Consider the following 45,157-nt stretch of genomic DNA (forward strand, 5'->3'; position numbering starts at 1 on the left):
GCGCCTTGAAGCCCGCGTCGTGGTTCCTGCGTCTCGACATGTTCTGATCTCATCGTCGTTGAAGACCAGCAGACGTCAGATCGTAGCTTCCGTCACTGTCCGGTTTTCGGGGAGTAGCTCAATCTTCGGATGGACGTGGCCACGTCAGCCGACCTCGTGCGGAGCGAGTACATGATCCGGCTTGCATTCTAGTAGTGGGTCAGGTCGCTCGGGACCCGACGCGAGAAGTAGAAGACCCCCCGTTTCACAAATGTGCACGGGGCAGATTTGGTCTCCGGCATGGTCTACGCGTCCAGCTCTCAGCAGTTAAGCTGAAGAGAAACAAGAGGTTGCCTGCGAGACTGGTGCCGCTGAAGGGACTCGAACCCCCGACCCCATCATTACGAATGACGTGCTCTACCAGCTGAGCTACAGCGGCACCGTGGCGCGGCTCTTAGCAGGGGTCCAGGGCCGGGGCCAGCCCCGAATCGACGCGATTTCAGAACAGCAGGAAATCCTCCGCGACGATCTTTCCGCCCCCCTCGATCACGAGGATCAGCGCCGCGTCAGCCGGGCCGCCGCGCCCGTCGATATCGACCCGCAGTTCCCCGGTGGCCCCGTTATAGGCAGCGAGGCCGTCCCGCAGCGCCCCGTCGATCTGCCTGCGCGTGACCTCGCGGACGTCCTGACCGGCGTCGCCCAGCCCGAAGAAGCGGTCGTCCAGCGCGATCCGGTCCCCGGTCTCGAAATCGGTGATCCGCCCGCCGCCCGCCGCATCCGTCACGCGGAAGGCGAAGACGTCCGCCCCGTCACCGCCCTCCAGCAGGTCGCCGCCGCCCCCGCCCGCGAGGATGTTGACCCGCGCGTTCCCGATCAGCGTGTTGGCCGCGGAATTGCCGAACAGGTTGGCCGGTGCCTCGCCCGTCAGCGTCGCGTCCTCCAGCCCGGGGGCAAGCCGCAGCGAGACCGTGCTCAGCGCATGGTCGCGGCCGCCCTCCGCCGCCTCGACGATCACGTCGCCGCGGCTGTCGACGCGGTAGAGGTCGTCGCCCGCACCGCCGATCATCCTGTCCGCGCCGGTCCCGCCGTCCAGCAGGTCGGGCCCGCGGTGGCCGCGCAGCACGTCGTTCCCCCCCTGCCCCAGCAGGCTGGCCGCCGCGGTGCCCCCCAGCACGGTCAGCTCGTCCGCGCCCGCGCCGCCGAACAGTTCGGCCCCGTCCCCGCCGGTCAGGGTGTCGTCGCCCGTGCCGCCGAAGAGGAAATCGCCCGCGCCCCCCGTGATCCCGTCGTCACCGCCGAAGCCGAAGATCGCATCGATGCGGTCCTCGACGACGCTGATCGCCTCGGACGTCCCGTCGCCCAGCGTGGTGTGGTCGAAGAAGCTGGCCGCGTCGCTCTGGCCTTCGAGGGCCTGCATCGCGTCCTCCCAGCCGGAGGTCACGGCCGAGATCGCGGCGTCGAGCGCCCCGAGGATCGCGTCGAACACCCCGTCCAGCGCGTCGATGGCGGCGAAGGCGGGCTGCAACGGCTCCAGCAGGGTGTCCTCCAGCGCGTCGATGGCGCCGAAGAGGTCGATGCCCAGCGACGCGAGCGCGTCGAGCACGAGGTTCTCGACGAAGTCCTGCACGATGCCGATGGCGTCGCCGATCGTCGCGATGATCTCGCCCGGGTTGACGACGACCGCCGGGCTGTAGGTCGCGGGGATGAAGACCGCGGGAATGATCGTGACGCCCGCGACGACGACGGCCGGGGTATTGACCTCCGGCGTCAGCTGCACCCGGGGAACGACGGTGTAGTCGCGGTTCAGCACCCCGTCGAGCGTGTAGAACGCGTCGGAGATCGGTCCGATCGCGTCGTCGATGATCCGCTCCGCCTCCTGCAGCCCCGAAATGTCGGGCAGGCCGCCCTCCAGCCGCTCGACGGCACCCGCCAGCGCCGCGGCCTGCATTTCCAGCGCGGCGGCGAGATCCGGGTCCCAGTCGACCAGCGCGTCGTAGCGCGCCTCGATCAGCGCGCCGAGCCGGGTTCCGCTCAGGTCGGTCTCGGCGAGTTCCGTAAACAGACGCTCCGCCTCGCTTGCCTGCTGCTCGACGATGGTGTCCAGCCCGCCGACCTCCAGCACGCCGTTGAGGACGGTATTGGCCCGGCCGATGATCGTGTCCGCGGGTTCGAGCAGCCGGTTGACCGGCTGCAGCCGCTCGTCCCAGTCCCAGGCGCGGTCCGCCTGCGCCCGGATCTGGTCGATGGTCCGGCCCGCGATCATGTCGAATTTCCTGACCGCCGCCCCGACGCCGTAGGGCACCAGCTTCAGCGGATCGAGGATCGTGGCCGGAATCGTCAGCGGATCGGCGATCCCGTCCAGCGTCCCGGCGACGATCCGCGGGGTGGTGCTCACCTGCTTGAAGACGTTCACGGCGGTAGAGGTGCCGAGGACGATATCCGCCATTTCGTCGACATCCGCCGCGAAGGGCAAGGTCACGTCCCGAAGGTCCGAGGCCGTTCTGGTCATTGCAATATCCTCCTGCTGAAATCGGAGGATCGGAACGCCGGACCCCCGGCCAGCGTAGCACGCCGGGGCCGGAGGGTCCAATTTCTTGACCTAGGGGAAAGCAGTCAGTTGCGCGAGGCGGCGCTCGGCGGCCGGTCCGGGACGGTGCCCTCGCCCGGGGCCTCGCCCACGGGCACGACGACCGGCTCCGAGAGGTCGCGCGTGGTGCCGACCACGTCGGGATTGACCGTGGTGCGCGGCGGCTCGGGCGCGGGCGGCGGCGGCGTCTCGGGCAGGACGACCGGCAACTCCTCTCCGGGGGCGGCCCCGCCGACGAGCAGCGGCACCATCTCCGAGGGCAGCGCGTTGGTCGCGGCCTGGGCGGTGGGCGGCTCGGTCCAGGACAGGCTGTCGAAGGCCTCGCAATGGGTGCAGACGGGCACCCAGATGGCGTGCACCGTGCCGCAGTTCTGGCAGACCCATTGCGGCCCGCGCGAGGCGCCCAGCGCCTTGGCCAGCCAGGCCCGCACCACCGTGTCCGACGCGCCCTCGCCGCGCTCGATCGCCGCCATCAGCGACAGCGAGCGCGCGGTCGGATGCGTCTCGTAGGTCTTGCCCAGCGCGCGTCGGGCCGAGGGGAAGTCCTCGGCGGCGAGATGCAGCTCGGTTTCTAGCAGCTTCGCCTCGGGCGCGTTCGGCACCACGTCGAGCAGCTGGCGGAAGCGGCGGATGCGCGCGTCCGGCGTCTCCCCGGGCTCGATATCGGCGAAGGCGGCGGCGAGGTCGGGATGCTGGGTCTTCTGCCAGGCGGCCTTGATGACGCGCGCGGCGCGGCGCTTGTCGCCGGTCTCGATATGCATCCGCGCGGCCAAGACGGCGGCGGGGACCAGCTCCGGCGCCAGCCGGTTGGCCTCGATCGCCTCGGCGCGGGCGCGGTCGGTCTTGCCCTGGCCCAGCTGCGCCCGGGCCTCGGCCAGCGACAGCACCGCCTCGCGGCGCTTGTAGACGTCCTTCGGCAGCACGCCGGCCTTCAGCTTGGCCGACAACACCTTGCGCGCGCCGTCCCAGTTCTCGTCGCGGGCCTGCAGGCGCAGAAGGGTGTCCTGCACCTCGACATGGCGCGGCTTTAGGGCGAAGGCCTTCTCGGCCAGCTTCATGGCGGTGTCGGTATCGCCCTCCTCCAGCCGCTGGCGCATCAGCCCGCGAATGCCGACGAAGCGCGTCCGGTCGTGGCGGACCAGCGTCTTGTAGGCCTCCTCGGCGCGGGCATGGTCGCCCGCCGCCTCGGCCGCCTGGGCCACGACCAGCGTCGTGACCTCGGGGCGGTTGAGGTACTTCTCGGCCTTCTGCGCCTTGACCGAGGCCTCGCGCGATTCGCCCGCGGCCAGCGCGACCAGGCTCTCGGCCAGCGCGTCATAGCCGCGCTTCTCCCTGTTGCGGGCGAAATAGGTGCCGATGGCCGTGTCGTCGCCGTTGATGAACTTCAGCACCGCGACGAGGAAGCCCAGCAGCTTGAACACGACATAGAGCGCGACGACCGCCACCAGCAGGCCCAGCAGGACAAGCAGCGGCGTCAGCACGTATTCCTGCCCGGCGAAGCGGACGATGACCTCGCCCGACAGCGACAGCAGCCATTGCACGCCGAAGGCGAGGGCCAGGATCAGGGCGATGAACAGGAGGATCTTGAAGAGCGACCAGAGCATTGGGGATCCTCACTCGGTTCCGAGATAGTCAGGAAGGGCGTCGCGCGCGGCGGCGCGGGTGCGGGCGGCGTCGATCCATCCGGCCATGGCGGCCTGCGCCTCGGGCGGCAGCGCCTCCAGCTCAGCCAGGGCGGCGTCGATATCGCCCGCGCGAACGGCGGCCTCCGCGCGGCTCAGGACGGCGTCCGCGTCATCGCCCTCGCGCGGCTCCAGCGAGCGGGCGCCGGTCTGCCGCCGGATGAAGGCGCCGAGCCCCCCGCCTTCGGGTTCGACCAGGCGTGCCTCGGCCAGCGCGTCGCGCGCGGCGTCGGGGAAGGCGGCGGTCAGCTCCGCGACGGTCGGCAGCCCGGTCTCGGCATTGTTGTAGAGCACCAGCGGCACCTCGCCCCCGATCACCGAGAGCGGCTCGGCATAGGGCACACCCGAATCGACCGCGATGCGGATCTGGTTGGCCGCGGCCTCGCGGGCCAGCTCCTCGGCCGAGGCCTCGACGGCCTCCGTCTCCTCGTTCAGCGCGGCCAGCTCCGATTCCAGCGCCGCGACGCGGTCGGTCAGATCCGGCGCGGGTGGAGGCAGGTCCTCGACGGTCGCGGCCAGTTCGTCCACACGGTCCGACAAAGCGCCCAGATCGCCTTGCAGGCCGGACAGGGCATCGACCTGACCAGACAGGGCGTCCAGATCGCCCTGCAGGCCGGAGAGGGAATCAATCCGTCCCGACAGTGCGTCCAGGTCACCCTGCAGGCTGGAAAGAGGCTCGACCTGGCCCGACAGCGCGTCGACATCGGCGCGCAGCGCGGCCAGCGCCTCGCCATTGCCAGAAGGCGCCGTGCCCTCCGACGGGGCGACGGCGGCAGGCGCGGCCTCCAGTGCGCCGACTTGAGACGCGAGCGCGTCCAGCCGCTCGGACATCTCGGCCTGCGCGGCCTCGATGGCCGAAAGGTCCGTCGCCTCGCCCACGGGCAGCGCATCGATCCGCGCCTCCAGTGCGGCCAGCGCGGCGGGATCGACCGTCTCGGCCGGCGGCACGAGATAGGTCGGGATCGCATAGCCGATCGCCCCGGCGAGCAACCCGCCAAGAAGCAGCGGCACGAAGCCCGGCCCGCGCTTCTCGATCACCTGCGGCTGTGCGGCGGCGGCGGGCGGCGGCGCCGGACGCTCTTCCGGCGGGGCCGGGTGACGGGTCTCCCCGGCGCGCCTCTCGTCCTGCGAGGCCTCCGTCTTCATCTCCTCGGGGTCGGCCCCGTCCAGCCGCGCCAGATCGGCCACGTCCTCCTCGGTCGCGGGCGGGACGGTGTCGTCGCCCAGCGGCCGGGCATTGACCGGCGGCACCTCGGTCGGGGCGAGGCCGTCGGACGCGCCCCCGGACTCGGCGGTCATGTCCTCGGGCTCGGGCGCGTCGGCGGGGTCCACCTGCTCGGCGGTGACCTCCCGGTCCATCGCCTCCTCGACCAGCGGCGCGTCCTCCGGAGCGGCGGGCGGGGTCTCGTCCGCCGTCTCGCGGGGGGCGGGCGCCTCGCCGGCGGGATCGGCCAGGATGGCGTCCTCGGGCGGGGGGCTGCCCGGAATCGTGTCGTCGGACTCGGCGACGATCTCGGCCTCCTCGATCCGGTCTTCGCGCGCGGCGTCGGCGTCGGCGATGTCCTGAGGGCCCGTTTCCGATGCGTCGGACGGTGTCGTGGGTCTCGGTTTCCTGGTCTTTCGCGCCAACGCGGTCCCTCCGATGAGCAGGGTCCGGGACGCGGAACCCGGACATGGCACGCTTTACCTAGTCCGAACCGTCCTGCCCCTCAACCGCCGATAAGTCGAGCACCCGAAGCAGCAACGCCCACATCGCCGCCCCATCGGGCGCCTCGGCGATTTCGGAGGCGACGGGCAAAGCCGCCGCCACCGCCGGGCTGAGCGACAGCAGCCGCAGCCGCTCCCAGGCGGCGTCGGGGCAGGCCTGCGCCAGCAGCGCGGCGCTGCGCGGGGAATAGAGCGGGACGACCGCCCCCCGCTCCAGCACGGCGCGGGCGGCAGGGCCGAGCGGCAGGGCCTCCTGCGCGTAGACGACCGCGTCCCGCGCCGCGAGCCCCCGCGCCCGCAGCGCCGCGGCAAGGTCCCCGCGCTGCGCTGCGCCGCGCAGATGCAGCAGCGGCGGCGCCCCCTCCGGGACCGCCCAAGCCAGCGCCTCCGCGTCCGGCGCGACGCCGCGCAGGTCGAGCCCGGCCGCCTCGGCCGCCTCGCCCGTCCGCGGCCCGACGCACCAGACCGGGCGCCCGCCGGGCCCGCCCAGCGCGCGATAGGCCGCGACCCCGTTCCGGGAGGTGAAGATCAGCCCCGGCGCCAGGTCCGGCAGGGCCTCGGCGAAGGTGATCCGCATCAGCGGCGCCTCGACGACACTCGCGCCCAACGCCCTGAGCCGCGTGGCCATCGGCGCGGAGGCCTCGGCAGGCCGGGTCAGAAGCACGGGCAAGACGGGCGCCACGATTGTCCCCCTCCCGCGCGCGGCCTAGATGGGACCGGACGATGGACGCAGGAGCCGCATGGCACAAGACCTCACGATCCTCGGGCTCGAAAGCTCCTGCGACGACACGGCTGCGGCGGTGCTGCGCGGGCGCGCGATCCTGTCGAACGTCGTGCTGCGGCAGGACGACCTGCACGCCCAGTTCGGCGGCGTCGTCCCCGAGATCGCCGCCCGCGCCCATGCCGAGAAGATCGACCTTGCGGTGGAGCGGGCGCTGGCCGAGGCCGGGATCGCCTTGCGCGACTGCGACGCCATCGCCGTGACCGCCGGGCCGGGCCTGATCGGCGGGGTGCTCGCCGCGGTGATGTGCGCCAAGGGCCTCTCGGCCGCCACCGGCCTGCCGCTGATCGGCGTGAACCACCTTGCGGGCCACGCCCTGACGCCGCGCCTGACCGACGGGGTCGCCTATCCCTACCTGATGCTGCTGGTGTCCGGCGGGCACTGCCAGTTCCTGCGCGTCGACGGCCCGGACGCCTTCGCGCGGCTCGGCGGCACGATCGACGACGCGCCGGGCGAGGCCTTCGACAAGGTCGCCCGCCTGCTCGGCCTGCCCCAGCCCGGCGGCCCCTCGGTCGAGGCCGAGGCCGCAAGCGCCACCGGCACGATCCGCCTGCCCCGCCCGCTGCTCGACCGGCCCGGCTGCGACCTCTCCTTTTCGGGCCTCAAGACCGCGGTCCTGCGCGCCCGCGACATGGCCGTGGCCGAACACGGCGGCCTGCCCCGCGCCATCCGCGCCGATATCTGCCACGGCTTCCAGCAGGCCGTGCGCGACGTGCTGGCCGAGAAGTCCCGCCGCGCCATCGCCGCCTGCGACGGGCTCACCGCCTTCGCCGTCGCGGGCGGCGTCGCCGCGAACACTCCCCTCCGCGCCGCCCTGCGCCAGGTCGCCGACGACGCCGGCCTCCCCTTCCTCGCCCCCCCGCTCGCGCTCTGCACCGACAACGCCGCGATGATCGCCTGGGCGGGGGCGGAACTTCACGCCGCGGGCCATCGCGACGACCTCACCCTCGCCGCCCGCCCCCGCTGGCCCCTCGACAGCACGGCGGCGCCCATGCTCGGCTCCGGCAAGCGCGGAGCGAAGGCATGATCGCCGTCCTCGGAGCAGGCGCCTTCGGCACCGCACTCGCCGTGTCGCTCGCCGCCAACGGCCCGGTCCGCCTCTGGGCACGGGACGCCGCGCCGCTCATCGCCCGGCGCGAAAGCCCCCGCCTGCCCGGCATCCCCCTGCCCGAGGCCGTCCACCCGACCGGCGACCTTGCCGACCTCGCAGGCCACGACCTCCTGATCGCGGTCCCGATGCAGACCCTCCGCACCCTGCTCCCGCGCCTGAGCGACCTCCACCCGCCCCACGCAATCGCCGCCTGCAAGGGCCTAGACCTCGAGACGCTGCAGACCCCCACCGACCTCATCGCCGACGCCCTGTCCCGCACCGTCCCGGCCCTCCTCTCCGGCCCGAGCTTCGCCGCCGACATCGCCCGCGGCCTGCCCACCGCCCTGACGCTCGCCTGCGCCGACGACGCGGCCGGCGCCCATCTCCAGACCGCGCTCTCCACCCCGACCCTGCGCCTCTACCGCACCACCGATACGACCGGCGCGGCGCTTGGCGGGGCGCTCAAGAACGTCGTCGCCATCGCCTGCGGCGCCGCCATCGGCGCGGGGCTGGGCGAGAGCGCCCGCGCCGCCCTCATGACCCGTGGCATGGCCGAGATGACGCGCCTCGCCACCGCGCTCGGCGCCGATCCGGCGACGCTGATGGGCCTGTCGGGGCTGGGCGACCTCGCGCTCACCTGCGCCTCGCCGCAATCGCGCAACTTCGCGCTGGGGCTCGCGCTGGGCCGGGGCGAGCCGCCGCCCGACGCGACCACCGAGGGCACCGCCACCGCCCGCGCGGCGCTTCGCCTCGGCGCGCAGCACGGCATCGACCTGCCGGTGACGCAGGTGACGGCGGGGCTTGTCGACGGCAGCCTGACGATCCAGACCGCCATCCAGACCCTTCTCGCCCGCGACCTGACCACGGAGACACCGACATGATGCACGCCCTGATCTGCACCGACAAACCCGGCCATCTCGACACCCGCAAGGCCAACCGCGAGGCCCATGTCGCCTATCTCAAGGCCGATCCCCATGTCGTCCAGGCCGGCCCCTTCCTGGATACGAACGGAGAGATGTGCGGCTCGCTCATCCTCTTCGACACCGGCGACCGCGCCCATGTCGAGGCCTTCGCCGCCGGCGATCCCTACGCGAAGGCGGGGCTTTTCGCCGACACGCGGATCGAGGCCTGGAACCGGGTCATCGGCGGATGAGGTACTGGCTCTTCAAGTCCGAACCCGGGACCTGGTCCTGGGACGACCAGGTCGCGAAGGGCGAGGCGGGCCAGGAATGGGACGGGGTGCGCAACTACCAGGCGCGCAACGTCATGCGCGAGATGGAGGTCGGCGATCTCGGCTTCTTCTACCATTCGCAGGACGAGAAAGCGGTCGTCGGCATCGTCGAGATCTGCTCCGGGTCCCACCCCGACAGCACGACCGACGATGACCGCTGGGATTGCGTCGACATCCGGGCGGTCGAACCGCTCCCCACTCCCGTCACACTGGCCGACATCAAGGCGCGGGCGGAGCTTGCCGACATGGCCCTCGTCCGCCAGTCCCGCCTCTCGGTCCAGCCCGTGACCGAGGCGGAATGGCGCCTCGTCCGCGAAATGGGGGGCCTGTCGGGATAGAGCCCTCCGAACAGCCGTTAACGAACCATCAAGGTTAACGCGCCTCCCCCTCATCTCGCCCCAAATACCTCGGGGGAGCGAGCGAAGCGAGCGGGGGCGGAGCCCCCGACCCGGCCCGACCCGCGCACGCCGACGACGTCAGCCATATCCGGCGGCCGCCGCCACCCACTGGACAAGCCCCGCACCGCCCACTAGCCCCGCCCCGACCCCCGGCCCGGAGCCCAGCCCATGACCGACGACCGTCTCATCGTGGCCCTCGACGTGGCCGACGCGCTCTCGGGGCTGGAGCTTGCGGGCCGCATCGGCGACGCGGTCTCCTTCTACAAGATCGGCCTCGGCATGCTGACCGGCGGCGGGCTCGCGCTGGCGCAGGAGCTCAAGGACGAGCACGGCAAGCGCATCTTCCTCGACATGAAGCTCTTCGACATCGGCGCCACGGTCGAGGCGGCGGTGCGCGGGCTGTCGCGCTTCGATATCGACTTCCTCACCGTCCATGGCGACCCGCATGTGGTCGAGGCGGCGGCGCAGGCAAAGGGCGGGATGAAGATCCTCGCCGTGACGATCCTGACTTCGCTCGACCGCGCCGATCTGGACGCCGGGATGATGGCGCCCGGCGACATGGCCGAGATGGTGGTCGAGCGGGCCGCCCGCGCCTTCGCGGCGGGCGCCGACGGCGTCATCGCCTCCCCGCGGGAGGCCGCGGCGATCCGCGCCCTGCCCGAGGCGGCGGGCCGCCTGATCGTCACGCCCGGCATCCGCCCGGCCGGCGCGGCGCTGGGCGACCAGAAGCGCGTCACGACGCCCGCCGCCGCGCTGGCCGCCGGGGCCGACCACATCGTCGTCGGCCGCCCGGTCCACGCCGCGCCCGACCCGGCCGGGGCCGCGCGGGCGATCCTGGCCGAAATGGCGGGCTGACGCCGCTCAAGGGACGGACTGGCTTCACCGACGCGCCCGTCACCGGGCCGCGGAGATCCGACCGACGAGCGTCGCGCGTCATCCCATCCGGCTCAGAGCGGCCGCAGATCCACGCGCCCGGCCCTGCCACATCGCCGCACCGTCAACGCGCTCGCCCGCGAGGCACCACCGGCTCAAGCCCGCCGGCAACGCGATGCGCGGCATCCGGCTCCGCGGACGCGGTTGCGCGCCGGGTCTGCGGCTCGGGCGGGGCGCGCCCGGCCCCGCTTGACTTCGTCCCCCTCGCCCACAGCTTCCCCGCCACGGTCCAAGCGCGGAGGACCCCGCCGATGCCCAAAGCGATCCCGCTCCTCGCCGCCCTGATCCTCGCCCTCCCGGCCGCCGCGCAGGACCCGGACAGGGACGTCCTGCGCCGCCACGCGCTCGATCTCGTCAACGAGACGCGCGCCGAAGCCGGCCTTCCCGCCCTCACCCTCGCCCCTGTCCTGACCGAGGCCGCGCAAGACCATGCCGACGACATGGCCGAGCGCGACTTCTACGCCCATGTCTCGCCCGAGGGCGTCACCCCCGCCGACCGGTTCCGCGCGGCGGGCGGCAGCGACTGGGCGCTGAGCGGAGAGAACCTCGCCCGCTGCACGGGCTGTCCCGCACCCCCCGACCGCGCCCGGGTCGGGGCCTTCCAGTCCGGCTGGATGCAGAGCCCCGGGCACCGTGAGAACATCCTCGCACCGGGCTTCGATCGCTTCGGCTACGGCATCCGGGCCGAGGGCGACGCGATCTACGCCGTCCAGACCTTCGCCGGCCCCGGCGCGGGCGACGGCGGCCCCGCGCTCGGCCAAGGGACCGCCCGGCAGGCGGCTTTGGCCGAGGTCAACGCCCGCCGCGCCGAGGCGGGCCTCGCCCCGCTGGAGGGGAGCCCGGCGCTCGACCGCGTTGCCGAGGCGGCGCTCGAGGCCCGGCTCGCGGACGAGGACCTGCCCGACGATCTCTTCGCCCTGCTGCCCGAGGGCGGGGGCGGCTGGACCAGCCTCGGCCTCGCCTCCGCCAGCCTCGGCGGGGCGGGCACCGGGATCACCGAAGGCACCGTGACGGAGCTCGTCGACACCTGGACCCGCGACGGCACGCCGCCCGGCGGCGCGGCCGCGACCGCCTTCGGCTTCGCCGCCGCCGCCCGCGCGGACGGGCGCGTCACCGGCATCGGCGTCTTCGGCGGGCGCTGACCTCCGCGCGTCCGGGGGCGATCCACGTCCGACCGGGATCACCCGCAGGTCCGACGCGGATCACCCCTCAAATCACCCCGCCAGTTTCGCCAGCCGCGCCATCAGCGAGGAGGTGTCCCAGCGCCCCCCGTCCATCGCCTGCACGTCCTTGTAGAACTGGTCCACCAGCGCCGTTCCCGGCAGCGGCGCCCCGATCGCGTCCCCCTCGGCCAGGCAGATGGCGAGGTCCTTGCGCATCCAGTCGACGGCAAAGCCGTGGTTCCACTCCCCGGACAGCATCGTCTTGTGACGATTGACCATTTGCCAGCTTCCCGCGGCGCCGCCCTGGATCACCTCGACCACCGCCTCGCCGTCGAGCCCGGCCTTCTGCGCAAAGAGCATCCCCTCCGAAAGCCCCTGCAGCAGCCCCGCGATGCAGATCTGGTTGACCATCTTCGTCAGCTGCCCCGCGCCGATCCCGCCCATCAGCCGCGTGGCCTTGGCATAGGCCTGCATCACATTGTCGGCACGGTCGAAATCCGCCTGCGCCCCGCCGCACATGATGACCAGCTGCCCGTTCTCGGCCCCCGCCTGACCGCCCGAGACGGGCGCGTCGACATAGGCGACGCCCTTGTCCCCCGCAGCCTCGGCCATCTCCCGCGTGACGCCCGCCGAGACGGTCGTGTGGTCGACGAACAGCGCGCCCTCCTCCATCCCGGCGAAAGCCCCATCTTCCCCGAGACATACCGAGCGCAGGTCGTCGTCATTGCCGACGCAGGCGAAGACGATCTCGGCCCCCTCGGCCGCCGCGCGCGGGGTCGCCGCCGATCGGCCGCCATGCGCCTCGGCCCAGGCTTCGGCCTTGGCGGCCGTGCGGTTGTAGACGCAGACCTCATGCCCGGCCTTCGCCAGGTGCCCCGCCATCGGGGCGCCCATCACGCCCATTCCCAGAAACGCCAACCGAGCCATTCCGACCCTCCCTTTGCATCGTCATCCGCTCCCGGTTAGATGCCCCCCTCGGGCAGGGGTCAACAGGGCACGCGCCGCATGGAAAAGCTCTTTCGCTGGTCGTTCCGCATCGTGACGGTGACGCTGCTGCTGGTCGGGGCGGCGGTGCTGCTGGCGCTGTGGCTCGCCTCGCGCTCGCTTCCGGATTACGACCGCACCGAAGAGGTGCGCGGCGTGACGGCGCCGGTGGAGATCGTGCGCAACACCCACAACGTGCCGCATATCTTCGGCGAGACCGACGCGGACGTGTTCTTCGCGCTGGGCTACGCCCATGCGCAGGACCGGCTGTGGCAGATGACGCTGCTCAGGCGCACGGCGCAGGGCCGCCTGTCGGAGGTCTTCGGCCGCCGCACCCTGCGGACCGACGAGCTGTTGCGCCGGCTGGGCCTCTACCGCGCTGCCGCGCTTTCGGTGCCGGCCCAGACGCCCGACGTGACCGAGATGCTGGAGGCCTATTCGGCGGGCGTGAACGCCCGGATCGAGGTCATCAACCGCGACGCCTCGGGCCGCGGCGCGCCGGAATTCTTCCTGTTCGAGCCGCAGATCGCCCCCTGGCGCCCGGCCGATTCCATCGCGCTCGCCAAGCTGATGGCGCTGCAGCTCTCGGGCCATGTCGGCGAGGAGGTGCTGCGCGCCCGCGCCTCGCTGGTGCTGGACGACGCGCGGCTGGCCGACCTGCACCCCGAGGCGCCCGGCGACGGGGTGGTGGAACTGGCCTCGGCCCGCGACCTCTTTCCGCAGCTCCGGCCCACCGATCACGCCAGCCTGCGCCCCGACATGTGGCCCGTCCCCCGGCGCGGGCTGGAAGGCGCGTCCAACGTCTTCGCCGTCGCGGGCGACCATGCCGCGGCGGGGGGCGCGCTGCTCGCCACCGACCCGCATCTGGGCCTGCAGGCGCCGACGCTGTTCTACCTCGCCCGGCTGGAGCTTGAGACGGGCGGCGTCATCGGCGCCACGATCCCGGGCATGCCGATCATGCCGGTCGGCCGCTCCGACGCGATCGGCTGGGGGCTGACCACGACCTACATGGACGACCAGGACGTGATGATCGAGCAGCTCAACCCCGACAACCCGGAGGAATACCGCACCCCGGAGGGATGGGCCGAGTTCGAGACCGAGCGCTCGATCCTGACCATCGCCGACGACGCGCCGGTCACGCTGACGCTGCGCCGCACCGTCAACGGCCCGGTCCTGACCGGCAGCCAGTTCGACCTCGGCACCGTGACGCCGCCGGGCCATGTCGCGGCGCTCGCCTGGACGGGGCTCTCGACCGAGGACAGCTCGCTCCGCACGGGGCTGGAGCTGATGCGCGCCCGCACCATCGAGGCGGCACTGACGGCGACACGCCACCACATCGCTCCGGCGCAGAACCTGATGGTCGCCGGACCCACCCGGATCGCGATGCAGGTCATGGGGCGCCAGCCCGACCGCGACCCCGCCCATCAGAGCCAGGGCCGCATCCCGGCCCCGGGCTGGATCGAGGCGAACCGTTGGAACGGCCTGCGCGACTTCACCGACAACCCGGTGTGGCTGGACCCGCCGGGGGGCCTGCTGGGCAACACCAACAACAAGGTGGTGGACCGGCCCTTCCCCGGCCATGTCAGCTTCTGGTGGGGCGACACCCAGCGCGTGCAGCGGATGGAACGGCTGATCGAGGGCCGCGACATCCACACCCGCCAGAGCCTGATCGACGCCCAGCTCGACACCGTGTCGAACGCGGCGCGCTCGCTGCTGCCGCTGGTCGGCGCCGACCTGTGGTTCACCGGCGAGGCGGCGCCCGGCGGCACGCCAGAGCGGCGGCGCCAGACCGCGCTGGAGCTGCTGGCCGCCTGGAACGGCGAGATGTCGGAGCACCTGCCCGAGCCGCTGATCTACGCCGCCTGGATGCGCGCCCTGCAGGACCGGCTGATCCGCGACGATCTCGGCCCGCTCGCGGACGAATACACGCGGCTGGAGCCGATCTTCATCGAGCGCGTCTTCCGCGACGTGGACGGCGCCGCCGCCTGGTGCGACGTCATCCAGTCCTCGGTCGCCGAGAGTTGCTCGGACATCGCGCGCCTGTCGCTCGACGACGCGCTGCAGTACCTGACCGAACGCTACGGCGGCCGGGTGGAGGCCTGGCGCTGGGGGGACGCGCACGAGGCGCGCCACGACCATCCCGTGCTGGGCGAGATCCCGTTCCTCGGCGCCGTAGTGAACATCCGGCAGTCCAGCTCCGGCGGGGACAACACGTTGCAGCGCGGTCGGATGTCGGGCGAGATGCCCGACCCCTTCGCCAACGTGCACGCGGCCGCCTTCCGCGGGGTCTACGACTTCGCCGATCCCGACAGCAGCGTCTTCATCACCTCGACCGGGCAGTCCGGCCACCCGCTCTCGCGCCATTACGACGACCTGGGCGAGCTGTGGCGGCGAGGCGAGTACATCCCGATGACGCTCGACCCCGATCTCGCCCGCGCCGGGGCCGTCGGCGTCACGACCCTGGTTCCGGCCCCGTAAGGTGGGCATCCCCATGCCCGCCGCCCTCTAGCCTAAAGCCTTTCCCAGCCTCGGCAATTTCGCCCGCTTCATCAGCGGGCGCAGCGGCTGCTGCTCGCCCGACAGCCGCTCCGCCGTCGCGCGGACCTGCTCCACGGCGGCGGCGACCGGCTCCGGATCGGCGAGCCAGAGCCCCATCAGGAAGACGTCGGGCGGTTGCAGCTCGATCCCTTCGGCGGCGACGTCGCGGCGGGGGAAGTCCCGGATGTTGAGCGTCACCAGCCGGTCCGCCCCCGCGTCGGAGGCCGCGGCCAGAACATGCACGTCGTTCGGGTCGGGCAGCCAGAGCCGGGCCTCGGTCGCCGTGCCCGGCCGGACCTCCGCCTCCGGCCAGCGGGCCCGCAGACTGGCGACTTCGCCCCGCGCGATCTCCTCCCCGCCGGGGATCTTGCGCGCGGCGCGGGCCCATTCCTCCAGCACGCGGGGCGACCAGAGCGGGCGGTAGAGCCCCGCCGCGGCGCAGCCCAGCAGGACCTCGCGCAGCACCGTCGGATAGAGGACGCAGGCGTCGAGGAAGACCTTCACGGCAGCAGGCGGAAGGTCAGCGCCTTGAGATAGCCGCTCTCGGCCAACTGCGGGTGGACCGGGTGATCGGGGCCGGCGAAGCCGGTGCGGATCAGCTGCGCCTCGCGCCCCGCGCGCCCGATCCCGCGGATGCAGGCGGCGTGGAACTTCGACAGCTCTGCCGCATGGCTGCAGGAACAGAGCGTCACCGTGCCGCCCGGCGCGACCAGCGGCGCGGCCAGCCGCGCGACCCGTTCATAGGCGCGCAGGCCCGCCGTCAGCGCGGGCTTGGCCGGGGCGAAAGCGGGCGGGTCGGCGACGACGATGTCGAAGCGCTCCCCCGCCTCGGCCAGTTCCGTCATCTGCGCGAAGGCGTCGCCCTTGCGCGTGCCGAGCGTCTTGCCCATCGCCCGCGCGCCGCCCTCGGCAAGCTCCAGCGCCGGGGCCGAGCCATCGACGGCCACCGCCTCGGCCGCGCCCGCGGCCAGCGCCGCCAGCGCGAAGCCGCCGACATGGGCGAAGACATCGAGTACGCGCGCGCCTTTCGCGAGCCGCGCCACGAAGGCGTGGTTCGGGCGCTGGTCGTAGAACAGCCCGGTCTTCTGCCCGCCCGTCAGGTCGGCCAGGTAGATGGCGCCGTTCATCGGCACCTCGACCGGGCCCTCCCGGCCGCCGACCAGCCACCGGCTCTCCTCGCCCAGGCCTTCGGCGGCGCGAGCCCTCCCGCTGGCGTTGAAATAGACGTGTCGCAGACCGAGGGCCGTCAGCGCCTCGCCGAACGCCTCGGCCCGCGCATCCGCCCAGGCGGCGTTGGGCTGCAGAACGGCGGTGTCTCCGAAGCGGTCGATGACGACGCCGGGCAGCCCGTCGGCCTCGGCATGGACGAGACGGTAGAAGGGCGCGTCATAAAGCCGGTCGCGCAGGGCGAGGGCCGTACGCAGCCGGGCCTCGATCCAGGCGGCGTCGATCTCGGCACCGGGGTCGCGGTCCAGCATCCGGGCCGCGATGCGCGAACCCATGTTGACGGCGGCGAGGCCAAGCGGCGCCCGCTCCGCATCCTCCAGCACGGCCACCGTTCCGGGCGCAAGCGCGCGGCTGCGGCGATCGGCGACGACGTCGTCGAGATAGGCCCAGGGGTGGCCGTGGCGGAGGCGCCGGGCGTCCACCTTGGGACGCAGGCGCAAGACGGGGCGGGAAGGGGCGTCGGTCATGCCTCCGCCTATCCCGGCGACGGGGCCGGGATCAATGCGCGCCGCGCTCGGGTGCTGCGGGGCGCAGACGCGCGACGAGCGCCGAGAGCGAGGAGCGGAAATAGGCGGCGCGCAGCGCGCGGGCGCGGGTCTCGATGGCGACGATGTCGGTCTGGGCGGGGGTCATGGGACGGATCCTTCGGGAACTGCGGTCTGTTGCGAAGGGAGCTATGCCCCGGCCCCGGCGATCACCAATGCCGAGCCCGAAACCCCGGGTTGCGCGCGCGGCATGGTCCCCCGTCCGGCGTCCAGGACGGCGCGAGGGCCGCCGATCGGGCGGCGGGCCGGATGCGCCCGCGCCCGGCGGGACGTGCACGGGAGGGGCCTGCGCGAGCGGCGGCCCATCCCCTGCCTCGCGAGACGGAGATGTGCGGACTCGCCAGGCAAGGCCATGCGGAACGCTCGGATCCCGGCCCGGAGACCAATCGGTCAGGGAAGATCCGGAAGGTCGGGCAGATCGGGCAGGTCCGGAAGATCGAGCAGGCCGAGGGGGTCGTCTCCCTCCCCGAGCCCGGCGAAGTCGAGTTCTTCCTCGCCGGACGCCCTCTCATCGCCGGACAGGTCGCGCAGACCCGGCAGATCCGGCAGGGCGGCGGGCGCCTGCCCGACGGCGTCGTCCCCGGCGCCGGGCAGCGCGAGGGCCGCGGGGCGAGCCGCGAGAGCGGCGTCGCGGTCGCCCATATCCTCTGGCTCCCCCCCCTGCTCGACCGGCTGGCCGGGATCGGCCGCGAGGCGGACGGCACGGGCCAGGCCGATGCGGCCCAGCCGCACCGAGAGCGTCAGGCCGTAGGGCATCCGGGTCCGGCCCGGCCGCCCACGGCCCGAGGCGCCGGACAGGAGCCGCAACTCCTCCAGCGGGGAGCCGTCGAGCGGGATGACGTCACCCGGCTCCAGCGCGACGAGGTCGGCCAGCGTCAGGCGCAGCGGCGGCAACACCGCGTCGAGCCGCACCGGCGCCGTCCGGGCGATGCGGTCCATCGCCTCGCACCAGTCCGGGTCGGGCAACGCGATCTCCTCCGCGCCTTCGAGGTCGTCCTGCCCGGTGGTGGCGTCCGGCAGCAGTAGGTCGATCCGCGCCGGGCGCACCCCGTCGCCCAGGGCGAGGTCCAGCGTGACCCGGATCCAGTGCTGCGCCGTCAGGGCGACCGGAAGGGATGCGCTGCCCGACAGGAAGGTCCCGGTCCGCAGCGGCCCCGGCCGGGGGCCGCGGTGGTCTCGGGGCAACTGGGCCGCCACCTCCTCCAGCAGGGCGGCGGCGAAGGGCTGGGCGAGGGCCGCGTCGATCCGGGTCGGGCGGCGCGCGGCGCGGGAGGGGCCGTCGATCCGGCCGATGGTCTGGATCTCGACCAGGGCGTCGACCGCGGCCGGGTCGAGGACGAGAACCCCGGTCATCGCCGCCAGCAGGTCGGCGGGCGGCCGCCGCGCGCCGGGCGGCAGCAGCGGGTCGACCATCAGGCAGAGCCCGAGCTGCGGCAGATCGTCGAAGGCCGTCGCGGCGGGCGCCGCGCCGGACCGTCGCCCCGCAATCGACAGGCCCAGCGCCGGAAGCCCGTCCGCCACGCGGAACGCCGCCGTGGCCAGCGCGCGTTCCAGCGGAGACGGCGCGGCAGGGGCGTCGCCCTTCGCCGAGGCGCCGACGCTGCCGGCAAGGCGGCGCATGACGGAGGAAGGGCTGGAACGGGGCATGGCCTGCGCGGTCGGGACGGTGTGGTCCCCTTCTGCGGCAAACCCGTTAACGAAGCGTTTCGAGCAGGGTCGCCGGCGCCTCCGCTGCCGTCGCGGGCAGCCGCACGCGGAAGGCGCCGCCGCCGCGGCCGGGCAGGTATTCGATGCTTCCGCCCAGGCGGGCCATGACCTCGCGGCAGATGGCGAGGCCGAGGCCCGCGCTGCCCGCGGCGGCCTGATCGCTGAGCCGGGCGAACTTCTCGAAGATCAGGCCCCGGTCGCGCGGGGCGATTCCGGTGCCGTTGTCGACGAAATCGATTCGCAGCTCGTCCCCTGCCCGTCCGACCTCGATCCGCAGCTCGGGCCGCTCGGCGTCGCAATACTTGGCGGCGTTGGTCACGAGGTTGATGAAGACCTGCGACAGCCGGTCGGGGTCGGTCACGATCTCGACCGCCTCGGCCTCCGGATCGCGGATGACGTCGAGACGGGCGGCGGCGGCGGAGCTCGACGCCGTCACCGCCCGGTCGATCACCTGCGACAGGGTCACGGGCGCGGCGTGCAGCTCGACCTGCCCGTTCTCCAGCACGCTGAGGTCGAGAAGGTCGTCCAGCAGGCGGGTCAGGCGCTGGCTCTCCTCGAGGATGATGCCGCTGTAGCGCACCTGCTCCTCGGGTCCGAGCCCGCCGCCGCGCAGGATCTCCGAGAAGGCACGGATCGAGGTCATCGGCGTGCGCAGCTCGTGGCTGACCTGGCTCAGGAAGGCGTCCTTCTGCTGCGCGAGCAGGGTCAGCTTGTCGTTCGTCTCGCGCAGTTCGCGCGCGGTGCGGGTCAGCTCGGCCTCGCGGGCCTCCAGCCGGGCGGAGTATTCCATGACCTGCGCGGTCTCGTCGGCCACGGCGATCAGATCCTCGACCGAGACCGCCGAATCGCCGGTGATGCCCGTGACCATGGCGTGGGCGGTGGCGGCGCCGACCGAGCCGGACAGCTCCCGCTCGAGCCGCTCGATCAGGGCGGGGGTGGATTGCGGCAATTCCTTGGGCCGGCCCTGGGCACGCGCCTCGGCGGCGAAGATCGCCTGCGCCTCGGGCGCGCCGAGGATGCGCTGCGCCATGATCAGAAGCTCGTCGGCCCCCGCCTGCCCGCCCGCCCGCCCCCGCGGCGCGGCGGCGCGGTCGAAGACCTGCACGAAGCGCGGCGCCTGAAGCTGCTCCATCGGCGAGGGGCGCGAGGCGAGCGAGACGGCGCAGAAGGCGATGCAGTTGAGCCCCAGCGACACCACCACGGCCGAGACGAGCGGGTCGCCGGAGATGCCGAACATCGCCTGCGGGCGCAGCCAGTCGATCCCGCCCGGCCCCGCCGCCAGCCAGCCGTCGATCATCGGCCCGCCGGCGAAGACCGGCACCAGCATCGTCCAGGCCCAGAGCGCGAAGCCCGTGACGATCCCCGCCGCCGCGCCGAGGCCCGTCGCCCCCCGCCAGAACAGCCCGAAGACCAGCGCCGGCAGCACCTGCGCCATGCCCACGAAGGAGATCAGGCCGATCGAGGCCAGCGCCGCCGTGCCCCCGGTCACGCGGAAGTAGAGATAGCCGAGACCCAGCACGACCAGGATCGACGCGCGCCGCGCCCGCAGGATGACGGTGCGCACGTCGCCCGAGATCTGCGCCTGTTCGGGCTCTCGGCTGGCCAGCCAGAGCGGCATGACGACATGGTTCGACAGCATGGTGGCCAGCGCCACGGCGGCCACGATCACCATCGACGTGGCCGAGGAGAAGCCGCCGAGGAAGGCCAGCATGGCCAGCCCGTCCTGCCCCTCGGCCAAGGGCAGGGTCAGCACGAAGAGGTCCGGGTTCGACCCCTCGGGCAGGCGTGCGAGGCCCACCACCGCGATCGGCACCACGAAGAGCGACATCGCCATGAGGTAGAGCGGGAAGGCCCAAGAGGCGGTGGCGAGATGGCGCTCGTCCGAGTTCTCGACGACGAGGACCTGGAACATCCGCGGCAGGCAGATGATCGCCGCGGCCGAGACGGTGATGAGCCCGGCCCAGCGGCCGGGCGCCGCCGTCCAGTCCGCGATCGGCGAGGCGTCGATGGCCTGCGCCACCGCGGCGGGACCGCCGGCCAGGCCCCAGACCACGAAGATGCCGACCGAGAGCAGCGCGATCAGCTTGACGACCGCCTCGACTGCGATGGCGCCGACGATGCCGTGATGGCGCTCGCCCGCGTCGAGGCGCCGGGTGCCGAAGAGGATCGTGAAGACGGCCAGCCCCAGCGCGACCCAGAGCGCGGTGCTGCCCGGCTCCTCCGGCCCATCGCCCGGCGGGGCGAAGACCGCGAAGGAGGCGGTGACCGATTGCAGCTGCAGCGCGATATAAGGGGTCGTGCCGACCACCGCCAGCAGCGTGACCAGCACCGCAAGTCCGTTGGACTTGCCGTAGCGCGACGAGATCATGTCGGCGATCGAGGTGATCCGCTCGGCCCGACCGATGGCCACCAGCTTGCGCAGCAGCCACCACCAGCCGACGAAGACCAGGGTGGGGCCGAGATAGATCGTGATGAACTCCAGCCCCGAGCGCGCGGCGTAACCGACGGCGCCGTAGAAGGTCCAGGCGGTGCAATAGACCGACAGCGACAACGTATAGACCAGCGGGCCGCGCAGCAGGCGGGTATGCCCGCGCTCGGCCGCACGCTCGGAGGCGAAGGCGACGAGGAACAGCATCGCCACATAGGTCAGGCTGACCGCCAGCAGAAGGTTCAGGGAGAGCGTCATTCAGGGCTCGGGCGGCCCGTCATGTCGCGGCCCGTCATGTGGCAGCCCGTCAGGCGGCGGGTCGCCGGGCCCGGCGGACGGAACCTCGGCAGGCTCGGCGGCGAGCGCCCGGGCGAGCCAGACCGCCAGCAGGATCAGCCCGCCCCAGGCCGCGAAGAGATAGAGCCCCCAGGGCCGCGTGGCCCCCCGGGCCGCGTCCGAGCCCGACAGCACCAGGTCGGGCAGCAGCATCAGCCCCAGCCCCAGCACCGGCAGCAGCCGCGCGGCGTCGCGCAGCCGCTCGCGCCGCCAGGCGCGGCGCTGCGCGGCCGAGGCGGCGCGGCTGGGCCGGACGGAGAGCCGCCGCGAGGCCATCTCAGCTTGCGTCGTCCGCGACGGCCCGGCCGGCCAGTTGCTGCACCGCCGCCAGAAGCTCCGCGTTCGAGAAGGGCTTGGTCATGAACCGGCTGACGCCCAGCGCCTCGGCCCGCTCCCGGTCCTTGGCCTGGCCCTTGGCGGTCAGCATCAGCACCGGCAGGTCGGGCCGGGGGCCGCCGCGGATCTCGGCCAGGACCTCGAAGCCGGACTTGCCCGGCAGCATCACGTCCAGCACCACGACGTCGGGCGCGTGGCGGTCGACCGCGGCCAGCGCCGTCGCCCCGTCCGGATGGGTCGAGACGCGCCAGCCGTCGCGCTGGAGGATGAAGGCCAGGGCGGTGGCGATGTTGGGTTCGTCCTCGACCAGCAGCACGCGGCCGGGCGCGGCGGGTTCAGCTTCGGTCATGACAGGCCTCCCCCCTGCATGTCGCCGTTCCTCCAGCCTCCTCCAGAGGGGGCCGCGTGTCCAGAGGCGCGGCGACCCGGGTCATCCGGGCAGGACCGACGGCTCCCTCCGCGCGGCACAGCCGGTGCGCGGGCAGACCCGGCAGCCCGGCCCGACCGGCAGGGCGTCCGCGCGATCGCGCACGGCGCGGGTCAGCAGCATCGTGGACCGCGCCGTGGGCACGGCGTCGAACCGGGTCTGCGGCAGCGGCGCGGCGACCGCATGGGCGACCCAGACCGCACCGTCGGGCATCTCCAGCCGCCGCGTCAGCGCCCGGCCCGGCTGCGACAGAGCCTCGTAGAGCGGCCAGAGCGGGCAGCCCGCGCCGAAGACCGGCAGGCCGAAGCCCGCCACCGCCTTGCGCCGGATCAGCGCGCCCGAGGCGTCGCAGATCACCAGCCCGCGGGCCGGATCGGTCACGCCGAGGCGCCGCAGCACGAGCGCGGCGTCACCGCACGCGGCCTCCAGCAGCGCGTCGGGCTCCTGCGTGGCCTGCAGCATCGACAGCGGCAGGCGCGCGGCATCCTCGGCATCGCCGCGCAGGACCGCTGCGGCGAGGGCGCGCGCCTCGGCGCCCGGCAGCTCGGCCACGAGGTCGGGGATGGCCTCGGCGCCGCGGGCCTCCAGCGCGGGGAAGGCGTGGTCATGGGCGTCGAGGAAGCGCGCGGCGACCTCGGGCGGGGTCAGGCGGGCGTCGTCGCCGCCCTCGGCGGCGCGGTCGAGATAGCTGACCACCGCCTCCGCCCCGTCGGCGAGGCGGCGGCTGTCGCTGTCGAGATTGGCATGGAAGCGGCGCAGCCAGTTCGGGTCGATCTCGGGCGTGCTGGCGAGGATCGAGGCGGTCGAGCGGACGACCGAGACCGTCGACAGAAGCTCGTGCATCGCCTCGGCCAGGGCGGGATCGTGGGAGAGCCGGTCCGACAGCGCCTCGATCGTGTCGGCCTGCGCGGCCAGCCGCTCCGACTGCGCGGCGATGACGGCGGCCCAGCCGGGATAGCGGCGGGCGAGTTCGGCCGCGGCGGCGAGGTCGTCGGCGGGCAGGCCCTGCGCCGCGCCGGCCGCACGCAGCGCGTCGAGCAGCGATTCGTCCACATCGGCGGCGAGCGAGGCGCGGGTGGTGTCCAGCGCCTCGGCGATGCGGCCGAGCAGCGCGCCGCCGATCGGCCTGCGGTCGTGCTCGATCAGGTTGAGATAGGAGGGCGAGATGCCCGTCCGCGCGGCCAGATGCGCCTGCCGGACGCCCAGCGCCAGCCGCCTTTCCCGGATGCGCCCCCCCGTAGATCCGCGCGCCGATGCCGGCATCTTCCCGTTTCCCCCCGCGTTTCAGACACTTGCCGCAGTCGCAAATTCCCGGCCGCCGCGGCCGCGCGCAAAGAAATTTACAGAATACGGCAAAATCCTGTCATTCCATTTACAAATGAAGCCCTGCCCCGCCAAGCACTTGTTGAAACGATTTCCCCCTGTGCCCGATAATTGCGCCAGCCTGTCAACGACTGGCACCCGTCGTCGTTAGGGAGACGCGGCGGAGCACAACCAAAGGGAGGTCATCCATGACCAAGTCGAACTTCACGCGCCGAGGCGTGATGAAGACCGGGGCCATTGCCGGCGCCGGCCTCGCAACGCCCATCATCTTCACCGGCGCGTCCTGGGCCCAGGAAAGCGGCTATCTCAACGCGCCGCAGGGCGACACGGTCACGCTGGGCTTCAACGTGCCCCAGTCCGGTCCCTATGCCGACGAGGGCGCCGACCAGCTGCGCGCCTACGAACTGGCCGTGGAGCATCTGAACGGCGAAGGCGACGGCGGCATGCTGTCCACCTTCTCGTCGAAGGTCCTGGACGGCACCGGCATCCTTGGCAAGAAGGTCCAGTACGTCACCGGCGACACCCAGACCAAGTCCGACGCCGCCCGCGCCTCCGCCCGCTCGATGATCGAGAAGGACGGCGCGATCATGATCACCGGCGGCTCGTCCTCGGGCGTGGCCGTGGCCGTGCAGGCGCTCTGCCAGGAAGCCGGCGTCATCTTCATGGCGGGCCTGACGCACGCCAACGACACCACCGGCAAGGACAAGAAGGCCAACGGCTTCCGCCACTTCTTCAACTCCTACATGTCGGGCGCCGCGCTCGCGCCGATCCTGGCCGCGCAGTACGGCACGGACCGCAAGGCCTATCACCTGACCGCCGACTACAACTGGGGCTACACCACCGAAGAGGCGATCCGCAGCTCGACCGAGGCGCAGGGCTGGGAGACGGTGAACACCGTGCTCACGCCGCTGACGCAGACCGACTTCTCGTCCTACATCGCGCCGGTTCTGCAGTCCGACGCGGACATCCTGGTCCTGAACCACTACGGCGGGAACATGGTCAACTCCCTGACCAACGCCGTCCAGTTCGGCCTGCGCGACCGCATGGTCAACGGCAAGCAGTTCGAGATCGTCGTCCCGCTCTACTCGGAGTTGATGGCGCGCGGCGCGGGCCAGAACATCGCCGGCATCCTCGGCTCCCAGAACTGGGACTGGAAGCTCGAGAACCAGCTGGGCGACAAGTATATCGGCACCAACGCCTTCGTGCAGTCCTTCGGCACCAAGTACGGCTTCCCGCCGTCGCAGGCGGCCCATACCGGCTACGTGCAGGCGCTGCTCTATGCCGACGCGGTGACCCGCGCGGGCTCGTTCAACCCCTGCGCCGTCGTGGAGGCCCTGGAGGGCTACGAGTTCGACGGCCTCGGCAACGGCCCGACGCTCTACCGCGCCGAAGACCACCAGTGCTTCAAGGACGTGGTCGTCGTGCGCGGCAAGGAGAACCCCGAGAACGAGTTCGACCTCGTGGAGATCGTCGAGGTCACCCCGGTCGACCAGGTCACCTACGCGCCCGACCATCCGCAGTTCGCGGGCGGCTCGCTGGGCACCTGCAACCCGGGCGCCTGAGCCCCGGGTCGCACGCCCCGGGCCGGGCCCGGGGCGGCACCTTCCCAAATCCTCGCGGGGGACCGGACGGCCGGTCCCCCGCCCCTAGCGCTCCGACCCCCGCGCGGGTCGGCTCTCCCCGTGCGCGCCCATCCCATCCAGTGGAGCAGCCCAGATGGAAGCCATCATCCTCCAAATCCTGAACGGGTTGGACAAGGGATCGGCCTACGCGCTGATCGCCCTCGGCCTGACCCTCATCTTCGGCACGCTGGGCGTCGTGAACTTCGCTCACGGTGCCCTGTTCATGCTGGGCGCGTTCTGCGCCGTCACCTTCTCGCGCCTGATCCAGATGTCCCACACGGTCGTGGACGAGACGCGGACCGACTTCCTCGGCAACCCGCTGCAGGTCGACGTCCCCTACATCTACGACTTCTTCGGACAGGCCGCGGGCGACGTGCTGATCGACTGGGCGGTGCCGCTGTCGATCCTGATGGCGATCCCGGTCATGATCCTGATCGGCGTCATCATGGAGCGCGGGCTGATCCGCCACTTCTACAAGCGCCCCCATGCCGACCAGATCCTAGTGACCTTCGGCCTGGCCATCGTGCTGCAGGAAGTCATCAAGTACTTCTACGGCGCCAACCCGATCCCGACCCCCGCGCCCGACGCGTTCCTGGGCAGCTTCGACTTCGGGCTGATGCTGGGCTTCGACGCCGGCGGCATCGTCTATCCCTACTGGCGGCTCATCTACTTCCTCTTCGCGGCGGTCATCATCGCCGGGGTCTTCGCCTTCCTGCAGTTCACCACCTTCGGGATGGTCGTCCGCGCCGGCATGGCCGACCGCGAGACGGTCACGCTGCTGGGCATCGACATCGACAAGCGCTTCACCATCATGTTCGGGATCGCGGCGGCCGTCGCGGGCCTTGCAGGGGTGATGTACACGCCGATCAACTCGCCCAACTACCACATGGGGATGGACTTCCTGGTCCTCAGCTTCGTCGTGGTCGTGGTCGGCGGCATGGGCAGCCTTCCCGGCGCGGTGCTCGCAGGCTTCCTGCTGGGCATCATCGAGGCCTTCGCCTCGATGGCCGAGGTGCTCGCCATCCTGCCCGGCATCAATCAGATCATCATCTACCTCGTGGCCATCGTCGTGCTGCTCACCCGCCCCCGCGGCCTGATGGGCCGCAAGGGCGTGATGGAGGAATGAACCAATGACCGACCAAACGTCCAACGCGGGGGCCGTGCGCCCCAAACCCGCCGCCCCCGCCGAGAAGACCGGCCTGTTCGGCCTGCGCGGCAAGGACGCCTCGCTGCTGGTCTTCGTCGCGCTGCTGACGCTGCTCGCGCCCTTCATCCTGAACCCCTTCCCCACGGGCTCTGCGATGGCGCAGTTCAACGCGGGCTACCCGGACCTGATGCAGCGCTTCGTGATCTTCGGGATCTTCGCCATCGGCTTCAACATCCTCTTCGGCCTGACCGGCTACCTGTCCTTCGGCCACGCGGCCTTCCTGGGCGTCGGCTCCTATGCGGGGATCTGGTCGATGAAGCTGCTGACGCTGAACGTGATCCCGTCGATCGTGGTCTCGGTGATCGTGGCAGGGCTGTTCTCGCTGATCGTGGGCTGGATCTCGCTGCGGCGGTCGGGGATCTACTTCTCGATCCTGACGCTGGCCTTCGCGATGATGTCCTATGCGCTGGCCTACTCGGTGCTCACGCCGATCACCGGCGGCGAGACGGGACTGCAGCTCCAGTATTTCGATCCGCGCATCCTCGACGGAGAGCTCGCCGCCGGCACCACGCCGCGCGCCAACCTCTTCGGGCTGGAGATGGGCACCTCCTACGAGCTGCGGTTCGGTTCCTGGCTCTTCACCTTCAACGCGGGCTACTACATCGCGGCGGCCTGCATGCTGGCGGCCTTCTACCTCGCCATCCGGATCTTCCGCTCGCCCTTCGGCATGATGCTCCGGGCGGTGAAGTCGAACCAGCAGCGCCTCAACTACACCGGCATCTCGCCCAAGCCCTACACCCTCGCGGCCTTCGTCATCTCGGGGATGTATGCGGGGCTGGCCGGCGGGCTGCTGGTCGCGATGGACACCCAGGTCGGGGCGGAGCGGATGTTCTGGACGGCGAGCGGTGAAGTCGTGCTGATGACGATCCTCGGCGGCGCGGGCACCCTGATCGGGCCGGTGCTGGGCGCGGGCTTCATCAAGTACATGGAGAACATCGTCTCGACCATCAACAAGTCGACGCTGGAAGGCTGGTTCGCCTTCATGCCGGACGGGCTCGCGGACTTCTTCGTGACCATCGTCTACCCCTTCGTCGGCAAGGGCTGGCACCTGACGCTCGGCCTTCTGTTCATGGCCGTCGTGATCTTTCTGCCCGGCGGCCTGGTGCAGGGCGGCCAGAAGATCGCCACCGTGCTCCGGCGCGACCGGAAGGGCAGCGGGCTGGAGCCCGGCGCCGCAGCGAAACGCAAGCAGGCGGAGGACTGATCCATGGGAATCCTCGAAGTCAAGAATGTCGGCAAGCGGTTCGGAGGGCTCAAGGCGCTCTCTGACGTCAACCTCTCGGTCAAGGAGGGCTCCGTCCACGCGATCATCGGCCCGAACGGCGCGGGCAAGTCGACGCTGCTCAACTGCCTCGTCGGCAAGCTGATCCCCGACACCGGGTCGGTCAGCTTCGAGGGCCAGTCGGTCCTCGGCCGCAAGCCCCACGAGATCAACCAGATGGGCATCTCCCGCGTGTTCCAGACGCCCGAGATCTTCGGCGACCTGACCGTCATGGAGAACATGATGATCCCCTGCCTCGCCAAGCGCGACGGCGCCTTCTCCATCTCGGCCTACGGCGCGATGATGGACGACCGCGAGATCGTGGAGCGGGCCGAGCACATGCTCGAGGACATGCGCATGATCGACAAGCGGCACATGCACGCCGCCTCGATGTCGCGGGGCGACAAGCGCCGGCTGGAGATCGCGATGTGCCTCGCGCAGGAGCCGCGGCTGCTGCTGCTCGACGAGCCGACGGCGGGCATGGCCCGGGCCGACACCAACAACACGATCGACCTGCTGAAGGAGATCAAGTCGACCCGGCCGATCACGATCTGCATCATCGAGCACGACATGCATGTCGTCTTCTCGCTGGCCGAGCGGATCACCGTCCTCGCGCAGGGCACGCCCCTGGTCGAGGACACGCCCGACAGGATCAAGGGCCACCCGAAGGTCCGCGAAGCCTATCTGGGCGAATCGTCCGGCCATTGACGCAGCGGTGGGCATCGTGATGCCCACCCGACCGCCTCCGCAGCGTGGGCATCCCATGCCTGACGCTCCCCTCAACCGAGGACAGATCCCATGAACGTCAAACCCGACTTCACCCGCAGCGCGAACCAGGCGGCCACGGCGCCGGCCTATTTCTCGGTCCACGACATCCACGCCTATTACGGCGAAAGCTACATCGTGCAGGGCGTCAGCTTCAACGTCCACGAGGGCGAGATCCTCGCGCTGCTGGGCCGCAACGGGGCGGGCAAGACCTCGACCCTGCGGACCTGCGCCCGCGTCAACTCGCCCGAGCTGCGCAAGGGCGAGATCTGGCTCGACCACCAGCCGCTCCACGCGATGTCCGCGAACCAGGCCGCGCAGGCCGGCCTCGGCCTCGTCCCCGAGGACCGGCGCATCATCCCCGGCCTCACCGTCGAGGAGAACCTGAAGCTGGCGCAGATCGCGCCGCCCATCGGCTGGTCGATCGAGCGCGTCTACGAGCTGTTCCCGCGCCTGGGCGAGCGCCGCAAGCAGGAGGGCGTGACCCTCTCGGGCGGCGAGCAGCAGATGCTCGCCATCGCCCGCGCGCTCTGCCGCGACATCAAGGTGCTGCTGCTCGACGAGCCCTACGAGGGCCTCGCCCCGGTCATCGTCGACGAGATCGAGAAGACCCTGATCGAGGTCAAGAAACTGGGCATGACCACCGTCCTCGTCGAGCAGAACGCCATCCGTGCGTTGGAACTGGCCGACCGGGCGGTTATCCTCGACACCGGCGGCGTGGTCTATGACGGGACTGCCGCCGAGGTGCTGGCCGACGAAAGTCTGAGGGCGGAATATCTCGCGATCTGACACAGACGCCGAAGCCATGGAATTGACCGGGAGGAGCGGGCCGGCAACGGACCTCGCTCCGACCGACGGAGGAGGACCCCCGATGCTCGACGAGAAGAACCCGACCTATCCGCCATCCGACGAGATGGCCGCCGCGGCCCATATCGACCGCGCCAAGTATGACGAGATGTATGCCGCGTCGATCGCCGACCCCGAGGCATTCTGGGGCGAGCACGGCAAGCGCATCGACTGGATCAAGCCCTACACGAAGGTCAGGAACGCCTCCTTCGCGCCCGGCAATATCGACATCCGCTGGTTCGAGGACGGCACGCTGAACGTCGCGGCCAACTGCGTCGACCGCCACCTGGCGACGCGCGGCGACCAGACCGCGATCATCTGGGAACCGGACGACGCCGATGGCGAAGCGCAGCACATCAGCTACCGGCAGCTGCACGCGCATGTCTGCAAGATGGCGAACGTCCTGAAGAACCTGGGCGTGGGCAAGGGCGACCGCGTCGTGCTCTACATGCCGATGATCCCGCAGGCGGCCTATGCGATGCTGGCCTGCGCCCGGATCGGCGCGATCCATTCCATCGTCTTCGCCGGCTTCTCGGCGGACGCGCTGGGCGCCCGGATCAACGGCTGCGACGCGAAGGTCGTCATCACCGCCGACGGCGCACCGCGCGGCGGGCGCGTGACCAACCTCAAGGACAACGTCAACAAGGCGCTGCTGCACGATTACGACGCGGTGAAGTGCCTCGTCGTCAAGCGCACCGGCCAGCAGGTCGCCTGGCGCGACGGCTGCGACTTCTGGCTCCACGAGGAGGAGGAGAAGGTCTCCAACGACTGCCCGCCCGAAGAGATGGCGGCCGAGGACCCGCTCTTCATCCTCTATACCTCCGGCTCGACGGGACAGCCGAAGGGCGTCGTCCACACGACGGGCGGCTACATCGTCTACGCCTCGATGACCCATGAATACGTCTTCGACTACAAGGACGGAGAGGTGTTCTGGTGCACCGCCGACGTGGGCTGGGTCACGGGCCACAGCTACATAGTCTACGGGCCGCTGGCGAACGGCGCGACCACCCTGATGTTCGAGGGCGTGCCGACCTACCCGGATGCGGGTCGCTTCTGGAAGGTCTGCCAGGACCACAAGGTTGCGCAGTTCTACACCGCGCCGACCGCGATCCGCGCGCTGATGGCCAAGGGCAATTCCTTCGTGGAAGCCTACGACCTGTCGTCGCTGCGCATCCTCGGCACCGTGGGCGAGCCGATCAACCCCGAGGCCTGGAACTGGTACAACGACGTCGTCGGCGGCGGGCGCTGCCCCATCGTCGACACCTGGTGGCAGACCGAGACCGGCGGCCACCTGCTCACGCCCCTGCCCGGCGCGATCCCGACCAAGCCCGGCTCGGCCACCCTGCCCTTCTTCGGCATCGAGCCGGTCATCCTGGAGCCGACTTCGGGCAAGGAAATCCACGAGACCGCCGCCGAGGGCGTGCTCTGCATCAAGCAGAGCTGGCCCGCGCAGATGCGGACCGTCTGGGGCGATCACGCGCGGTTCGAGAAGACCTATTTCTCGGATTACAAGAACTACTACTTCACCGGCGACGGCTGCCGCCGCGACGCGGACGGCTATTACTGGATCACGGGCCGCGTCGACGACGTCATCAACGTCTCGGGCCACCGCATGGGCACGGCCGAAGTCGAAAGCGCGCTGGTCGCGCATTCCAAGGTCGCCGAGGCGGCGGTGGTCGGCTACCCGCACGCCGTGAAGGGCCAGGGCATCTACGCCTACGTCACCCTGATGGAAGGCGAGGAGTACACCGACGACCTCCGCAAGGAGTTGTCGGAGTGGGTCCGCTCCGAGATCGGGCCGATCGCCAAGCCGGACCTGATCCAGTGGGCGCCGGGCCTGCCCAAGACCCGCTCGGGCAAGATCATGCGCCGCATCCTGCGCAAGATCGCCGAGGACGATTGCGGCGCGCTGGGCGACACCTCGACCCTGGCCGACCCGTCGGTCGTGGACGACCTGATAGACAAGCGGATGAACCGGCGCTGACGCCGTCGGCTCCGTCGGACTCATGGCCTCCGCCCGACCCACGGGCGGGGGCCATTTTCCTTTGAAGCAGGCGAGCGGCGCGGCAGGGCCGGGTCCGTGCAGGCCGCCAGCCTCGTGGGCCGCGTTAACACTCTGGTAACACTCACACCCGCGAATCGTCGCGGCGGATCGGGGCGCGTGGTAAATTCGCCGGCAAGGGGGCTCACTCGAAAGGAGTCATCCATGTCCTTCCTCACCTCGATATCCGGCCTGTTAGGCGGCGGCACGCCCCTCGGCCCGACCGCACCGACCGCCGCGCTCGACGCCAAGTCCCGCCCCGCCGCCCCGCCCACGGGCAACGCGGCCCAGGCCGCGACCGGCGGCGCGGCCCCGGGCGAGACGACGCAGACCGCGTCCCGCATCCCGCCCGTGACCGAGACGCGCACCGTGAATGCCACCACCGCCGCCCGACCGGGCGCGGACGGCCGCGCGGACCCGGCGGAGGCCGACCGGGAGGACGCGGCCCGGCGCGAGGACGCCGCGAAGCGCGAGGAGGAGGCGGCGCTGCGCGATCTTCTCCGCAAGGAACTGCTCTCGCGCATCCCGGTGCCGGTCGCGGCGATCCCGAAGCTCGCCGGCGACGTGGAGCAGGTGCGCGCGATCGGCGAACGGGACGCCAGGGGCCCGATGGTCGCCGCCAACGACCCGCACCGGCCCACCGACCCCGCGGCCTGAACCTCAGGCGCCGAAGCGCGCCCGAAGCTCCGTCTTCAGCACCTTGCCGTAGGCGTTCTTCGGCAGCTCCGCGACGAAGGCATAGCGCCGCGGCAGCTTGAACCCGGCGATCCGGGCGCGGCAATGCGCGTCCAGCGCGGCCTCCTCCGCGGTGCCGACGATCACGGCCATCACCCGCTCGCCCCAGTCGGCGTCCGGCACGCCGATCACGCTGGCCTCGTCCACCTCCGGATGGGTCAGCAGCGCCTCCTCGACCTCTCGCGGATAGACGTTGTGCCCCCCCGAGATGATCAGGTCCTTCGACCGGTCGACCAGCGTCAGGTAGCCCTCCGCGTCCAGCCGCCCGATATCGCCGGTGCGAAGCCAGCCGTCCCGAAGCGCCTTGGCGCTGGCCTCGGGGTTCCCCCAATAGCCCGGCATGACCGGCGCCCCGCGCACCAGGATCTCGCCCGGCGCGCCCGGCGCGGCCTCGACCGCGACCTCCACCACCGATTGCGCCCGCCCGACCGAGCCCGCCCGCGCGGCCCAGCCCGGCGCGTCGCGATCGGCGATCTCGGCGCGGGGCAGAGCCGTGATCGCCATCGGACATTCCCCCTGCCCGTAGATCTGTACGAACTTCGGCCCGAACCAGTCGAGCGCCGCCTCAAGGTCGGCGAGGTACATCGGCCCGCCGCCATAGACGATGGTGCGGATGCCCGGCGCCCGGTCCCCTGCCGCCCGCGCCGCCGCGAGCAGCCGCTGCACCATGGTCGGCGCGAGGAACATCGAGGCCCGCCCGACCTCCGCCGTCAGCCGCAGCAGCGCGGCGGGGTCGAAGCCCCCCTCGGGCACGACATGCCGCGCGCCCGCCAGAAGGTGCGGCAGGGAATAGAGCCCCGCGCCGTGCGACATCGGCCCGGCGTAGACCGCCGCGTCCTCGGGCGAGAGCGGGTCGACATCGACCGGATAGGCCAGCGCCATCGCCGTCAACATCCCGTGGGTGATGCAGACGCCCTTCGGCCGCCCCGTCGTGCCCGAAGTGTAGAACAGCCAGGCGATGTCCTCCGGCCCGCGCGAGACGAGCGGAAGCGCCTCGCCCTGCGGCAGGGCACCGAGCGGGATGGCGCCGTCCCGCCCCTCGGGCCGGTCGGTGATGACCGCCGCCGCCCCCGAATCCCCGAGGATCCAGTCCAGTTCCGCCGGATGCAGCCGCGCGTTCACCGGCACCGCCACCGCCCCCGCCCACCAGATGCCCAGCAGCGCCACCAGCCAGTCGGGCGCGTTCTTCGCCCAGATCGCCACGCGGTCGCCGGGCGCGATCCCCCGCGCCCGCAAGGCGCCTGCCAGCCGCGCGGCACGCGCGGCCCAGGCGGCGTGATCGGCCACGCAGCCCGCGCCCAGATGCAGCGCGGGCGCGCGCGCGGCGCGGATCGCGGCCCGCTCCAGCCAGACGGCAAGGTTCATGACGGTCCCCCTCCGGCGCAGGGTCGGCGCGGCGCCCCGCAGGATCAAGAGCTTTCCACGCCGCTCGCCCTGCGGTAGTCAGCCCAAAACCGGGCAACGAGGACGCCATGAGCAAAGACCACGACAGCGACGTCGCCTTCATCCGGGCCCTGGCCGAGCTTCTGCGTGAGAACGACCTCACCGAGCTTCAGGTCAAGCGCGACTACGGCGAGGACGACAGCCTCAATGTCCGCGTCTCCCGCCACTCTCCGTTGGCCCCCACGATGGCGGCCATGCCCCAGATGCACATGGCGCCGCCGGTGCCGCAGACGCCGGCCACGCCGCAGCCGCCCTCGGCTGCCTCGGGCGATCCGGCGCAGGATCCCGGCGCCGTGACCTCGCCGATGGTCGGCACCGCCTATCTTTCGGCCGAGCCGGGTGCCCCCGCCTTCGTGTCGATCGGCGACACCGTGGCCGAGGGCCAGACCCTGCTCATCGTCGAGGCGATGAAGACCATGAACCAGATCCCCAGCCCCCGCGCGGGCAAGGTCAAGCGCATCCTCGTGGAAGACGGCGCCCCGGTCGAATACGGCGCCCCGCTCGTGATCCTCGGCTGATGTTCAAGAAGATCCTCATCGCCAACCGGGGCGAGATCGCGCTGCGCGTGGTCCGCGCCGCCCGCGAGATGGGCGTGGCGACCGTCGCCGTCCATTCCACCGCCGACGCGGACGCGATGCATGTCCGCATGGCCGACGAATCCATCTGCATCGGCCCCGCGCCGGGCACGCAGTCCTATCTCAACATCCCCGCGATCATCTCCGCCTGCGAGATCACGGGGGCCGAGGCGGTCCATCCCGGCTACGGCTTCCTTTCCGAGAACGCGGCCTTCGTGCAGGTGCTGGAAGACCACGGCATCGCCTTCATCGGCCCCACGGCCGAGCACATCCGCATCATGGGCGACAAGATCACCGCCAAGGACACGATGCGGAAGCTGGGCGTGCCCTGCGTCCCCGGCTCCGACGGCGGCGTCCCCGACATTCAGGCGGCGCGCGCCGTGGCCGAAGAGGCGGGCTATCCGGTCATCGTCAAGGCGACGGCGGGCGGCGGCGGGCGCGGCATGAAGCTGGCGAAGACCGAAGCCGAGCTGGAGACCGCCTTCCGCACCGCCCGGTCCGAGGCGAAGGCCGCCTTCGGCAACGACGAGGTGTATATCGAGAAGTATCTCGGCAAGCCCCGCCATATCGAGGTGCAGGTCTTCGGCGACGGCAAGGGCCGCGCCGTCCATCTGGGCGAGCGGGACTGCTCGCTTCAGCGCCGCCACCAGAAGGTCTTCGAGGAGGCGCCGGGCCCCGCGATCACGCCCGAGATGCGTGCCGAGATCGGCGCGACCTGCGCCGATGCCGTGGCCCGGATCGGCTATGCCGGGGCGGGCACGATCGAGTTCCTCTACGAGGACGGCGAGTTCTTCTTCATCGAGATGAACACCCGCCTCCAGGTCGAGCATCCGGTGACCGAGGCGATCTTCGGCGTCGACCTCGTGCGCGAGCAGATCCGCGTCGCCGCCGGCCTGCCCATGTCCTTCGTGCAGGAGGAGCTGAAGATCAACGGCCACGCCATCGAGGTCAGGATCAACGCCGAGAAGCTGCCGAACTTCTCGCCCTCCCCGGGCAAGATCACCCAATATCACGCGCCGGGCGGCCTGGGCGTGCGGATGGATTCGGCGCTCTACGACGGTTACCGCATTCCGCCCTACTACGATTCGCTGATCGGCAAGCTGATCGTGCATGGGCGCGACCGGGACGAGGCGCTGGCGCGGCTCAAGCGGTCGCTGGGCGAGCTGATCGTGGACGGGATCGACACCACGCTGCCTCTCTTCGAGGCGCTGGTGGAGGAACCGGCGATCAAGTCCGGCGACTACACCATCCACTGGCTGGAGCAGTGGCTGGAGCGGTGGCTGGAGCGGGCGCTGCGCTGAGGCCGGGGCGGGGGGCCACGCCCCCCCGTCTCGCAACCGTGAGGCCCGGCGCGGCCTTTCCGATTCCATGTCACCGCTCGCCGGAATAGACTGTCCCCATGCCGCGCGACACGCCAGACCTGACCGCCGAGACCCTGCTGATGGCCTATGCCAGCGGGGTCTTTCCCATGGCCGAGGCGCGCGACGACGAGGAGATCTTCTGGGTCGATCCGAAGCTGCGCGGCGTGATTCCGCTGGACGGCTTCCGCATGTCGCGCAGCCTGGCGCGCACGATCCGGAGGCGGCGCTTCCTCGTGACCACCGACGAGGCCTTCGACGCGGTCGTCGACGGCTGCGCCGAGCGCGAGGAGACCTGGATCAACCGCCCCATCGCCCGGCTCTACGGGCAGCTGCACCGGCTGGGCTTCGCCCATTCGATCGAGGTCTGGGACGGGGCGGAGCTTGCGGGCGGGCTCTATGGCGTGGCGATGGGCGCGGCCTTCTTCGGCGAGTCGATGTTCTCGCGCCGGCGCGACGCCTCCAAGGTGGCGATGGCCTGGACGGTAGCGCAGCTCCGGCTCGGCGGCTTCCGCCTGTTCGACACCCAGTTCCTGACCGACCATCTCGCCTCGCTGGGCGGGGTCGAGATCGCCCGCGAAACCTATCACGCCCGGCTGCGCGCGGCCCTGGCGGAGACCGCCCGGCTGCCCGAGCGGGTGCCCGAGCCGGACGAGGTGCTGGCCCTGCTCAGTCGAGATCGATGAGGCAGCGCAGGACCCAGACGTCGTAGCGCCGATGCTCCAGCGCGTTGAGCGCGGGGGAGGACGCGATCATCCAGCCGGCGAACAGCTCCTGCAGGGCGCGGGCGTCGACGATCTGGATCAGCCCGAAGGCGTCGCCCGCGGGGTTCGAGGCCGGATAGCGGCATTCGTGCAGCGTCACCTGCAACGGACCGTAGGCCATGGTCTGGCCCACGGCCATCTCCACGTCGACCACCGCGCCGGAGACCTTGTCGAGCGTGCGCAGCACCGCGCCCGGCCCGACGCCGGTGCGCACGGCGGTCTGCGCCTCTGCCGCGCCGGTCAGCAGGGCGAGGATGAGGGCGGCGCGGATCACTCCGGGCTCCAGGCCTCGTAGTCGTTGGCCGGCTTGACGTCCGCCCGCCGGATCGAGCCCTGCCGCAGGAACGCCCCTTCGGAGCCGGTCAGGTTCGGCTGATGCGGCTTCTCCCAGGTCTTGTGCGGGATCGGCACCTCGGTCGGCGGCTGCAGGAAGGTGTGGTGCAGCCAGCCGTACCAGTCCGGCCCGACGCGGGACGCATCGTTCTGGCCGGAATAGATCACCCAGCGGCGCGTGTCTTCGGCGTTGCGGTAATAGGCGTTGCCTTCCGCATCCTCGCCCACCTTGGTGCCGTAGCGGCGCGTGTAGAGCGAGGTGCCGATGGACGCGCCGTCCCACCAGGCGACGAGGCGTTTGAGCAATCCGGCCATGCCGTCCTCCGTAGCGATCCCCCCTTCCCTACACCGCCGCCCGGCACGGTCAAGGCGGCAGGCCGGCGCAGGCGGTCAGAGGCCCAGGGCCGCCCGCGTGGCCGGCGTCCAGCCCAGATGCAGCGCATCCCCGGTCTCGAAGAGGGGTCGCTTGATCAGCGCCGGATGGGCGCGCATCAGCGCGAGAGGATCGCCGGCGCGGGCCTCCTCGGGCAGGCTGCGCCAGGTCGTGGACCGGGTGTTGAGAAGCGCGGACCCCAGCGCCGCGTGCCAGGCGGCGATCTCGCCCGCGCTCGGCGGGTCCTCCCTCAGATCGCGGATCCGCAGCGCGATCCCGGCCTCGGTCAGTGCTTTTCCTGCCTTCCGGCATGACTCGCATGCCCGCAATCCGTTCATCACGACCATGATTCACTTACATTCCCTAAGGGCATTCTCGTTCCCCTTGACCTTCCGAACTCGTTCTATAGCTGAAAGACGTGTTCGTCGGTCATGCAGGTTCCTAACCCTAGGGGCTTACGCGCACCACTACCGTCGCGATGTTGCGGGCGGGACGATCTACTTCGAGGAGACACGGTCATGGCCACTGGCACCGTGAAATGGTTCAACACGACGAAGGGGTACGGCTTCATCGCGCCCGACGACGGCGGGAAGGACATCTTCGTCCACATCTCGGCCGTCGAACGCGCCGGACTGACGGGGCTGCGGGACAACCAGAAAGTCGAGTTCGAAATGCGTGAAGGCCGCGACGGACGCTCATCCGCGTCCGATCTGGTCGCGCTGGACTGAAGCCAGACGCACGACCGTCCGGCCCCCGCGTCCGGGCGGATCCTGAGACGCCTGCACCTGCAGGCGTCTTTTGTCGTTCCGGGGGACGGGTCGCGTCAGCCGGCCGGCGCGGCGCTCACTCCGCCCATTCCCAGGGCCGCGTGTAGTTGCCCATGACGGCGGTCACCTCGCGCTCCTCGACCGGGCCGGTCTTCTCCAGCCGCGCGACGAGGCCGCGGCGCTTGTCCTCGACCACCTCCGATACCCTGGCGGCGACCCCGGCATCGGCGAGCGCGGCATCGTAGATGCGGGTGATCGCGCGACGCCGCAGGTCGGGCTTGAAGACCTTGCCCACGGCGGTCTTGGGCAGCTCGTCCAGGATCTCGACGTATTTCGGCCGGGCCGCGCGCTCGTGGACATGGATCTCGCAATGCCTGACCAGTTCGTCGGGAGTGACCGTGGCCCCGGCGACCAGCTCGACATAGGCGCAGGGCAGCTCTCCGGCGAAGGCGTCGGGCTGGCCGATGGCGCCGGCCATGGCGACGGCGGGATGGCCGGCCAGCGCCTCCTCGATCTCGGCGGGATCGATGTTGTGGCCGCCCCGGATGATCAGGTCCTTGGCCCGCCCGGTGATCCAGACATAGCCATCCGGGTCGACCCGCCCCAGATCACCGGTGCGCAGATAGCTGCGGTTCCCGACCTCGTGGTAGAGGTCCTTGTTCTTGGCCGCCTCGGTATAGGTCCGGCCCTCGTAGACGCCCGGGTTCGACACGCAGATCTCGCCAACCTCGTCGGTCGCGCATTCGATCGGGCCGTTCCCCTTCGAGGTCAGGATCTTCACGTCCGTATGCATGAAGGGGATGCCGACCGAGCCGATCTTCTTGGCACCCGCGACCGGGTTGCAGGAGACGAGGCAGGTCACCTCGGTCAGGCCATAGCCCTCGACCACGGTGACGCCGGTCTCGCGCTCGAACCGCTTGAACAGCTCCACCGGGAGCGGGGAGGAGCCGGAGAAGGCGGTCTTCACCGTCGAGACGTCGGCATCGACCTTGCGCTGCATCAGCGCCGCCATGGCGGTGGGCACGGTGATGATGAAGGTGACGCCCCAGCGCTCGACCAGCTTCCAGAAGTTGTCGAAGACGCCCTCACCGCGATAGCCCTGCGGCGTCGGGAAGACGACATGGGCGCCCGAGGCGACCATCGCCATCAGGATGACGTGGCAGGCGAAGACGTGGAACAGGGGCAGCGGGCAGATCACCACGTCCTCTTCGGAGAACAGCAGCTTGTGGCCCACCCAGCCGTTGTAGATCATGCCGGAATAGGTGTGCTGCGCGACCTTCGGCATGCCCGTCGTGCCGCCGGTGTGGAAATAGGCCGCGACCCGGTCGCCGCCCGCGTCGGGGAAGTCTAGCGCGTCGGCGCGCTGCTTGGCCACCTCCTTCGTCCAGTTCAGGACCTTCGCCTTGTGCTTCACCTCGACCTTGGGGCGGATCAGCGGGACGATCAGCTTCTTCAGCCCCGTCAGGTAGCGGTGAAGGTCGACCTCCAGCACGGTCTCGACATTCGGGGCCAGCTCGACCGCCTTGGCGACCTTCTGGGCGACGTCGGTCTTGGGGAAGGCACGCAGGGTGACGACGACCTTGGCCTTCGTCTCGCGCAGGATGGCGCCGATCTGCTCGGATTCGAGGAGCGGGTTGATCGGGTTGGCGATGCCCGCGACCATCCCGCCCAGAAGGACGGTCGTCGTCTCCATGCAGTTGGGAAGGACATAGGCGACGGTGTCGCCCTCCTTCACGCCCAGCTTTCGGAACAGGTTGGCGGCCTGGGTGACGGCGGCCTTGAACTCCGTCCAGGTCAGGGTCTCGGCGGGATCCTTGGGGCCGGAGAACAGCTGGTAGGACACCGCCGGACGGCTGCCATGGCGGGCGGCCGTGTTCGACAGCAGCTCGTAGACCGTGCGTGCGGGCTGGGCCTCGTCCCAGCTCTGCTCGGCCTCGATGTCCAGAATGTCCTGCTTGTTCCGAAACGCCATGTGGTCCTCCCGTGGGCCGCCCCGCAGCCCTCCCGCCACAGGTTCGCGTTTATCTGCGGATCGCACAAGCCGGATGCAAGCAAGACGCTACGGCGCAGCCGGGAAAGCGGCCTGTTTCGCATGCGAAACAAGCGAATAGAGGGTAAAGGGATCGCGGCGGCGAGCGGTGCCAAGGCGCGGAGGAACGGCGGGGTCGCCGCCGCCCCGCGCCCCGCGGCCTACTCCGCCGCCAGCCCGTCGGTGAACTGGAGCCGCGCGAGCCGGGCATAGAGCCCGCCCTGCGCGACGAGCTGGTCATGCGTGCCCTCGGCGACGATGCCGCCGTCCTGCATCACCACGATCCGGTCGGCCTGCTTCACCGTCGCCAGTCGGTGCGCGACGATGATCGTCGTGCGACCCTCTGCCAGCCGCGCCACGGCGTCCTGCACCAGCCGCTCGCTCTCGGCGTCGAGGGCGGAGGTCGCCTCGTCCAGAAGCAGGATCGGTGCGTCGCGCAGGATCGCCCGGGCGATGGCGATGCGCTGCTTCTGCCCGCCCGACAGCATCACGCCCCGTTCGCCGACATAGGTGTCGTAGCCGTCGGGCAGCGCGGTCAGGAAGTCATGGGCGGCGGCGGCCCGGGCGGCGGCCTCGACCTGTGCGTCGCTGGCATCGGCGGCGCCGAAGCGGATGTTGTCGCGGGCCGAGGCGGCGAAGATCACCGGGTCCTGCGGGACCAGCGCCATGCGGGCGCGGAAGTCGGCGCGGGCCATGTCGCGCAGGTCGGTGCCGCCCAGCGTGATCCGACCCTCGTCCGGGTCGTAGAAGCGTTGCAGAAGCTGGATCATCGTCGACTTGCCCGCTCCCGAAGGGCCGACCAGCGCCACCGTCTCGCCCGGCGCGACGGTCAGCGAGACGCCGTTGATGGCGGCGATTTCGGGCCGGGTCGGGTAGCGGAAGGTGACGTTCTCGAAGGCGATCTTTTCGCCTGCGGGCAGCGGCGCGGGATTGGCGGGGTCGCGGACCTCGTCCTCGGCCTCCAGCAGCTCGACCAGCCGCTCGGTCGCGCCGGCGGCGCGCTGGAGCTCGCCCCAGATCTCGGACAGGGCGGCGACGGAGCCCGCGACCATGACGGCGTAGATCAGGAACTGGATCAGCTCGCCGATGGTCATGATGTCGGCCCGCACGTCCCGCGCGCCGATCCAGAGCACGCCGACGATGCCGGTGAAGGTCAGCAGGATGACGATCACGGTCATGATCGCGCGCACGCGGATGCGGGTGCGGGCCGAGCGGAAGCTTTCCTCCGTCACGGTCGCGAAGCGGCCCGCCGCGTCGTGCTCGAAGGTATAGGCCTGCACGGTCTGGGCCGAGAGCAGCCATTCCGACGCCTTGCCGGAGCTTTCGGCGATCCAGTCCTGGTTTTCGCGGCTGAGCTTGCGCAGCCGGCGCCCCAGCACGATGATCGGCACGATCACCGCGGGCACCAGCAGCAGCACCAGCCCCGAGAGCTTGGGCGCGGTCCAGAGCATCAGGGCCAGCCCGCCGCAGAAGATCAGCACGTTGCGCAGCGCGACCGAGACCGAGGAGCCGATCACCGACAGAAGCAGCGTCGTGTCCGTGGTGATCCGGCTCAGCACCTCGCCGGTCATGATGCCGTCGTAGAAATTGGGGCTCATCCGGATCATGCGGCCGAAGACGGAGGTCCGGATGTCGGCGATCACCCGCTCCCCAAGACGAGTCACGAGGTAATAGCGCAGCCCCGTCCCCAACGCGAGGGCGCCGGCGATGGCGAGGGCGGCGGCGAAATACTGGTCCAGAAGCTCGGAGGTACCGGTCTGGAAGCCGTCGACCACGCGGCGCACGGCCAGCGGCAGGATCAGCGACACGGCGGCGGTCAGCACCAGCGCGGCGACGGCGGCGAGGACCATGCCGAGATGCGGACGGAAATAGGGGACCAGCGCCCTCAGGCTTCCGATCCGCTTCGACCCTGCGCGGTCCGCCGCTTTCGCGATCTCGGCCATCCGTTCCTCCGTATCGACGGGGACCGAGGTAGCGGCGGGGGCGGGAGGGCGCAAGCGCGCCTCTGCCGCAGCCCGGCCCGGATCGGCGCGGGCGGCAAGCGATGGTGATGGTCGCGGGCTGCCTTACTTGCGCAGCCGCCAGCCGGTCCGGAAGATCCACCAGATCACGCCGAGGCAGAGCGCGAGGAACAGCAGGATCATCGCCAGCGACAGTCCCATTGCCACGTCGGACTGCCCGAAGAACGACCAGCGGAAGCCCGAGACGAGATAGACCACGGGGTTGAAGTAGGAGATCGTCTGCCAGGCCGGCGGCAGCATCGTGATCGAGTAGAACGACCCGCCGAGGAACACGAGCGGCGTGATGACGAGCAGCGGGACGAGCTGCAGCTGCTCGAAATTCTTCGCCCAGATGCCGATGATGAAGCCGAGCAGCGCGAAGCTGACGCAGGTCAGCACCAGGAACGCCGCCATCCAGACCGGGTGCAGGATCGTCAGGTCGACGAAGAAGAACGAGGTGGCGAGAATGACGAGGCCGATGAACAGCGCCTTGGTCGCCGCCGCCCCGACATAGCCGATGGTGATCTCGAGGAAGGACATCGGCGCCGAGAGGATCTCGTTGATCGTGCCGATGAACTTCGGGAAGTATATCCCGAAGGAGGCGTTCGAGGTCGCCTGCGTCAGCACCGTCAGCATTATGAGGCCCGGCACGATGAAGGCGCCGTAGGGGATGCCTTCGACCTGATCGATCCGGCTGCCGATGGCCGCGCCGAAGACCACGAAATAGAGCGAGGTCGACAGCACCGGCGAGATCAGCGACTGCAGGATCGTGCGGAAGAAGCGCGACATCTCGAAGACGTAGATCGCGCGGATCGCGGCGAGATTCATGCCGGGGCCTCCTCCTCCTGGCGGGTGAGCCCGACGAAGATCTCTTCCAGCGAGGACTGCCGCGTCGTCACGTCCGCGACCCGCGCCCCCGTCGCCAGCAGGTCCGACAGCAGGCGGGTGAGCCCCGTCCGCTCCGCCCGGGTGTCGAAGGTATAGGTCAGCGACCGGCCGTCCTGCGACAGGCTCAGGTCGTAAGCGGCGAGTCGTTCGGGCAGCGCCGGCATCGGGTCGGCCAGCGCGATGGTCATCTGCTTCTGCCCCATCCGGGCCATCAGCGCCGCGGTCTCCTCGACCAGCAGGATGCGGCCGCCGTTGATCACGGCGATGCGGTCGGCGATGGCCTCCGCCTCCTCGATGTAATGGGTGGTCAGGATGATGGTGACGCCCTGTCGCTTCAACTCGGCCACGACATCCCACATGCCGCGACGAAGCTCGACATCGACGCCCGCCGTCGGCTCGTCGAGGAACAGGACGCGCGGCTCGTGCGCCAGGGCCTTTGCGATCAGGACCCGGCGCTTCATGCCGCCCGACAGCTCGACGACCTTGGTCCGCATCTTGTCGCCCAGCGACAGGCTGCGCAGCACCCGCTCCACCAAAGCGGGGTCGCGCGGCTTGCCGAACAGCCCGCGCGAGAAGGCGACGGTCCTCGCCACCTGCTCGAACGGCTCCAGCGTGACCTCCTGCGGGACGAGGCCGATCAGGGCCCGCGCGCGGCGATAGTCGCGCACCGTGTCGTGGCCGCCGACGGTGATCGTGCCCCCGGTCGGCTGCGCGATGCCGCAGATCGCCGAGATCAGCGTCGTCTTGCCCGCCCCGTTGGGTCCGAGCAGGGCGAGGATCTCGCCCTCGCGGATGTCGAGATCCACGCCCTTGAGCGCCTCGAACCCGTCGTCGTAGCGCTTGACGAGGTCGCGGATCCTCACGATCGGGTCTGCCATGGGCGCCTCCTTGCGCGTGCTCATCTAGCAGAGCGGAAGGTACGGGGAAGCCGCTTCCGCCTTTTGCCGTGCCGGAAGGCTGCGGGAAGGGTCTGCGCGGACGCACCGACGAACCGGTGGCGCGGATTCCTGACTTTGTGGGAGGATCATGGAGCGGGCGGCGGGAATCGAACCCGCGTCATCAGCTTGGAAGGCTGAGGTCTTACCACTACACAACGCCCGCTCAGCGTCTTACGAGGTATGTGAAGCGATCTGCGAGGTCAAGCAGGTCGCCGGGCTTCGGGGAACGTGACGATGGATAAACCGCGGGCCGTCATCATCGGGGTCGGGGACGGGCTGTCGGCCTCCCTCGCGCGGGAGCTGGCACGCGATCACGATCTGACGCTGGCCGCGCGCAGCGGCGACAGGATGCGGGAGGTTGCCGCCGGGACAGGGGCGGAGACGGTCCTGCTCGACGCCACCGACGAGGCAGCGGTCGCGGCGCTGTTCGACGCCCTGCCCCGGCCGCCGCGGGTCGTGATCTACAACCCCTCCGCGCGCGTGCGCGGCCCGGTGGCGGAGCTCGACGTCGAGGACGTGCGGCGCGCGATCGAGGTCACAGCGGTCGGCGCGTTCCTCGCGGGCAAGCATGCCGCGCGGCGGATGCTGGACGCCGAGCCGGTGGGCGGCTGCCGCGGCACGATCCTCTTCACCGGCGCCTCCGCCGGGGTGAAGGGCTTTCCGCGCTCGGCGCCTTTCGCGATGGGCAAGTTCGCGCAGCGCGGCCTGGCCGAGAGCATGGCGCGGGAGCTGCATCCCGACGGCATCCACGTCGCCTGGGTCAATATCGACGGCGCCATCCTGAACCCGGGGCGCGTCGAGCCCGCGGACCGGCCCGGCTCGATGCTGCGGCCCGAGGCCATCGCCCGCACCTACCGGCACCTGATCGAACAGGACCGCAGCGCCTGGACGACCGAGATCGCGGTCCGCCCCTGGGTCGAGACCTTCTGACAGGGCATGGCGGAGCCCTCCTCCCAACTCGCGGTCTTCCGGAACCCGGCCTTCCGCAACCTCTGGTTCGCCACGCTCGCCTCGAACTTCGGCGGCAGCATCCTCGCCAGCACCGCCGCCTTCCGTTCCAGTGAGTGAGCCAATTCGTGATCCTGTCCCGCCGGAACGTGTCAACGACCTTGAGACAGCGGCTTCTGGACTTTAAGCTCGATTTCCTTCGGTCGGCTTTGGCGGGTTGATCCAGACGGCAGTCGGGATTTTTGGTTGTTGCGGCGGTTTGCGCACAAACCGCTCTGGCGTGCTGAGGAACGCGGCGTCGAGGGTGGCCTGACGGGCTGTATGGGTCACGTCCGTCAAGCTGGTGTAATTTCCCGGATGGCCTGAGGGCATGATCAGGCGGCTTTCGTTGTGATGCTGAGAATGGGGTCGATCTCCTCTGTGTCGATCCGGGCGAAGGCCTCAACCATCATGTAGCGGCTCGCGGTCTGCCACTCGTCGTTCTGCTCGAAGAGCACGGCGCCGATCAGGCGCAGGATGGAGGGCTCGTTGGGGAAGATCCCGACGACATCGGCCCGGCGCTTCACCTCCTTGTTCAGACGCTCGATCGGGTTCGTGGAATGCAGCTTGGTCCGGTGCTGACGCGGGAAGTGTGGACCGGCGTGCAAGTCTGGGTCTGGCTCGCATTTGGTGCTGCTGATCCTCGGCAGCTCTACCTTTCGGAAATCTTCCCAGGAGGTTGCCGATGGTATCTGGGGTGGGTCGACGGGCGCTCCTGCCCGGAGGGTTGAAGGCGGAGCGGATCGAGCTGGTCGGGGATACGGTGCTGATCCACACGCAGGCGGCAGGCGAAGCTGCGGCCTGCCCGAGATGCGGTGAGATT

At 70.9% G+C, this 45,157-nt stretch carries 41 protein-coding genes, 2 tRNA genes and 1 pseudogene; 20 read left to right on the forward strand and 24 right to left on the reverse strand.

The window, feature by feature from the left end; all coding sequences use genetic code 11:
- Nucleotides 1-342: 342 nt before the first annotated feature.
- The 5 genes from DR046_RS19045 to DR046_RS19065 all read right to left on the reverse strand — a co-directional run bounded on the left by DR046_RS19045 (nt 343) and on the right by DR046_RS19065 (nt 6,637).
- Nucleotides 343-418: transfer RNA gene (locus DR046_RS19045), tRNA-Thr, on the reverse strand.
- A 60-nt stretch (nt 419-478) separates the two neighbouring features.
- A complete protein-coding gene (locus DR046_RS19050; RefSeq protein ID WP_115383964.1) occupies nt 479-2,488 on the reverse strand; it encodes a calcium-binding protein in 2,010 nt (669 codons plus the stop codon).
- A gap of 104 nt (nt 2,489-2,592) precedes the next feature.
- Nucleotides 2,593-4,170 carry a heme biosynthesis protein HemY gene (locus DR046_RS19055; protein ID WP_115383965.1) on the reverse strand — a complete coding sequence of 526 codons (1,578 nt, stop codon included), beginning with the start codon at nt 4,168-4,170 and terminating at the stop codon, nt 2,593-2,595.
- Between the two features lie 9 nt (nt 4,171-4,179).
- On the reverse strand, nt 4,180-5,877 hold the full coding sequence (locus DR046_RS19060; protein ID WP_115383966.1) for a mitofilin family membrane protein: 1,698 nt from the start codon (nt 5,875-5,877) through the stop codon (nt 4,180-4,182).
- A gap of 58 nt (nt 5,878-5,935) precedes the next feature.
- Nucleotides 5,936-6,637, reverse strand: a complete 702-nt coding sequence (locus DR046_RS19065; protein WP_115383967.1) for a uroporphyrinogen-III synthase — start codon at nt 6,635-6,637, stop codon at nt 5,936-5,938.
- A 58-nt stretch (nt 6,638-6,695) separates the two neighbouring features.
- On the opposite strand from DR046_RS19065, the gene tsaD reads away from it, so the two are divergent.
- From tsaD to DR046_RS19095, 6 genes are all read left to right on the forward strand, one after another.
- Nucleotides 6,696-7,763, forward strand: a complete 1,068-nt coding sequence (gene tsaD, locus DR046_RS19070) for a tRNA (adenosine(37)-N6)-threonylcarbamoyltransferase complex transferase subunit TsaD (RefSeq protein WP_115383968.1) — start codon at nt 6,696-6,698, stop codon at nt 7,761-7,763.
- Nucleotides 7,760-8,707: an NAD(P)H-dependent glycerol-3-phosphate dehydrogenase gene (locus tag DR046_RS19075; protein WP_115383969.1), complete on the forward strand. Its 948-nt coding sequence runs from the start codon at nt 7,760-7,762 to the stop codon at nt 8,705-8,707. The genes tsaD and DR046_RS19075 overlap by 4 nt, the downstream gene beginning before the upstream one ends.
- On the forward strand, nt 8,704-8,979 hold the full coding sequence (locus tag DR046_RS19080) for a YciI family protein (protein ID WP_115383970.1): 276 nt from the start codon (nt 8,704-8,706) through the stop codon (nt 8,977-8,979). Before DR046_RS19075 ends, DR046_RS19080 begins: the two co-directional genes overlap by 4 nt.
- Complete coding sequence (locus DR046_RS19085) at nt 8,976-9,395, forward strand: EVE domain-containing protein (RefSeq protein ID WP_115383971.1); 420 nt, start codon at nt 8,976-8,978, stop codon at nt 9,393-9,395. The genes DR046_RS19080 and DR046_RS19085 overlap by 4 nt, the downstream gene beginning before the upstream one ends.
- A 228-nt stretch (nt 9,396-9,623) precedes the next feature.
- Nucleotides 9,624-10,310 carry an orotidine-5'-phosphate decarboxylase gene (pyrF, locus tag DR046_RS19090; protein WP_115383972.1) on the forward strand — a complete coding sequence of 229 codons (687 nt, stop codon included), beginning with the start codon at nt 9,624-9,626 and terminating at the stop codon, nt 10,308-10,310.
- A gap of 329 nt (nt 10,311-10,639) precedes the next feature.
- Entirely contained in the window at nt 10,640-11,530 is an 891-nt protein-coding gene (locus DR046_RS19095; protein WP_115383973.1) for a CAP domain-containing protein, read from the forward strand.
- 72 nt (nt 11,531-11,602) lie between these two features.
- Here DR046_RS19095 and DR046_RS19100 read toward each other — a convergent pair whose 3' ends face one another.
- On the reverse strand, nt 11,603-12,478 hold the full coding sequence (locus tag DR046_RS19100) for an NAD(P)-dependent oxidoreductase (RefSeq protein ID WP_115383974.1): 876 nt from the start codon (nt 12,476-12,478) through the stop codon (nt 11,603-11,605).
- A gap of 78 nt (nt 12,479-12,556) precedes the next feature.
- Between DR046_RS19100 and DR046_RS19105 the strand changes: the two genes are divergently transcribed.
- Complete coding sequence (locus DR046_RS19105) at nt 12,557-15,013, forward strand: penicillin acylase family protein (RefSeq protein WP_115383975.1); 2,457 nt, start codon at nt 12,557-12,559, stop codon at nt 15,011-15,013.
- Between the two features lie 27 nt (nt 15,014-15,040).
- On the opposite strand, the gene DR046_RS19110 is transcribed toward DR046_RS19105, so the two are convergent.
- The 8 genes from DR046_RS19110 to DR046_RS19140 all read right to left on the reverse strand — a co-directional run bounded on the left by DR046_RS19110 (nt 15,041) and on the right by DR046_RS19140 (nt 23,342).
- Nucleotides 15,041-15,577, reverse strand: a complete 537-nt coding sequence (locus DR046_RS19110) for an RSP_2648 family PIN domain-containing protein (RefSeq protein ID WP_115383976.1) — start codon at nt 15,575-15,577, stop codon at nt 15,041-15,043.
- The gene (locus DR046_RS19115; RefSeq protein ID WP_115383977.1) at nt 15,574-16,767 is read right to left on the reverse strand and encodes an RSP_2647 family RNA methyltransferase; all 1,194 of its coding nucleotides are present in this window, start codon (nt 16,765-16,767) and stop codon (nt 15,574-15,576) included. The genes DR046_RS19110 and DR046_RS19115 overlap by 4 nt, the downstream gene beginning before the upstream one ends.
- A 31-nt stretch (nt 16,768-16,798) precedes the next feature.
- Nucleotides 16,799-16,933, reverse strand: a complete 135-nt coding sequence (locus DR046_RS24715; RefSeq protein WP_280652862.1) for an RSP_7527 family protein — start codon at nt 16,931-16,933, stop codon at nt 16,799-16,801.
- A 302-nt stretch (nt 16,934-17,235) separates the two neighbouring features.
- Nucleotides 17,236-18,465 carry a flagellar motor switch protein FliM gene (locus tag DR046_RS19120; protein ID WP_167767189.1) on the reverse strand — a complete coding sequence of 410 codons (1,230 nt, stop codon included), beginning with the start codon at nt 18,463-18,465 and terminating at the stop codon, nt 17,236-17,238.
- Nucleotides 18,466-18,538: 73 nt separating this feature from the next.
- Complete coding sequence (locus DR046_RS19125) at nt 18,539-21,238, reverse strand: ATP-binding protein (RefSeq protein ID WP_115383979.1); 2,700 nt, start codon at nt 21,236-21,238, stop codon at nt 18,539-18,541.
- Complete coding sequence (locus DR046_RS19130) at nt 21,239-21,592, reverse strand: hypothetical protein (protein WP_245191012.1); 354 nt, start codon at nt 21,590-21,592, stop codon at nt 21,239-21,241.
- Nucleotide 21,593: 1 nt separating this feature from the next.
- Entirely contained in the window at nt 21,594-22,001 is a 408-nt protein-coding gene (locus tag DR046_RS19135) for a response regulator transcription factor (protein ID WP_115383980.1), read from the reverse strand.
- A gap of 81 nt (nt 22,002-22,082) precedes the next feature.
- Complete coding sequence (locus DR046_RS19140; protein WP_115383981.1) at nt 22,083-23,342, reverse strand: short-chain fatty acyl-CoA regulator family protein; 1,260 nt, start codon at nt 23,340-23,342, stop codon at nt 22,083-22,085.
- Between the two features lie 248 nt (nt 23,343-23,590).
- Between DR046_RS19140 and DR046_RS19145 the strand changes: the two genes are divergently transcribed.
- The 7 genes from DR046_RS19145 to DR046_RS19175 all read left to right on the forward strand — a co-directional run bounded on the left by DR046_RS19145 (nt 23,591) and on the right by DR046_RS19175 (nt 31,801).
- Nucleotides 23,591-24,964: a substrate-binding protein gene (locus DR046_RS19145; protein WP_115383982.1), complete on the forward strand. Its 1,374-nt coding sequence runs from the start codon at nt 23,591-23,593 to the stop codon at nt 24,962-24,964.
- Between the two features lie 154 nt (nt 24,965-25,118).
- On the forward strand, nt 25,119-26,150 hold the full coding sequence (locus tag DR046_RS19150) for a branched-chain amino acid ABC transporter permease (protein WP_115383983.1): 1,032 nt from the start codon (nt 25,119-25,121) through the stop codon (nt 26,148-26,150).
- A 73-nt stretch (nt 26,151-26,223) separates the two neighbouring features.
- A complete protein-coding gene (locus tag DR046_RS19155) occupies nt 26,224-27,435 on the forward strand; it encodes a branched-chain amino acid ABC transporter permease (protein ID WP_115384000.1) in 1,212 nt (403 codons plus the stop codon).
- Nucleotides 27,436-27,438: 3 nt separating this feature from the next.
- Nucleotides 27,439-28,200 carry an ABC transporter ATP-binding protein gene (locus DR046_RS19160; RefSeq protein ID WP_115383984.1) on the forward strand — a complete coding sequence of 254 codons (762 nt, stop codon included), beginning with the start codon at nt 27,439-27,441 and terminating at the stop codon, nt 28,198-28,200.
- Between the two features lie 90 nt (nt 28,201-28,290).
- Nucleotides 28,291-29,046: an ABC transporter ATP-binding protein gene (locus DR046_RS19165; protein ID WP_115383985.1), complete on the forward strand. Its 756-nt coding sequence runs from the start codon at nt 28,291-28,293 to the stop codon at nt 29,044-29,046.
- Between the two features lie 82 nt (nt 29,047-29,128).
- The gene (acs, locus tag DR046_RS19170) at nt 29,129-31,087 is read left to right on the forward strand and encodes an acetate--CoA ligase (RefSeq protein WP_115383986.1); all 1,959 of its coding nucleotides are present in this window, start codon (nt 29,129-29,131) and stop codon (nt 31,085-31,087) included.
- A 222-nt stretch (nt 31,088-31,309) separates the two neighbouring features.
- The gene (locus tag DR046_RS19175; protein ID WP_115383987.1) at nt 31,310-31,801 is read left to right on the forward strand and encodes a hypothetical protein; all 492 of its coding nucleotides are present in this window, start codon (nt 31,310-31,312) and stop codon (nt 31,799-31,801) included.
- A gap of 3 nt (nt 31,802-31,804) precedes the next feature.
- Here the strand turns inward: DR046_RS19175 and DR046_RS19180 are convergent, their stop codons facing one another.
- Nucleotides 31,805-33,244 (reverse strand): class I adenylate-forming enzyme family protein, encoded by a 1,440-nt coding sequence (locus DR046_RS19180; protein ID WP_115384001.1) that lies wholly within the window; start codon nt 33,242-33,244, stop codon nt 31,805-31,807.
- A gap of 107 nt (nt 33,245-33,351) precedes the next feature.
- Between DR046_RS19180 and accB the strand changes: the two genes are divergently transcribed.
- From accB to aat, 3 genes are all read left to right on the forward strand, one after another.
- The gene (gene accB / locus DR046_RS19185) at nt 33,352-33,840 is read left to right on the forward strand and encodes an acetyl-CoA carboxylase biotin carboxyl carrier protein (RefSeq protein ID WP_115383988.1); all 489 of its coding nucleotides are present in this window, start codon (nt 33,352-33,354) and stop codon (nt 33,838-33,840) included.
- Nucleotides 33,840-35,198, forward strand: a complete 1,359-nt coding sequence (accC, locus tag DR046_RS19190) for an acetyl-CoA carboxylase biotin carboxylase subunit (protein WP_115383989.1) — start codon at nt 33,840-33,842, stop codon at nt 35,196-35,198. Before accB ends, accC begins: the two co-directional genes overlap by 1 nt.
- A gap of 98 nt (nt 35,199-35,296) precedes the next feature.
- Nucleotides 35,297-35,941: a leucyl/phenylalanyl-tRNA--protein transferase gene (gene aat, locus DR046_RS19195; RefSeq protein WP_115383990.1), complete on the forward strand. Its 645-nt coding sequence runs from the start codon at nt 35,297-35,299 to the stop codon at nt 35,939-35,941.
- On the opposite strand, the gene DR046_RS19200 is transcribed toward aat, so the two are convergent.
- From DR046_RS19200 to DR046_RS19210, 3 genes are all read right to left on the reverse strand, one after another.
- Nucleotides 35,925-36,293, reverse strand: a complete 369-nt coding sequence (locus tag DR046_RS19200; RefSeq protein WP_115383991.1) for a DUF2155 domain-containing protein — start codon at nt 36,291-36,293, stop codon at nt 35,925-35,927. The two genes, aat and DR046_RS19200, sit on opposite strands and share 17 nt — an antisense overlap.
- Nucleotides 36,290-36,667 (reverse strand): NADH:ubiquinone oxidoreductase subunit NDUFA12, encoded by a 378-nt coding sequence (locus tag DR046_RS19205; protein ID WP_115383992.1) that lies wholly within the window; start codon nt 36,665-36,667, stop codon nt 36,290-36,292. Before DR046_RS19205 ends, DR046_RS19200 begins: the two co-directional genes overlap by 4 nt.
- A gap of 75 nt (nt 36,668-36,742) precedes the next feature.
- A complete protein-coding gene (locus DR046_RS19210) occupies nt 36,743-37,063 on the reverse strand; it encodes an arsenate reductase family protein (protein ID WP_245191013.1) in 321 nt (106 codons plus the stop codon).
- Nucleotides 37,064-37,243: 180 nt separating this feature from the next.
- Here DR046_RS19210 and DR046_RS19215 point away from each other — a divergent pair, with 180 nt between their 5' ends.
- Complete coding sequence (locus tag DR046_RS19215; protein ID WP_115383994.1) at nt 37,244-37,453, forward strand: cold-shock protein; 210 nt, start codon at nt 37,244-37,246, stop codon at nt 37,451-37,453.
- Between the two features lie 115 nt (nt 37,454-37,568).
- Here the strand turns inward: DR046_RS19215 and DR046_RS19220 are convergent, their stop codons facing one another.
- The 5 genes from DR046_RS19220 to DR046_RS19240 form a co-directional block, all read right to left on the reverse strand.
- Entirely contained in the window at nt 37,569-39,464 is a 1,896-nt protein-coding gene (locus tag DR046_RS19220) for an acyl-CoA synthetase (RefSeq protein ID WP_115383995.1), read from the reverse strand.
- Between the two features lie 218 nt (nt 39,465-39,682).
- Nucleotides 39,683-41,464 carry an ABC transporter transmembrane domain-containing protein gene (locus tag DR046_RS19225; RefSeq protein WP_115383996.1) on the reverse strand — a complete coding sequence of 594 codons (1,782 nt, stop codon included), beginning with the start codon at nt 41,462-41,464 and terminating at the stop codon, nt 39,683-39,685.
- Nucleotides 41,465-41,587: 123 nt separating this feature from the next.
- The gene (locus DR046_RS19230; RefSeq protein WP_115383997.1) at nt 41,588-42,349 is read right to left on the reverse strand and encodes an ABC transporter permease; all 762 of its coding nucleotides are present in this window, start codon (nt 42,347-42,349) and stop codon (nt 41,588-41,590) included.
- A complete protein-coding gene (locus DR046_RS19235; RefSeq protein WP_115384002.1) occupies nt 42,346-43,287 on the reverse strand; it encodes an ABC transporter ATP-binding protein in 942 nt (313 codons plus the stop codon). Before DR046_RS19235 ends, DR046_RS19230 begins: the two co-directional genes overlap by 4 nt.
- Nucleotides 43,288-43,436: 149 nt before the next feature.
- Nucleotides 43,437-43,510: transfer RNA gene (locus DR046_RS19240), tRNA-Gly, on the reverse strand.
- A gap of 71 nt (nt 43,511-43,581) precedes the next feature.
- Here DR046_RS19240 and DR046_RS19245 point away from each other — a divergent pair.
- Both DR046_RS19245 and DR046_RS24395 read left to right on the forward strand, forming a co-directional pair.
- Entirely contained in the window at nt 43,582-44,277 is a 696-nt protein-coding gene (locus DR046_RS19245) for an SDR family NAD(P)-dependent oxidoreductase (RefSeq protein ID WP_115383998.1), read from the forward strand.
- Nucleotides 44,278-44,283: 6 nt separating this feature from the next.
- A complete protein-coding gene (locus tag DR046_RS24395; RefSeq protein WP_245191014.1) occupies nt 44,284-44,415 on the forward strand; it encodes an MFS transporter in 132 nt (43 codons plus the stop codon).
- 254 nt (nt 44,416-44,669) lie between these two features.
- Here DR046_RS24395 and DR046_RS19255 read toward each other — a convergent pair.
- Nucleotides 44,670-44,981, reverse strand: a pseudogene (locus DR046_RS19255) (transposase); the annotation flags it as partial.
- Between the last annotated feature and the right edge of the window lie 176 nt (nt 44,982-45,157).

The sequence above is a fragment of the Jannaschia formosa genome (assembly GCF_003340555.1).
Lineage (GTDB): Bacteria > Pseudomonadota > Alphaproteobacteria > Rhodobacterales > Rhodobacteraceae > Jannaschia > Jannaschia formosa.

Excerpts from the sequence above, each read along its gene's own strand:
- DR046_RS19080 (WP_115383970.1), top strand. The coding sequence starts at position 8,704 with ATGATGCACGCCCTGATCTGCACCGACAAACCCGGCCATCTCGACACC.
- DR046_RS19245 (WP_115383998.1), top strand. The coding sequence starts at position 43,582 with ATGGATAAACCGCGGGCCGTCATCATCGGGGTCGGGGACGGGCTGTCG.
- accB (WP_115383988.1), top strand. The coding sequence starts at position 33,352 with ATGAGCAAAGACCACGACAGCGACGTCGCCTTCATCCGGGCCCTGGCC.
- DR046_RS19150 (WP_115383983.1), top strand. The coding sequence starts at position 25,119 with ATGGAAGCCATCATCCTCCAAATCCTGAACGGGTTGGACAAGGGATCG.
- DR046_RS19175 (WP_115383987.1), top strand. The coding sequence starts at position 31,310 with ATGTCCTTCCTCACCTCGATATCCGGCCTGTTAGGCGGCGGCACGCCC.
- aat (WP_115383990.1), top strand. The coding sequence starts at position 35,297 with ATGCCGCGCGACACGCCAGACCTGACCGCCGAGACCCTGCTGATGGCC.
- DR046_RS19220 (WP_115383995.1), bottom strand. The coding sequence starts at position 39,464 with ATGGCGTTTCGGAACAAGCAGGACATTCTGGACATCGAGGCCGAGCAG.
- DR046_RS19225 (WP_115383996.1), bottom strand. The coding sequence starts at position 41,464 with ATGGCCGAGATCGCGAAAGCGGCGGACCGCGCAGGGTCGAAGCGGATC.
- DR046_RS19130 (WP_245191012.1), bottom strand. The coding sequence starts at position 21,592 with ATGGCCTCGCGGCGGCTCTCCGTCCGGCCCAGCCGCGCCGCCTCGGCC.
- DR046_RS19235 (WP_115384002.1), bottom strand. The coding sequence starts at position 43,287 with ATGGCAGACCCGATCGTGAGGATCCGCGACCTCGTCAAGCGCTACGAC.
- DR046_RS19075 (WP_115383969.1), top strand. The coding sequence starts at position 7,760 with ATGATCGCCGTCCTCGGAGCAGGCGCCTTCGGCACCGCACTCGCCGTG.
- accC (WP_115383989.1), top strand. The coding sequence starts at position 33,840 with ATGTTCAAGAAGATCCTCATCGCCAACCGGGGCGAGATCGCGCTGCGC.
- DR046_RS19050 (WP_115383964.1), bottom strand. The coding sequence starts at position 2,488 with ATGACCAGAACGGCCTCGGACCTTCGGGACGTGACCTTGCCCTTCGCG.
- DR046_RS19115 (WP_115383977.1), bottom strand. The coding sequence starts at position 16,767 with ATGACCGACGCCCCTTCCCGCCCCGTCTTGCGCCTGCGTCCCAAGGTG.
- DR046_RS19105 (WP_115383975.1), top strand. The coding sequence starts at position 12,557 with ATGGAAAAGCTCTTTCGCTGGTCGTTCCGCATCGTGACGGTGACGCTG.
- tsaD (WP_115383968.1), top strand. The coding sequence starts at position 6,696 with ATGGCACAAGACCTCACGATCCTCGGGCTCGAAAGCTCCTGCGACGAC.
- DR046_RS19230 (WP_115383997.1), bottom strand. The coding sequence starts at position 42,349 with ATGAATCTCGCCGCGATCCGCGCGATCTACGTCTTCGAGATGTCGCGC.
- DR046_RS19160 (WP_115383984.1), top strand. The coding sequence starts at position 27,439 with ATGGGAATCCTCGAAGTCAAGAATGTCGGCAAGCGGTTCGGAGGGCTC.
- DR046_RS19100 (WP_115383974.1), bottom strand. The coding sequence starts at position 12,478 with ATGGCTCGGTTGGCGTTTCTGGGAATGGGCGTGATGGGCGCCCCGATG.
- DR046_RS19055 (WP_115383965.1), bottom strand. The coding sequence starts at position 4,170 with ATGCTCTGGTCGCTCTTCAAGATCCTCCTGTTCATCGCCCTGATCCTG.
- DR046_RS19085 (WP_115383971.1), top strand. The coding sequence starts at position 8,976 with ATGAGGTACTGGCTCTTCAAGTCCGAACCCGGGACCTGGTCCTGGGAC.
- DR046_RS19215 (WP_115383994.1), top strand. The coding sequence starts at position 37,244 with ATGGCCACTGGCACCGTGAAATGGTTCAACACGACGAAGGGGTACGGC.
- DR046_RS19205 (WP_115383992.1), bottom strand. The coding sequence starts at position 36,667 with ATGGCCGGATTGCTCAAACGCCTCGTCGCCTGGTGGGACGGCGCGTCC.
- DR046_RS19180 (WP_115384001.1), bottom strand. The coding sequence starts at position 33,244 with ATGAACCTTGCCGTCTGGCTGGAGCGGGCCGCGATCCGCGCCGCGCGC.
- DR046_RS19135 (WP_115383980.1), bottom strand. The coding sequence starts at position 22,001 with ATGACCGAAGCTGAACCCGCCGCGCCCGGCCGCGTGCTGCTGGTCGAG.
- DR046_RS19125 (WP_115383979.1), bottom strand. The coding sequence starts at position 21,238 with ATGACGCTCTCCCTGAACCTTCTGCTGGCGGTCAGCCTGACCTATGTG.
- acs (WP_115383986.1), top strand. The coding sequence starts at position 29,129 with ATGCTCGACGAGAAGAACCCGACCTATCCGCCATCCGACGAGATGGCC.
- DR046_RS19140 (WP_115383981.1), bottom strand. The coding sequence starts at position 23,342 with ATGCCGGCATCGGCGCGCGGATCTACGGGGGGGCGCATCCGGGAAAGG.
- pyrF (WP_115383972.1), top strand. The coding sequence starts at position 9,624 with ATGACCGACGACCGTCTCATCGTGGCCCTCGACGTGGCCGACGCGCTC.
- DR046_RS19095 (WP_115383973.1), top strand. The coding sequence starts at position 10,640 with ATGCCCAAAGCGATCCCGCTCCTCGCCGCCCTGATCCTCGCCCTCCCG.
- DR046_RS24715 (WP_280652862.1), bottom strand. The coding sequence starts at position 16,933 with ATGACCCCCGCCCAGACCGACATCGTCGCCATCGAGACCCGCGCCCGC.
- DR046_RS19165 (WP_115383985.1), top strand. The coding sequence starts at position 28,291 with ATGAACGTCAAACCCGACTTCACCCGCAGCGCGAACCAGGCGGCCACG.
- DR046_RS19145 (WP_115383982.1), top strand. The coding sequence starts at position 23,591 with ATGACCAAGTCGAACTTCACGCGCCGAGGCGTGATGAAGACCGGGGCC.
- DR046_RS19210 (WP_245191013.1), bottom strand. The coding sequence starts at position 37,063 with ATGAACGGATTGCGGGCATGCGAGTCATGCCGGAAGGCAGGAAAAGCA.
- DR046_RS24395 (WP_245191014.1), top strand. The coding sequence starts at position 44,284 with ATGGCGGAGCCCTCCTCCCAACTCGCGGTCTTCCGGAACCCGGCCTTC.
- DR046_RS19120 (WP_167767189.1), bottom strand. The coding sequence starts at position 18,465 with ATGCGCCGCCTTGCCGGCAGCGTCGGCGCCTCGGCGAAGGGCGACGCC.